We start from the raw sequence: 53,675 nt of genomic DNA on the forward strand, positions 1-53,675 counted from the left end.
AACGCCATTCCTGCTGTGTTCGCCCTTCGGTCCGAAGGCGCAGCAAATTCAGTAGTATTCCGGAATAACTATGCCGCTGCGTAGCATTTTCGCGCTGTTTGCTGGCCAGAAATGCGACCAGGAAGATTCATTTTTTCTTAGGAGGCTTGGTTCCAAGGTGAGCCGTCGTCCGATCAAAAAAGATTGGAAGCGACGTGTTCCTGTTTCACACCAGAAAGGTATGAAAAATGTCCGGCATTGTTCTTTCGGCATCGGTACGCCAGAACCTCCTCTCGCTGCAGTCGACTGCCGATCTGCTCGCCACCACACAGAGCCGTCTTTCGACCGGCAAGAAGGTCAACTCGGCCCTCGATAACCCCACCAACTTCTTCACCGCCGCCGCGCTCGACAATCGCGCCAGCGACATCAACAACCTGCTCGATGGCATCGGCAACGGCGTGCAGGTGCTGCAGGCGGCCAACACCGGCATCACCTCGCTGCAGAAGCTGGTCGACGGCGCCAAGTCGGTCGCGACCCAGGCCCTGCAGTCGACCGTCGGCTATTCCGCCAAGTCGAGCGTAAGCGTCAAGATCAACGGCGCCACGGCCTCGAACCTGCTCGGCACCGGCGCGTCTATCGACGCGGCGTTCACCGGCACCAACCAGGTCAACAACCAGACGGTCACCTATACCGCTTCGACCGCCCACGGCACCGCGATCGGCGCGTCTCACCAGAACGCCTACACCAGCAACACCTCCACCGGCACGGTTGCGCTGCAGGACAACGCAGGACCGCCAGCGGTGGCAGTCAATAACCTCACCTCGCTCAACTCTGGCGGCGCTAACCACCTTGATTCCGCCGTTCTGGCCTCGCTCTCCGGCCAGACGCTGACCATCAACAACAACACCATCACCTTTAGCGCGACGGCGACGGCGACCACGACGACCGGCAACAACACCACGATCGGCCTCAACACCGGCACCACCTCGACGTTCGGTGACATCCTTACCGCGATCGGGACCGCGGCGGGCGCCGGCGTGACCGCCACCGTTGACGGGACTGGCCACATCCTGATTGCAACCGGCACGACGAACGATGTCACCATCACCGGTGGAGCTGCGGCGACCGCGCTCGGCATCTCCACCACCAACCGCGGCGGCGGCTCGATCGTTGCGGCAACGGCCACCGCAACGACGCTGATTGGCGTGCCGGCGACTCCGGGCTCCGACGCGTTGAGCTCTGCTCTCACCACGTCGGACTACCTGCAGATCAACGGCAAGACGATCCAGTTCCATGCCGGCACCGGCGTTACCGGTTCGATGGCGGCCAACAACTACTCGATCGGCCTCGCCGACGGGACGATCGGAAGCATCCTGAGTGCGATCAATCAGGCCGCGCCCGGCGTTACCGCCACGGTCGATGGCACTGGCCAGATCAATATCGATACCGGCACCACCAACGACCTCAGCCTGTCGGGCTCGCTTGCCGGTACGTTGAGCAAGCTTGGCCTGAGCGGTGTCACGAGCGTGACCCGCGCGCCCATTGCCACACCTGAGATCACCGGCGCTACTCTGCTTTCCGGTGCTTCGACTGCGACCAGCGATGCGTTGAAGTCGGCCTTCTCCGCGGGTGACACCATCACAGTCAACGGTAAGCTCCTGAGCTTCGTGACCACGGGTGCAGCCGACGATAACCACATCAACATCACCGACAACATCACCACCCTGTTGAGCAAGATCGATACGTTGTCAGGCAACACCGGCACCGGCTCCACGCCGTCGACCGTCACCGGCGGTCACATCGTGCTCCATACCGGCGCTAGCAGCGACCTGACGATCACGAGTTCGAACGCCGATGCGCTCGCAGCGCTCGGCCTCGGCACCGGCGTCAGCCAGGCCCGCGGCACCGGTCCGTCTCCGCTCAACGGCCAGACGCTGTCGATCGCCTCCACCGGCGGCGGCGTCGCAACCAGCATCACCTTCGGCGGTACCGGCCCGGGCCACGTCAACTCGCTGAACGACCTCAACGCGGCGCTGTCGTCGAACAATCTACAGGCCACACTGGCGCAGGACGGCACGCTGACGATCACCACCTCGAACGACGCAGCCTCCGCCACGATCGGCTTGATCAGCGGCACTGCGGCTCTTTCGGGCCAGTTGTTCTTCGGCAAGACCCCGAGCGATCCGGTGGTCGATCCGAACGCCAGCGCCGCTCGTGACGCGCTGGTCACCCAGTACAACAACATCCTGAACCAGATCACGACCACGGCGCAGGATGCTTCCTTCAACGGCGTCAACCTGCTCACCGGCGACACGTTGCGGCTGACTTTCAACGAAACCGGCAAGTCGACGCTGGGGATCTCCGGCGTCAACTTCAACTCCGCGGGCCTTGGCCTTGCGGCGCTGTCGGCCGGCGACTTCAAGGACAACGACTCCGTGCAGAAGGTGGTGAGCGGGCTCAACAACGCCAGCAGCACGCTGCGCGCCCAGGCGTCGGCCTTCGGTTCGAACCTGTCGATCGTGCAGATCCGTCAGGACTTCTCGAAGAACCTGATCAACGTGCTGCAGACCGGCTCCTCCAACCTGACGCTGGCCGACACCAACGAGGAAGCGGCCAACAGCCAGGCGCTGTCGACCCGCCAGTCGATCGCGGTGTCCGCGCTCGCGCTCGCCAACCAGAGCCAGCAGAGCGTGCTGCAGTTGCTGCGCTAAGCGCAGCGTCACCAAAGCAAGAACGACACGAGACGGCGGGGGAAACCCCGCCGTCTTCGTTTTGGTTAAGGCGTGGCGTGGCGGCTTCTGCCGGAAAACGGACACATTTGGTAACCCTTGCTAACCATATTTAAAGGCACCGTCTGTATGAAAGTTGGGCACTTTTTGAGACCCCGCGGTCAAACCGCTCCCACCGAGGTTCGTGAATGTCAAACGCAGCTCAGGCCTACGCACGCACGTCGACTACGACGGCGTCCCCCCGTGAAATCGAAGCGCAGGCGCTGCTAAAGGCTGCACGACAGCTTCAGGAAGTTCAGACGAACTGGAATGGGCCCGACAAGGCGATGCAGAACGCGCTGCTGTTCAATCGCCGCCTGTGGTCGATCTTCATGAGCGCTGCGCAGGCCAATGACAATCCGCAGCCGCTCGAAGTACGCCAGAACATCACCAATATCGGCGTATTCGTGATGAAGCAGACCGTCGAGATGCAGATCAATCCGGATCCGGCGAAGCTGAAGTCGCTGATCGACATCAACTGCAACCTCGCCGCCGGCCTCGCCGGCCGCGCCTAGGCAGAGTGGGGCGGCTGCAATGGCCGACATGATGGGCATCCTGGCGGCCAACTACAAGGCCGTCGGGCTGAACGTTCCCTCCAAGACGCCCTATGTAGCTGTTGATCCTCAGCTCTACGAGGGCAGTTGGACCGGCAAATACGCCAACAACAAGTCGTTCAAGATCCAGGTCTCGAACGTCACGGGCTTCCGCGCCAAGGTGCACTACGAGAGCGAGGGCACCAGCAAGTACCAGGATGTCCTGATCAAGGATCAGTCGTTCCGGATCGGCGATACCAAGTTTACGCTGACCGCGATCGGCACGGCGCTGATCAAGAATGTCGTCAACGATCCTGCGACCGGGGGAACGTATCTCGACCAGGCCTACGCGAAGCGCCAGGGCTAAAGCTTCGTTTCGAGAACCGAAGCTTTAGATCTTTTGTTTGACGCGTTTTCTTCACGCGAACCGGTATCCACTTCGCTCGAAAACGCTCTGAAGCGTCAGGCCCTGCGGTCGGTGGCGCCGAGACGCGTCGGCGCTTCCTTGGTCAGGTCGAGCGTGCGGAAATAGGCGCGGCGGCGCAGCACCGCCTCTTCGGGAAACTGCCTCACAACCTGGCTCGTGCGGTTGTCGACGACCTGAAAGACGACGGAAGCGGCGTCGCGATCGATAATGACTTGGTTGGAAACGGACGCGTTGACGACGTTGGAATTGATGCTGGCGCGCGCGCCTGCATCCGTCGCGGTGACGCTCCGGCTCGGCGGCAGTTCGGTTGGGACGGCATTCCGCGCCGCTTCGCTAACGGGAGCGGTGATCGGAGCCGCAACCGGTACCCCGACCGGCTTGATGCTGAAATCTGTACTCATCACGCCTCCTAGTGCCTGCGCACTAGCTAATGCTTCGAGTCAAATCCCAACCCTCCATAAACCGCAACTATAGGCCACACCTCTCAATAGGTTGTTAGGGAACGCGCTGAATGCCGCGCTTACATCAGCGCGACAATTTTAGCGAATTACAGCGACCGGCTGACCGCGAGCGGCGTCATGTGGCGCGGACCAGGCGCGGCGCGCCGGCCGGCGGCGGTGTAGGTATTCGGCACGTTGCGGCGCTGGATCTCGCTGTTAACGCCGCGCACGATACCCTCCGACACCGCATGGGCGGTGGCGAGAACAGTCAGATTCACCTGAAGCATCGCGCGGAAGGTATCGTGATGGCGGCGCAGCGTGTTCAAGAGATCGGGCGCCGCCTGTGCTAGCTGCTTCTGCGCAGCCTTCACGCTCTCGACCGCGACCATGTAGCGGCGCGACAATTCCGATTTCTGCGCTTCGAGTAGCATCGCCTCGCGTACCTTGCCAGCGCGTACCAGCTCCGTCTCGCGCTCGGTGATGCCGAGCAGCGCGCTCATCACATCCATCAGCTCTTCCGCGAGCTTGCGGATTTCGGCAGGTGTCGACGCTGCAGACTTCGCGGCTTGCGCCGGCGCCGGCCGCGATTGAAGACGCTGGTTCATCTTGTCCTGATCTCCTTAAGCTTGGCTGGCGCCGCCTGCCTGCTGCAGGATCAGCGTGCGGAACACTTCGTTGGAAATGCCGACGCCGCCGGATTTCGCGAACGATTTCGAATATTCTTCCGTCAGCATCGAGCGCCACACGCCGGTGCCGGGCGTATCGCCAAACGGGCCTTCGCCCTTGATGCCGCTGGTCATCTGCGAAAACATCGAATTGAGAAACAGCGCCTCGAAATCCTGCGCCTTCGCGCGGGCCTTGGCCTGCATTTCCGGTGAGACCTTGGTCAGCGCTTCCGCGAGTTGCGGGTCCTTGCGGCTATTGCCGCGCGGCGTGCGGTAGGGATTGGTGAGGACGTCGGCAAATCCGCTCTGCATCACATCACCTCGATGTCGGCCTGGATCGCACCGGCCGCCTTGATCGCCTGCAGGATGCTGATGAGATCGCGCGGGCCGATCCCGAGCCCGTTCAGTCCATCGACGAGTTGCTGCAGCGAGACGCCGTCTTTCACCACGGCGAATTTCTTGCCGTCTTCGGTAACCTGTACATTCGAGCGCGGCGTCACCACCGTGCGTCCCCGCGACAGCGGATTGGGCTGGCTCACTTGCGGGCTCTCGGAGATCGACACCGTGAGATTGCCTTGCGCGACCGCCACGGTGGCGACGCGAACGTCGCGGCCCATCACGATGATGCCGGAGCGCTCATCGATCACGATCTTCGCCGCAAGATCCGGATCGACCTGCAACTGCTCGATCTCGGTCAGGAAGGCGACGACGTTGCCCTTGAACTCTGCCGGGATGTTGAGCTGCACGGTTGAGGGATCGATCGGCTCGGCGGTCTTGACCCCGAGGAAATCATTCACCGCCGCCGCAATGCGCTTGGCGGTGGTGAAGTCGGCATTGCGCAGCGCGAGGCGGACATTGGGCAGGCGGTTGAGCGTGAATTCGATCTCGCGCTCGATGATCGCGCCGTTGGCGATACGGCCGACGGTTGGGACGCCGCGCACGACCTTGGCGGCTTCGCCTTCGGCCTGGAAGCCGGAGATCGCGAGCGTGCCCTGCGCGACCGCATAGACATTGCCGTCGGCGCCGAGCAGGGGGGTGACGAGCAGGGTGCCGCCACGCAGGTCCTTGGCGTCGCCGAGCGCGGAGACCGTGACGTCCATCCGCGTGCCCTGCGTGCCGAAGGCCGGCAGATTGCCGGTGACCATTACGGCGGCGACGTTGCCGGTGCGGATGGTGGCGCCGCGGATGTTGACGCCCATCCGTTCCAGCATCGCCTGCAGCGATTGCTTGGTGAAGGGGATGTTGTTGAGCGTATCGCCGGTGCCGTTGAGGCCGACCACGAGGCCGTAGCCGATCAACTGGTTCTGCCGCACGCCTTCGATGTTGGCGAGGTCCTTGATCCGCGACGTCGCTCCCGCCGGCAAAGCGGTCAGCGCGAGCGCGAGCCACGCGGCGCAGGCGGCTGCGAAAAAATGTGCCGAACGGATGCCGGGCATCCCTGTGCTCCCCTCGAGGTCTTCCATCGGACCGGCACGCCACTCCCGTAGCGGCGATCCGCGCCTTACTATGCGAGGGCTGTGCCATGGCGGGGTGATGCATCAAATAACTGATATCTTTAGTGAAATTGCGTGATCGCCATTCGCGCTCCGTTTTCCGGCGGAGTCGAAACTGCCGGCCGGCGGCAGATTTTGCCGGGTCGTTTACGGTCCATTAACGATAAGGGGGCGAAAGTTCCGCCCAGCACGCCCGCGGGATCATCGACGATGCGCATCTCAGGACCGAACGGCACCACGCTTGGAACGCCCACGAGCAGCACGCGGCGGAACAGCTCGAGCAGCTTCGCGCTGCCGGAACCCTCGACGGAGGCGGGCGAGGTTCGTTCCGGCGCTGCGCCGAAGGCTGCCGGCAATATCGATGCGCTGCTTGCGCTGCAGGGCGTCGAGGACCCCATGGAACGTCGCAAGCGCTCGGTCGCGCGGGGCCGCGGCGCGCTCGATGTGCTCGATGAGCTCAAGATCGGCCTGCTGGCCGGCAATCTGGAAGCGACGACCGTCGCGCGGCTGCGCGATGCCGCCGCCAGCCTGAAATCCTCCTCCGGCCATCCCGGCCTCGATGCGGTCCTGTCCGAGATCGAGCTTCGCGTTGAAGTCGAGCTCGCCAAGGCCGGGCAGGCCTAAGGGCGGTTGCCTTGATAGCAATTCGTTCGGTCCGGTCGGCGCGGATTTAATTTCCCAGGCCGGGCAAAAAGGACTGATCCGGCCCCTTCATGCGCGGGGATGCTGGTGCCGGACGGGTGCACTGACTGGTCCCGGCGGAACGGGGCCAACTTGCCTGTGTAAGGGGGTGGAAATGGCCATTCGTAGCAGTTGCACCGATATTGTCTGTCACATGAGGTAGCTATATAAGGCGCCGCGCGGATGACCCATTTTCGTCCGCCTGACAGGGACATGGACTGCCTTTGGAAAAGCTGAAGAACTACCGGCCTTCTGAAAAAGAGCCTTTCATGAACGAGCGTCAGCGCGACTATTTCCGCGCCAAGCTGCTGGCCTGGAAGGATGAGATCCTCCGCGAATCGAAGCTCACGCTGCAGACCTTGCAGGAAGAGAACGTCAACCACCCCGACCTTGCCGACCGTGCTTCCTCCGAGACCGACCGTGCGATCGAGCTGCGCGCCCGCGACCGCCAGCGCAAGCTGATCTCCAAGATCGATGCCGCACTGCAGCGCATCGAGGACAACACCTACGGCTATTGCGAGGAGACCGGCGAGCCGATCTCCCTCAAGCGGCTCGAGGCTCGTCCGATCGCAACGCTCTCGGTCGAGGCCCAGGAACGCCACGAGAAGCGCGAAAAAGTCTATCGCGACGAATAGGGTTGGACTCGCGGCGGTGCCATTGAAACCGCCATCCGGCGGAGGTAGTTTCGCGTCGCCATGATGACATCCATTCTCAATATCGCTTCGGTCTTCTTGCTGGGTCGCTGACCCCAGCCGCCGCTGCTTGCGGCATCCCATTGGACCGATTGAGCCGGACCGCCGCTGCATGGCGCAGCGCAACAATGTCTGGCGCCAGCTTGAGAGATCATCATCATGACTAACCACGAACGCGCGCGTTCGCTCACCGACGCGCAAATTGCCCAATTCATCGAACACGGCTTTGTCAGGATCGACGACGCTTTTCCGCGCGAGCTTGCCGCGGAAGCGCGCGCCATCCTGTGGCGTGACTTGCCATGCCGCGAGCACGCGCCCGCAACATGGACGCGCCCGGTGGTGCGACTGGGCTTCTATGGCCAGCCACCGTTCCGGCAGGCGATCAACACGCCGGTCCTGCATAGGGCGATCGACCAGATCGTCGGAAGAGGCCGCTGGTGGCCGCGACAGGACATCGGCACCTTTCCGGTACGCTTTCCGCATCCGGACGATTCCGGCGACGCCGGCTGGCACGTCGACCTCAGCTTTCCCGGTGAGGATTGCGATCCGAATGAGCGGCAGGATTTCTCGGCCTGGCGCGTCAATGTCACCTCGCGCGGGCGTGCATTGCTGATGCTGTTCCTGTTCTCCGATGTCGGCGAACAGGATGCGCCGACACGCATCAGGGTCGGCTCGCACCAGCCGATGGCTCGCTATCTCGCACCCGCGGGCGAGGCCGGCCGTGCCCGCATGGTGCTGGACGAGATCGGCGCCGACTGTCCGATTGCGCTCGCGACCGGCGCGGCCGGCACGGTCTATCTCTGCCATCCCTTCCTGGTTCACGCCGCTCAACGGCACCAGGGCAGCGCGCCGCGCTTCATGGCACAGCCCGCGCTGCCATTAAGGGAGCCCTATCGGCTCGCGCGTCCTGACGGGGCCTATTCGCCGGTCGAGATCGCGATCCGGCGGGCGCTCGGAATGGCGAAATAGCGTAAAGCTGCGAAGCGACATTCAGGTGAGTTCGGCCCCGAGTGTCGCTTCGCGCGCGGCTGCATGGCCGTGCGCGCCATAGGTCTTTGACCACGTGAGCAATTCGCGGAATGCTGGCAAGAGTCCATAAGCGGCATCGGTCAATTCGTATTCCACCCGCAGCGGCTTTTCGGCAAGCACGGTACGAAGAACCAGGCCGTCGCGTTCGAGCTCGCGCAGTTGCGCGGTCAGCATGTGCTGGGTGATGCCATCAAGCGAGCGGCGCAGGGCGCCGAAGCGGATCGCCCCGTTCATCAGCGAAAAAAGAATCTCGAGTTTCCATTTGCCGCCGAGTGCGTGAATGGCGTGCTTGAAATCGCCGAGCAGTGCCGGGTCGGGCGCGCAACCTGCGCATTCGGCGGAATCGCAAGGCGACGTGGTATTGTTTTCCATACCGGTCTCGAATTTCATCCTACTTGTCCCGCTGCAGATAGTGGCCCAGATGCGGATGTTGCAGGCCGGCGCAACGAATTTCCGCGCCGAGGCCGAGGATTCAGGAAAGGCTTTGTCGGATGAGCACCGTTTTGGTTACGGGTGGATCGGGTTTCATCGGGGTTCACACCATCCTGCAGTTGCTGGCCGCGGGCCATCAGGTGCGCACCACGGTGCGCCAGCCGGAGCGCAGCAAGGATGTGCTGGCGATGCTGCACCAGGGCAATGCGCCATCGCCCGAGAGCGTATCGTTCTTCACTGCCGATCTCACGCAGGATGCCGGCTGGCGCGAGGCGGTGGCCGGCTGCGATTACGTGCTGCATGTCGCCTCTCCGCTCAGCAGCAGTGTGCCCAGGGACGAGAACGAGATGATCATTCCCGCACGCGATGGAACGCTGCGGGTGCTGCGCGCTGCGCGCGATGCCGGCGTCAAGCGTGTCGTGGTCACGTCCTCGATGGGGGCGATCGGCTACGGCCACCCGCCGCAGGCGCGGCCGTTCGACGAGACGAGCTGGACCAATCTCGATGGCGATGACGTGTTCGCCTATGTCAAATCGAAGACGCTCGCCGAGCGCGCGGCATGGGATTTCATTGCGAAGGAGGGCGGCGGGCTGGAGCTGTCCGTCATCAATCCCGTCGGCGTGTTCGGTCCGGTCCTGGGACCGGATTTCTCCGGCTCGATCGACATCATCAGGATGCTGCTCAATGGCGCGATGCCGGCGGTGCCGCGAATCCATTTCGCCGTGGTCGACGTGCGCGACGTGGCGGAGCTGCATCTGCGCGCGATGACGTCGCCGGCGGCGCGCGGCGAACGCTTCATCGCGGTTGCCGGAGATCCGATGTCGATGCTCGATATCGCAAACCTCCTGCGGCGCGACCTCGGTTCCGCCGCCCGGCGGGTGCCGCGCTTCCAGGCGCCGGACTGGGTGGTGCGGTTGGCCGCAATGGGCGTTCCGGTGCTGCGCTATGCCGTGCCGATGCTCGGCAAGGTCCGCCGCTCCACCAGCGCGAAGGCCCGCGAAAAGCTCGATTGGACGCCCCGCCGCGATGACGAGACGATCCTTGCGACCGCCGAAAGCCTGATCAGGCTTGGCCTTGTCAAGGCGTGAGCGCGTATGTGACGCGCTTGTCAAGCGCGCGCCGTGGTGCTGAATTGCCATCTCGACAACGCAATCCGGGAGGTGGCCATGGACAGGACCGCAGCGGCCGCAAAGGCCATCGCCACCGCTCGCCGTAACCGCGCGCCGCTGGCGGCGCTGCCGGTGGATCTGGTGCCGGCCGATGAGGAGGAGGGCTATCAGGTCCAGCGTGCGGTGCATGACCTGTTGCTGCCGAAGGTCGGCGCGCTTGTCGGCTACAAGATCGGCTGCACCAGTGCGGTGATGCAGGACTATCTCGGGATCGACCATCCTTGCGGCGGCGGCGTGTTCGAGAAGGGTGTGCATGAGAGCGGTGCCGAGCTCAAGATGGCCGACTATGTCCGCGTCGGCGTCGAATGCGAGATCGCGGTGAAGCTGGCGCGCGATCTGGCGCCGGGCGAGGCGCCGTTCACCGCCGAATGGGTGGCGGAGGCGGTCGCGGAGTATCGTCCCGCGATCGAGATCGTCGACGACCGCTATGCGAAATGGGAGGCGATGGGCGCGCCGACGCTGATCGCAGACGACTTCTTCGCCGCCGGTTGCGTGCTGGGCACAGCAGTGCCGCGCATCACTGCGCCCGATCTGCACGACGTCAAGGGCCGCGCCCTCATTAATGGCGAGGAGGTGGCGAGCGGCACCGGCGCCGACGTGCTCGGTCATCCCCATAACGCACTCGCCTGGCTCGCCAACCATCTCGCCGCCGAAGGCAAGGGCTTGCATGCGGGGCAGGTGGTGCTGACGGGCAGCCTGGTGAGGACGATATGGCTCAATGCCGGCGACAGCGTCGTGATGGAGCTCGCCGGACTGGGCAAGGTGAAGGCCACGTTCGCGTGATGGGGTAGGGTGGGTTCGAGCGCGCTGCTCTCTCGCTGTCGTCGCAGCGAAAAGCGGGGACCCATAAGCACAGGGAGTTGCTGTGGTGCAAGCAAGCGGTTGCAGCGGAGCATATCACGCGCCTGTGGTTATGGATCCCGGGTCCCGGCTACGCCAAGAGGCTTCGCCGCGGCGCGCAAGCCCGGGACGACGTGGGGAAAGGTCCGATTCAAATTTCAAATAGCGTGAGGATGTGAGTTCGCGTTCTCGCGGCATGGATTGCCCGAGCTTTGCGCTCGTCTCACCCTCCTCGATATCAGAGGGCGCAGGGAAAGCCGGGTGCTGGTTGCACCCGTGGGTCCCGTGCAACAAAAAGCACGGGGGTAGGACCACAGGTTCAACCGAAGCATTCCGGCTTTCCCTGCGCAGTGGTTTACGACTTACTTCGTGCTCTTCCCGGTGACCGGGCTTTCTTGCCACCGTCGCCCGCAGACTATCTCTACGAACTTAGCGCCAGCGTCGGGGCGCCAGAACCACACGACTTCGCCGTCCGCTGATGTCACGCTCGTCTGTCGCAACACCCGCGTCCACCGCATCTCACCGCAACGTTCGTGACGATCGCGACCCGCCCCTCATCCGCCGTGAGACACGCGGAGTTAAATCACTGATTTGCCCGACGGCGAAAGCGGAATGTTTTCCGCGTGAGGACTGGACGAAGCAAATCACTTTGATTGAACTAAAGAAAATCGCGCGAATGATACGACGCCGTCATGCCCGGGCTTGCCCGTCTTCGCTATCGCTTCGCCGGACTGACATTAGAGTGCCCGGCGAAGCCTCGGCGTAGCCGGGTCCCGGGCATCCACGTTCTTCGCGCCCGAGACAACGTGGATGGCCGGGTCAAGCCCGGCCATGACGGAGGAGAGGATTGCGCAATGACGGTGACTGTCATTCCGGAGCGTCCGAAGGACGAGCCCGGAATCCATTTCGCCGCTTGCGCTAGCTGCCCAATGGATTCCGGGCCTCGTGCTTCGCACGCATCCCAGAATGACGGCCCCTCACGCCGACACGTCGACGAGCTGACCCTTCTTGTCCGCGTTCTTATGAAACTGCTGCTCGATGAGATCCTTGATCTTCTGCTCGACGGCCTGGCGCTGTTGCGGCGTCATGCTTTTCAGGTCGTCCTCCGTCAGCCCCATGCTCTTCAGGATGTTCGCGCGCATCCGGTCGATCGGGTTCATGTGGGCGTATTTGAGGAACTCCTGCTCGATATCGTTGCCGAGGGAGGTTTCTCGCGCGGGTTGGGTGGAGGCTTGATCGTCGGCGCTTGAGACGTCCTTTGCGGCAGTGTTCTTCGTGTTCGCGGTCACAAAGCTATAGGAGGAGATCGTTGGCGATATCTGCACGTCGCACCTCATTGGTGACTGCAGAAGCGGCACGCAAAGCCTGTGCCACTACGTGCGCGAGCTATTTCAATGGGATAGAGCGATCGTCGGGAGATCTCGGCGGCGGATGGGCAAGTTCTGCCCGGCGAAGTTTTCCCGCTCTTGTGAATGAGCCACATTATTCGATGTCACCTCGGTGATAGTTGCAAGTCGCGGACTATCACGGTCAGGAAAGGCGGCGCGATCCATGATTGGCGCCGGCGCTGCGGCTCACCATCTCGACTGAGTGTGATTCCGCATCGTCCAGGAGACCAGAATGAGATACGCACTGATCGGCGCCGCTGGCGTCATCGCGGCGGCTTTCGCAAGCCCGGCATCGGCACAGGCGGTGATCGAAGATCCCGGCTACTGCGCGCAGTTCTATCCCGATGCCAATTGCCAGAATATCGGGCCGGGCAATCCCTATACCGACGGCAACTGGCGCAACGATTGGCCGCCTGCGCGACACGCGTTCATTGAACGGCATGCGCGCCACCAGCGTCATCTCAGCCATCACGAGATGAATGGCAGGGCAGGCTAGGACGTGGACTCATTAACGCGAAGCCATAGCCTGATCGAGGCGAGCTGAACGAAAGCAAGATAGTTCGCTGCCAGCTTGTCATAGCGAGTTGCCACGCGACGGCACTGTTTGATCCTGTTGAAGAACCGCTCGACCTGGTTGCGAGCGCGATAGAGATACGGGCTGAAGCAGATCGGATCGCTGCGATTGCTCTTTGGCGGGATGTTGGCCCACGCGCCCTTCTTCATCGCAAGTTCTCTGATCCAGTCGGCGTCATAGCCACGGTCGGCGAGTAACATTGCCCCGGGTTTCAGACGAGACAGCAGTTTTCCGGCTAGTCGAACGTCGTGCGCCTCACCGGGGCTCAGCGCTAGCCGTACCGGCAGACCATTGCTATCGACCACCGCATGAATTTTGCTCGTCAAGCCGCCGCGTGACCTTCCCATCGATTGGCGCTGGTTTCTCGCAACGCAGGCTCCATGCTGGTGCACGCGGACAATAGATGTGTTGATCATCTGGACAGCGGCATCATGAGCAGTGGCAAGTGCGTCTATGATGCGGCCCCAGACACCAGCCCGCCGCCAACGGACGAAACGGTTATAGCAGGTCGTGTAAGGGCCAAAATGATCCGGCAGATCGCGCCAAGGTGCCCCGGATCGCAGGACCCAGAAGATGCCGTTTAAAACACGTCGGTCGTTTACCCGAGGAACGCCACGAGGCTTGTTTGGCAGCATCGGCTTGATGGCAAGCCATTCATAGTCGGCGAGTTCGTAGCGCATGATTCGTCCCCCCAGTTTGGGAGTTTGAATCATGGGGGGCGGTCCAAGCGCAACGCTTCTGGCCTGGCTCGGCGCTCTCTGGGCAAAGCTTCAGCTAACCGACAGCCCTCGTTGAGTCCGTCGAAAATGACCCAAAGCGGACGTTAGTCGGACCGTGCGGCCGACTCGTCAATTTTCATGATCGGCTGCCTGCCTTGACCTGCTGGCCGACTAGGTCACGCACGATTCAAATTTTGTTTTTTGACCTTGAGGCAGGCAAATCTCCGCCCACTTGGTCGTTGTCACGGTGCGCGGCGATGAACATGGCGACGGCCGACCGGCAATAGGATTCGATTTCGTTGTCGTCCTCTGCTTTCGCCTGATCGAAGCGTGCGATCATCAGGAGATCGGATCCTTTGAAAAGCGCGGCGAACAAGCGGGCGGACCGGAGAGGATCGGGCACGTTCAGAACCGCCTTCGCGTGCAACTGACGCAACAAGGCCTCGATTTCGGCGATGACATGGGCGGGGCCGGCTTCGAAATGGAGCTTGCTTAACGCGTTTTGACTCGTCTTGTCGGCCATGACCATGGCTTCGAGGCTGCGGACGTCTGATCTCAACAGCGTGCGAAGCAGTGATGATCCCACCGCCACGAGCTGATCTTCGACCGAACCGTCGACGCCTTCAAGAAGGGCCTGTAGTGCAAACAACTGATGGCAGCCGGCCGCCATGGCCGCGCCGAACAGCGCCTCCTTGTTCTCGAAGTGCCTGTAGATGCTGAGCTTGGATATCTTCGCTCGCTGGGCGACCTTGTCCAATGTCGTCGCTTGAAAACCCAACTCCACAAAGAGCTCGCGCGCGGCGTCGATGATGGTTTGGCCAAGCGCCTCGTTGGCGGGCCGGCCGCGCCGGCCCTGGCTGTTTTCGGTCACGGCAATTCCAGTACCTGACAGTATCCTAATTCTTGAATTACGATACCATGAAGTATCTGAAATTTGCAAGCCAGGGGGTAGGGTGACTCCTTCGATGCAACGACGAGCCATGCTGAAGTTGGCTGCGCTTTCCGCCATCGGCCTCGCCGGCGCTCAGGCCACCGCCAAGCCCAACTCGTCTCCCTCCATCCACAGCACGGAGCCCATCACCATGGATGACGTCATCATCATCGGCGGCAGCTTTGCCGGTCTCGCCGGCGCCCTGCAGCTCGGCCGCGCCCGCCGCAAGGTCACCGTTCTCGATACCGGTCTGCCGCGCAACCGCTTCGCCGGCCACTCGCATGGCCTGCTCGGCCACGATCACAAGCCGCCGCTGGATATCCTGGCCGAGGCCCGGCAGCAGCTGGCGCGTTATCCCGCGATCAAGCTGGTCAGTGCCCGGGCCGAAAGTGTCTCCGGCGCCATCGACGATTTCAACGTCCTCACTTCAGATGGCGAAAGCTTTCGGGCGCGCCGCCTGATCCTGAGCTATGGCGTCGCCGACCAGATGCCTGATATTCCGGGCTTTGCCGAAGGCTGGGGTACCTCCATCGTGCCCTGCCCCTATTGCGACGGCTTTGAAGTCGCCGGCCAGCATTGGGGCCTCGTCTGGTCCGGCCCGCAGTCGCACAATCAGGTCAAGCTGTTTCACGATTGGACCGACAGGTTGACGCTCTTCGCCAATGGTTATGACATTCCGCCCGATACCCGGGCCGATCTGGCGCGCCGCAACACACCTGTCCTCGATGGCCGGATCACCGGGATCGCCCATCACGGGGGCCATAACGCCACCGTCAAGCTCGATACCGGCTCCGATGTCGCGGTCGACATTCTGTTCGCGCATCCGCGCAACAAGCCGTCCGCAAGCCTGCATGAAGCACTGGGCCTCGCCACAGTCGATACGCCCCTCGGCATCATCCTCAAGGTCGACGAGCGCCGCCAAACCAGCATGCCCGGCATCTACGCCGCCGGCGACCTCGCCAACCCCCTTACGCCGCCATCGGTCACCCTGGCATCATCGCACGGCGCGATGGCGGGAATCTTCGCCCAGCAGTCGATGGTGGTTTGAGAGCACAGATACAGGATGAGCATGGCCGTCGAACGAGACAGCGCGGATGTGCGCTTCCCTCCGCCCTTCGTCTATCTGGGAGCGCTGCTGTTGGGGCTGGCGGCGGAGCGTTTCGTCACCCTGCGCTCTTTCGGCATCGACTGGCGGTTGCTGGTCGCGGCAGGCGCGCTGCTGTTCGTTGCCGGCGCGGTGATGATGCTTACGGCGGCGGGGCTGTTCCGGCGACTGGGCACCAACGTTCCGCCGTCGCAGCCAACGACCCTCATCGCAACGACCGGTCCTTATCGGTGGACCCGCAATCCCATGTATCTCGGCATGGCGCTTATTTATGCCGGCCTTGCGATCGGCTTCGACGGGCCGATCGCCTTCGCCTTGCTCCCGTTGGTGTTGATCGCGGTTCAGACGCAGGTGATCAGCCGCGAGGAGCGCTATCTCGAAGCGAAGTTCGGCGACGACTACCGCCGCTACAAGGCCGAGGTTCGCCGCTGGCTCTGACTACTCCGCCGCTGCCGCCTGCGGGGCCGCCCGTCGGCCAGCTTTCCCAACGGATCGCCGTCGTTACCCGGAGCAGCTTTCAGTATCTGGAAAGTATCCATCCGTCTTGCAGAGCCGTCGGCTATCCAACAACAGGTGGCATCAATGGTCTACAGTCTAATTGTCAAAAAAGAGATCCGCAGGAGCTTCGATCATGTCAACAACCAGCGTTGGGATGATGCTGCAAAGGGCCTAACACCAAACGCGTATCACTGGGTTGCCGGAAATCATGCGTTGGGGGGTGAGCGACATGGAAAGCAATCGGTGAAGCAGTGGTTCGAGCGCATGGGCCGTGTTTTCCCGAAGCTTCACATAGATATTGAGCAGGTCGAGGTGACGGGTTGGCCATGGAATACCACAGTGTTCGTCAAGTGGCGGGCCAACGCGAGGCTACTTGACGGCCAAAGCTCGTATGTGAACAGGGGCGTCCACGTCTTCAAGTTGCGATGGGGCAAGGTTTATTCGATTGAGGAATACTTCGACTCGCAGGCTGCAGAACGAAGCCTCGCTATCCAAGCTCGTGCTGGTTTGGATGAAGCTGCGGCTGGCCCAATCGTGAGCTAACGCGGATCACTCGTGTGATGCCGCCATCAGCGCACGGCGCCTTATCACTAGTGGAGGCGGGCTCGCTGGAGACGATGGGCTTTGGCATCGGATAGCTTCGTTAAGAACGAACCAGAACAAGGATATGTCATGGCAGAGCACAATGCCGATCAGATCACCAACTGGAAGGGCCAAAGCGGGGAGCGCTGGGTCGTCCACCAGGCCCGGCTCGACGCTAGGCTGGAGGTGTTCGGCCAGGCCGCGATCGAAGCCGCCGCGCCCGCGACGGGCGAGCGGGTGCTGGACGTCGGCTGCGGCGCGGGCACGTCAAGTCTAGCTCTGGCCGCCCGCGTCGGCGCGGGGGGCCAAGTGCTGGGCGTAGACATATCCGAACCGCTGATCGGCCGAGCGCGCGCGCTTGCGCCAAGGGATACGCCGGGCATGTTCCGCGTGGCCGACGCGAGCAGCGCCGAGCTGCCCGAGGGGGCGTTCGAAATCCTGTTCTCGCGCTTCGGGGTGATGTTCTTCGGCGATCCGACAGCGGCGTTCGCCCATATGCGCCGCGCGCTCAAGCCGGGCGGGCGGGTCGCTTTCGTCTGCTGGCGTGGCGCGGCCGAGAACGATTGGGTGCGCCTGCCGATGAGCGCGATCAAAGGCATCGTCCCGCCGGCGGCGCCGCCCGATCCTGGAGCGCCGGGTCCATTCTCGTTCGGCAACCCGGGGCGGGTAACTCGTATCCTGACGGCGGCCGGCTTCACCGATATCGCTATCGAGCCCTTCGATGCTTCCGTCCCGTTTGGCGAGGGCGCGACGCGGGACGCGGCGATCGACGACGCGGTGAAGATGACGTTCGAGGTCGGCCCGCTGTCGCGCGCGCTTGTTGATCAGCCCGACGACATCCGCGCCCGCGCCTCGGCCGCGGTTCGTGCCGCCTTCGCGGACTGCCCCGGCGAGCGGTCGGTGATGATCGACGGCGCGACGTGGATCGTCACGGCGCGCAATCCCGCGCAAGCTGATAGCGATTAGCAGGGGGAGACGCCCCTCGCTGGCCTTGATGGCCGCTGCGCTGGCCGGGTGCAAGGATACCGTGGCGCAAAAAGCCGAACCGCCGCGGCCGGTTGTGGTTGCGACCGCGCATTTTGACGCCGAGACCCCGGAGCGCAGCACAGCTGCTTAATGAGTACACAGCCTAGAGCGCCAAGCGGTAGGTGGATTAACGTCCCGAGCTTCGCTGCAGCGCGCGACGGCGCAAGCGCAATCGTCGCGAGCAGGGCGGTGGATTGCGCCTTACAGCTTCGTGCGTTGACGCCGCCGAGAGTGGGGGCGGCTAACCGACCCTACGAAACTATGCCGATCATCCAACCGCAAACGGCTTGGCGGGGCGGTGCCGGTCGGCTTGGCTTTGCGGCAGCCGTGTCACGCCGGCTGCGCGCTTGATGCCACGCTCTGACGGCGGCTCCGGACGGGGAAACAGGTTGGCCTCGAAACGCACGCCCGGCGCTTGCTCCGCGGTGCCTGAGCACACCGCGGTCTGGCCCTTGAACACCCCGGTCAGCTTAGCCTCGACCTCGTCGACACCGAACACGGTGGTCGGGCCTTCGGCGTAGCGCTTGGTCGTCAGCGTTGCGGTGAACCGGTCTTCGTCGAGCTCGTAAGTGCCGCTATAGGTGAACATGCAGTCGCCGCCCGAGATCCTGCCATTTGCAAGATAGATGATCCCGGTGCCTTCGCCGTGCGGCGTCCGAAACCAAACGGCATATTCGCCATCCCTGATCATCGAACACACCCATAACGAGAAAATTTGCGTCGTGCACTACCTAGAGCGCGACGCCGCCAACTTCCAGCGAGTGAGGGCGCGAGGGTTAATGGGGCGTGAAAGGCCACGCGTAAAATCGCCATCATGCCTGACCCGCACGTGTATCAGATCGCCAACCTGATCCTCATCGATGGACCGGCACGCCTCACGCTCTAAGCCTCGTTCTTGGGCGTATATTTGCCCATGACGCATTTGTAGCTCTTCAGCTTCCACTCGTGATACGGCCCCTTGGAGAGCCAGTCGGCGATGCCGATTTGCGCGTTCACACTGCAGGCTGCCATGGTGATGCCGGATTGCTCACTGTTGGTGACGACTTTTTCAAGACAAAGCGGGCCGTTGCAGAGAATAGCGACAAGCGTGACAAGCATTTTGACCATCGGCTGATTGGGGAATACCCGGTTGGATTGGTTTATGCAGGCTTCGTGCCAGTGGTTGGACTTGCGTGATCACATCTCTTCGAAATGTGATCTGCACTCGCCTGCATCTGACCTGCTGTACGTAGTTTCCCGGGGTATGCTTCCGATGCAGAGGTGCCCGGCGTTCCGCTACTTGCAGGTGGGATTGGCCGCATCCGCGATCGAGAAAAACGTGATGCTGGTCGGGGCCAGCTCGGTAGGCGATTTCGCGAGCGGCTCGCCTTCCAGCACAGGCAATTCATCATCCGCAGCGAGCTTCAATTCGCGGCCATTCAGGCGCACGCGCGTGCCAGTGAGACTGGCTGCGGTCAGGGTGTAGCGTCGCGCCGTTCCGGAGAACTCGAGCGACCGCCGCGCCATCCGATCGGTGTTGATGGTAAGCAGCGCCACGCCGCCTGACTTGTCCCGCAAACAATGCGCGTAGAGATATAGTCCCGGCACCGCCGCCGGTCCGGCGTCGAGCACGACCGTGCCCATCAGTTTTCGCCAAAGCAGTGCCGCCCAATAGTTCGGGCGCGGCGTGAAATCCTTCTCTTCCAGCAGGCCGTAGTCACTGGCTGCAAGCGTGTTGTGCATGAGGACTTGCACCTGCCGTTTGGCCATGCGCCCGAGCGTATCGAGATAACGGAAGCTATCGAGGAAAGTCGAACTCCAGGGATTGCCGCCGCAGGCGGCATCCGCCGTTTCCGTGATCCACAGCGGCCGGCCGGGTGCGAACCGGTCGCGCAATTTTGCGTAGAAGGACGCTGCACGGTCGATGCCGGACAACCAGTCCTGCGACAACGCGTTGTTGTCGCGCGCCGCAGCCGGTGGCACCGTCCTGCTGCAACGTGGCGAGAGCGCGCCGTAATAGTGGAACGAGATCGCGTCGAACACGGGGCCTGCGGCCGCCAACAGTTTCTCACTGCCGAGCGCATCGCCTGATCCGCCGGTGCTCACGGTATCAGGGCCAAGCAGGATCGTTTCCGATGATGCATGCTTGAGGAACGGCGCGAACACGGCGATGTCGCGGCCGAAGCTCGCGGCATCATAGCCGGAGGGCGCGCCGCCGCTGGCGGCGAGGTCAGGCTCGTTCATGAACTCGGCGGCGGCGATGTTGCCGCCGAGGGCCTGCGTCGCCGCGATCAGCTTCTCGGCCTGCGCCGGCGTCCAGACGCCGCTGGCATCGCGCGTGCCCAGGCCTGTCGCAAAGGAGGTGACGAGCCTAGCGTCCGCCACGCGCGCGAAGTCGATGACACCGTTCCATTGACGGCGGGTCAGCACGCCGTTGAAGCCGGGAGGCGGGGACCGCGCGCTCTCGTCGGCGTCGTCGAAATAGGTGGTGTTGGCCCAGGTGCCGCTCACGCGCAGATAGGCCGGCCCCAGCGCCGCGGCGAGCTTGCGCAGCCGCGGATTGCCGAGATCGATCGGCTTGCGATAGGCGTACATTGCGGGATCCCTGCCGGCGGGGATGACATCCGCTTTTGAAGACGGTTTGCGCCGATCGGCGTAAGGACGCCAGAAGTGCCCGCCGGTCACCTCGACCATCTCGACATTGTAGGATTGAAAGCGCTCGTCGACCGAGCCGATGCGCGCCATGGCCGCCGGCGCGAGCGCGATGCTCGGATCGGTCGCTGACGCAGGCGGGGCGCACAGGATGGCGAGCGCAAGACCGATCAACACGCGCATCGGGCAAGGCTGAACGCTCGTTCCGTTCGGCATGCTGCAATGCTACACGAAAGCGCTGAGATAAGCTCGGTTTGCATCCGCAATGGACGCTCTACTCCCTCTCCCGCGTGCGGGAGAGGGCTGGGGGGAGGGTGTCTTCGCGATGGGACCATTCACGGCGAGAGAGTCCTCAGCCACCGTCAAAGAGCCGCGACCCCCGCCAGGGGAGCTAGCGAGGGCCGCGTTGGAACACCTCGTTGCGCCTAGGTTCGCAACAAAGTGTGGGAGCTGGTTTGAAGTAGGTCAGAACGGCAGCAGCACGTCCATCACCTGCTGTCCGTAGCGGGGCTGCTGGACGTCGGTGATCTGGCCGCGGCCGCCATAGGCGATGCGGGCCTGGGCGATCTTGCTTGAATCGATGGTGTTGTCGCTCTGGATATCCTCGGGCCGCACGACGCCCGCGACGATCAGTTCGCGGATCTCGAAATTGACGCGGATCTCCTGCTTGCCTTCGACCACGAGGTTGCCGTTCGGCAGCACCTGCGTGACGACGGCAGCGACGTTGGTCTGCAACGCTTCCTGCCGGTTCACCGAACCTTTGCCGTCGCTGGAAGAGGTCGAGTCCGTGGTGAGGATCTTGCCCGGCAGGACCTTCAGCGGCTGCGTAACCGTTTGGGAGCCGAGGAAGTCGGTAATACCAGAATCTTCCTTGGCGGTACGGCTGCGCTGGGTCTCGTTGGCGATGTTGGCCCTGTCGGTGAAATTGACGGTGACCGTTAGCAGGTCGCCGACGCGTGCGGCGCGCTGGTCCTTGAAGAAGGCCCTCGAGCCGTTGCGCCACAGCGAGTTCGGGCTGTAGGAGGCGACTTCCGGTTTCGGCATCGGCATCTGCACCGGCTTGTAGCCCGGCTGCGTGGTCGGATTTTCGATCGCGGTCAGCTTCGGCTGTTCGCCGATCTGCGAGAGGCGGTCGATCGAGGAGCAGCCGCTGGCGAGGATGCCAAGCGTGAAGAGGGCGCCGGTGAGGACGAGGCGGTTGATACGGGGAGCGGACATCACGGTTACTCGGCTTTCGGGGCGACTGAACTGACGTTGGCGACGGCGACGGGGCTCGCCTGCTCGGCGGGCGCGAGCGAGGCGGTGGGTTCAAGGACAGTTGCAGCGCGCGGCGGGGTGATCGTGACCTGGCCGCGGCCGGTGACGGTGCCGGAGACGGTGCGCTTGGACTGCAGGTTCATCACGCTGACGACATCGCCCTCGGTGCCGCCGTCGAGCGCCTTGCCGCGGATCGTGAGGTAGAGCCCGGCCGCCTGATAGATCAGCGTCACGTTCTGGTCGCGGGTCACGAGATCGGGCCTGGCGAGATCGGCGGTCTTCAGCGCCTGTCCGGCGCGGAGCTGGCGACGGGCCTGCATGCCGACAGCATTGTCACGGAGCGCGAGGTCGTTGCCGACCTCGGCTTTCGGGCGGCGCTCGACCAGCACGTCCGAATGCTTCAACATTTCGCCGCGCTCGACAGCGCGTGCCAGCACGGCGGCTTCGACGGTTTCGATCGCGGTGCCGGTGAAGCGCAGCCTGGTCGGCGCGGCGCCGGTCTCGTTCGCGATCTCGAAGGTGATGTCGAAGCGGCTGTTGCGCGGATCGTAGCGGAGAGCGATCGGCTGCAGATTACCGGAATTGGTGGCTTCCAGCCTGATGTCGCCGACGTCGCGGTCGAAGTTGATGGTGAGATTGGCGGCTTCGCCAAGGCCGTTGCGGCGCTCCAGCGTGCGGGCGACCGCTTGCTCGACCTCCTGCCGATCTATCGCGCGCGCGGCGCGTGTCACCGTAATTTCCTTGAGGTCGCGGGTGTCGACGCCGATCACCTGATGGGTGCGCAACGTGGCGAGCACCTGCGCGACCGGCAGCGTGCCTGTGGTGCCGAGATCGGGCGCGCGATAGATCGGCGTCGTGCCGAAGCTGCCGGCGTTGTCGACGAGATCGCCGATGCGGACGATGTTGCTTGTGATGGTGACATTGGCGCGCAGCGTCGGCGGCGTGATGACGTCGTTGCGGTCCCGCGCGACGGCGTCGCTGCGGCTCTGCGCGATCGCATTGGAGACCGACGCGGCAAGGAGCAGCGCGGCGAGGAGAAGCGGGCGGGCGAACATGGTCACTCTCCCCCTCAGCGGAACAGGTTGGAGGTGGATTGCAGCATCTGGTCGGCAGCGCTGATCACCTTGGCGTTCATCTCGTAGGCACGCTGGGCCGCGATCAGGTCGGAGATTTCCGAGACCACCTCGACATTGGCCTGTTCGAGGTTCGACTGCTGCATGTCGCCGAACCCGTCGGTGTTGGCGATGCCGTCCTGCGGCGTGCCGGAAGCCGGCGTGTCGACGAACAGGTTGTCGCCGATCGGCTGCAGGCCGGCCTTGTTGATGAAGCGCGTCAGCCCGATCTGGCCGACCAAAGTCGGCGTGGTCGAGCCCGGCAGCATCACGGTGAGCTGGCCCTGCGCATTGATCGTGATCTGCGAGGAGTTCTGCGGGATGGTGATGGTCGGCTGCACCGGGTTGCCCTGCGCGTTAACAACGCGCCCCTGCTGGTCCATCATGAACGAGCCGTCTCGGGTGTAGGTGTAGGTGCCGTCGGGCATCTGGATCTTGAAGAAGCCTTCGCCGCGGATCGCGATGTCGAGATCGTTGCCGGTCGGCGACAGCGTGCCCTGGCTCATCAGGCGCGGCGTGCCGACGGTCTTGACGCCGCCGCCGAGATCGATGCCGACCGGCAGGATGGTGCCCTGGTCGGAGGCTTGCGAGCCGACGCGGCGCACATGGTCGTAGATCAGGTCCTGGAACGCGGCGCGCTGCTTCTTGTAGCCGGTGGTGCGCAGGTTCGCGATGTTGTTGGAGATCACCTGAACGTTGAGTTCCTGTGCCGCCATGCCGGTCGCTGCAGTGTAGAGAGCGCGCATTGACTATTCTCCTTTACGCCGGAACGTCGGCGAGCTTGTCGATCGCCGATTTGTGCAGATCGCTCTGCTGCTGCAGCAGTGACGAGATCTGGGTGTAGGTCCGCGTGATCTCGATCATGCGGCTCATCTCGGTGACGGAATTGACGTTGGACTTCTCGACGAAGCCCTGGCGCAGCCGCGAGGTGGTATCCACCGCGGCCGGGTTGCCTTCGCCGGCGGAATAGAGGTTGTTGCCTTCCTTCACGAGCTGCTGCGGCTGGGCGAAATTGACCACGCGCAGCTTGCCGCGGATCGAGTCGATGCGGCCGGTGCCTTCGAGCACGGTGACATAGCCGTCGGCGGCGATGCTGATGTCCTTGTCGGTCTGCTGGAACACGATCGGGCCGGCATTGCCGAGCACGGGATAGCCGGACTGGGTGACGAGCTGGCCCTGGTTGTTGACGGTCAGATTGCCGTCGCGGGTGTAGCGCTCGCCTTGGGGCGTCTGCACCACGAGGAAGCCCGAGCCGTCGATCGCGACGTCCAGCGGGTTCTTGGTCTCCTGCGACGGTCCTTGCGAGAAGTCGTGGAAGGTGGCGCGGTCGTTGACAAAGGACACGCGGCGGTCGGAGGGAGCAAAATTGTCCTCATGCGCGCCGGACCTCAGGAATTCCTGGAACAGCGAGCGGTCGGCCTTGTAGCCGTTCGTCGTGATGTTCGCGATGTTGTTGGCGACGACATCCATCTGCCGCTCCAGCACAACCTGCCGCGATAGTCCGACCAGAAGCGTATTCTGCATCGGCGGTTCTCCCCTTCGTGGACGGTCCGCGAAAAAGAGGTTCTCCCAAACCTCAAGCCCTCGGACCTCGTGAACCTTTGGGCTCTCCCAAACCCGCCGGCTCGCATTGTCTTCAGCGAAAGCCGTGCCAAGTCGGAAAGTGATGATTTGTGAGGAGGTTAGGTGTTCAGCCCGGGGGCGGAGAGGGCGGCAGAAAGGTCTTGTTGACCATGTTTGCCCGGCAGTTTTTTCCTAGTTGCGGCGCAATCGAAAGAAACCATTAACCATTCTTACCCTAGCGTTGCACCGTACAGAGCGCGCGTGCGCTGGCGGCATTGGTATCGCGTCTTAAAGGGCTTGGCTGGGGCAAATCGCGTTCGTCTCCGATCTTTTAGCGGGCGGGCGATGGCGGACGAGGACAAGGCGGAGGGCGGCGCCGAGGGCGAGGCCGCAGCTTCGAAAAAGGGCAAGCTCAAGCTGATCATTGCCGCCGTCGGCTTCCTCGCCATCCTTGGCGGTGGCGCCGGCTGGTTCTTCTTCATGCGCGGCCACGGTGAGGAGGTGCATGCCGAAGCGCCGCCGCCGAAGCCGCCGGCCTTCGTCGAAGTGCCTGACATGCTCGTCAACCTCGTCGGCGCGCCCGGCGAGCGCATCCAGTATCTGAAGGTCAAGCTGGTGCTGGAGGTGAAGGAGGAGAAGCAGGTCGAGGCGATCAAGCCGTCGCTGCCGCGCGTCACCGACCTGTTCCAGACCTATTTGCGCGAACTGCGCGCCAGCGACCTCAACGGCTCGGCCGGCCTGTTCCGCCTCAAGGAAGAACTCACCAAGCGTGTCAACGCGGCGGTGTCGCCCAACCAGGTGAACGCGGTGCTGTTCAAGGAAGTCGTGGTTCAGTAGCGATGGCCGGCAACGACCAGATGGACCAGGATGCGATCGCCGCCCAGTGGGAGGCGTCGCTCGATTCCGAGGATCCCGCAGCCGCTGCGGAAGAGGCTGCGAAGAACGAACTGTCGGAGAGCATGTCGCTGCAATGGGCGGCCATGGTCGAGGACGGTAGCCGCGACTTCGGCACCAAGAACGGCGGCGAGCGGGTCCTCTCGCAGGAAGAGATCGACAATCTGCTCGGCTTCACCGTCGGCGACGTCAATCTCGACGACAATTCCGGTATCCGCGCCATCATCGATTCGGCGATGGTGTCGTATGAACGCCTGCCGATGCTGGAAATCGTGTTCGACCGCCTGGTGCGGTTGATGACGACATCCTTGCGCAATTTCACCTCCGACAACGTCGAAGTCTCGCTCGACCGCATCACCTCGGTGCGCTTCGGCGATTACATGAACTCGATTCCGCTGCCGGCGGTGCTCAGCGTGTTCAAGGCGGAGGAGTGGGAGAATTTCGGGCTCGCCACCGTCGATTCCAGCCTGATCTATTCGATGATCGACGTGCTTCTCGGCGGCCGACGGGGCCAGACCTCGCTGCGCATCGAGGGCCGGCCCTACACCACGATCGAGACCAACCTGGTGAAGCGGCTGATCGAGGTCGTGCTATCAGATGCCGAGCAGGCGTTCCGGCCGCTGTCGCCGGTGAAATTCACCATCGACCGCCTCGAGACCAATCCGCGCTTTGCCGCGATCAGCCGTCCCGCCAACGCCGCGATCCTGGTGCGGCTGCGCATCGACATGGAGGACCGCGGCGGCAATATCGAATTGCTGCTGCCCTATGCGACCATCGAACCGATCCGCAACGTGCTGTTGCAGATGTTCATGGGCGAAAAGTTCGGCCGCGATCCGATCTGGGAAGGACATTTCGCGACTGAGGTGGCGCAGGCCGAGATCTCGGTCGAGGCCGTGCTCTATGAAGCCGACATTCCACTCAAGCAGTTGATGAAGCTGAAGGTCGGCGACACGCTGCCGCTCGACATCCGCGCGGACTCGCTGGTGTCGGTGCGCTGCGGCCACGTCACCCTGACCGAGGGCCGCATGGGCCGCGTCGGCGACCGCGTCGCGATCCGCGTCAGCAAGAATTTGCGCAAGCCCAATACCACCTTTGCGATGTTCGAGAAGGCCGACGAGCAGACCAAGATGATGGAGGCATAGTTTGAATCATTCCCTCGGAATTGCGATTGAAAGCCTGGTCGCCGTGCTGTTGATGCTGACGATCGGCTACTGCATGCTGCTCAACAAGCGCCTGCAGCGGCTGAAGGCCGACGAGCACTCGCTGAAGGCCACCATCGCCGAACTGATCACGGCAACCGAGATCGCCGAGCGCGCGATCGGCGGGCTGAAGCACACCGTGCGCGACGTCAACGAGAATCTCGGCAGCCAGCTCACCGCGGCGACGCAGATGTCGGCGCATCTGAAGGGCCAGCTCTCTGAGGCCGACGCTATGATCCGGCGGCTGTCGAGGATCGTGCAGGCGGGACGGCCGGTGACGGAGGCTGCGCCCGCCGCAGCCGCTGCACCCGCGCCGGCAGCGCCGAAGATGTCGCCGGCCAAGGCGGTGGCCGCGGCTGCTGAAGCCTTCACCGAACGCAGAAAGGCTGGCGGTCTGGCCGCATGAGCGCGTTTCGCGACATCCGCGTCATCCCGGTCGTGCTGGTCGCGATCTTCGGCCTCGTGGTGCTGAAGGTCGCGGGCCTCGTGCTCGATGGCGGCTACGTGTTCGACTACAATCCGCAGTCGACCAAGCCGTCATGGGCGCAGGAGATGCTGAATTTCCCGGGAGGAAAGAACAAGGGAGATCCGAACGACATCACCGGCTCCGTGCATGCTCCGGCGGAGAAAAAGAAGGAAGAGCCGCCCGCGGCGACCGATCCGCCGCCGCAGCCGGATGGCGTCGTGATCAATCCGAACCTGCCCCCGCAGATCTCGGCCTCCGAGCGCGCGATCCTGGAACGGCTGCAGGCGCGCCGGCAGGAACTCGATGCCCGCGCGCGCGAGATCGAGATCCGCGAAAGCCTGTTGAAGGCCGCCGAGAAGCGCATCGAGGCGAAGGTGGAGGAGGCCAGGGCGAGCGACGCCAGGACCACTGCCAGCGCGGCGCAGAAGGCCGAAGCCGACGCCGCGCGCTTCAAGGGCATCGTCACGATGTATGAGGGCATGAAGCCGAAGGATGCCGCGAAGGTGTTCGACCGGCTGGAAATGGGCGTGCTCTACGAGATCGCGTCCCAGATCGCGCCGCGCAAGATGGCTGATATCCTCGGCCTGATGCAACCCGAAGCGGCCGAGCGGCTCACCGTCGAGCTCGCCCGCCGCGCCAGTCCCGACAAGCTGCAACCTGCCGCCGACCTGCCGAAGATCGAGGGCAAGATGCTCGCGCCGAAGCTGAATTGACGACTTCAGCGCATCGCTTGCAGCAGTACTATCAAGCAGCCGGTGCAGCCGGCGCAGGTGGAGTAGGAACAACCGCTTGCGCGCCGGCCAGCGCCGCCCGCAACGCGTCTTCCTTGGTGTGGTCGAGAGACGTCTTCAGCACGGTCCCGCCTTCGCCCCTGAGGCCTTCGAGCACTTTGTCCCCGGTCACCCTGCGTGCCAGCACGAAGAGGGCCGCAGTTCCGGGCTGAATGGCTTCAGCGGTCTGCTTCATCCATTTGTCGTCGATACCGACATCGGTCAGATATCCGCCGAGCGTGCCGCCGGCGGCGCCAAGCGCCGCTCCTGCCAGCGGCATCAGGAAGATCAGGCCGATCAGGGTGCCCCAGAAAGCGCCGCCGACCGCGCCGGCCGCCGTGGTGTTGATGAGCTGGTTCAATTTCACCCGGCCTTCGGGATCCTTCACCGCGATCACGGCATCGCCGAGTTCGATGAGGTACTCCTTCTGCATGGCCAGCAATTTCTGACGGACTTCTTCCGCCTTCGCCTCGGTTGGGAATGCGATCACGACAAGATCACTCATTTGCAGTTCTCCTCTATGGCCGCCCGACTCTATTGCGTCTCCATGACCATCCGAATGCAAAGCAAATGGCACGCGAATGCGATTGATTTACATCAACCCCCGGCGAGGAGAGCGTAGCACGTTGTTCAATCTGTGGCTTTGCGGCCTTTGTCACAAATGAAGCGGGGAACCCAGCTACCGCCGACGGGCCCTAGCTGGCGGTTTCCCGCCTGCGCCCGCGAAATACGGGTTGGCAAAACATTCGGCTGCGCGGCCTGACGCCGACGCCTTGCACTGAGTCATCGATGTATATCCGCAGCCGATGGCAGGGCCGTCAATGCTGAAGACCTGCATGCAGATCGGGTAACGCGGATCGTAGGTCTGCGCCTGGCCGGGCAAGGCCGCCAGGATTGCGACGCCCACCAGGATCGCCCGAGCCACGGGGCGCATCGGAATCTCCTTAAAGGCAAGTCACTTCCCGTTTTCTTTTTACTTCCTTCTACTTTGGACATTTTCTTTGTGTATTATAGTTGACAGTCACAGGGTGTGTATCTTAGTACACGCGATGCAGATCATCCAGACCGAAGCTTACTCGACGTGGTTCGCTAAGCTTGGCGACATTCAGGCCAAAGCCCGCATCGTTGCCCGCATCCGCCGCATGGAATTGGGCAACCTCGGCGATGCCAAATCGGTTGGCGACAGTGCGAGTGAAATGCGGATCGACCACGGCCCGGGATATCGGGTTTACTTCACGAAGCGCGGCAAGACCGTTGTGATCTTGCTCTGCGGTGGCGACAAGAAATCACAGAAGCGAGAGATCGAAACCGCGAAGCGAATGGCAAAGGAGGTCTGATATGGCCATCAAGACAACCCCCTTCAACATCCTTGATCACCTCAAGACTCCAGAGGAGCAAGTCGCTTACCTTGAAGCGGCCCTGGAGATCGATGATCCGTCATTCATCGCGGCAGCTATTGGCGACGTTGCCAAAGCCCGCGGTGTGAGCGAATTCTCTCGCGAGACTGGCCTAAGCCGAGAGGCGATCTACAAGGCGTTCAAAAAGGGAGGCAATCCAACCCTTGAAACGCTAGACAAAGCGCTGAAACCCCTTGGAATGCGACTGACACTTACTGCACGAAACGCAGCTTAACGACGCGCCGCGCTCCGCGGTTTACCGATCGCACTGATAGACGCGGCCAGCGGCGAACTGCGCGTCATCGATCTGGCGATGAGCATGCAGCCGTGCAAGCGGGTCGTTCCGAGCTGCCGAGTCTGACCCGATGGTTGCCCAGATGGGCAACCATGTGGAGCAACTCAAGGCCGAGCTTGAGACGATGTGCATGTCCGCTTCCGAAGTTCAGGCGGTGTAGGCGTCTCGGATGTCTTCAGGGAACGCATCGATGACCTTTGGGCGTACTCGCGCTGGTCCCGATAGCCATCAATGTCCCCGCCGGAGCACTGCTATATTTCCTCGATTTTCGGGGACCGTTCCCCGAAGTTTCCAAGTAGTCGTCATTAACAACTCCTTAAGCGAGCCAATTCAAGATTCGGATGCGGGGTGGCGCATTGGTAGCTGCTTCGAGGCTTGAGGGCTGAAAGACGTAACTGGCATGGCGCGACGGGCTGCCGCTGGACTAAGGTCGCATGGCCGCGTTTTGCCGCGGACGGCGTATCTTTGCCTGGGCCGGCTGCTGCCGCTTGCCGTGCTGCTGATTTCCCTGACACTTGCCCCGGCCGCCCGCGCCGATGATCCGGTCAAGGGCGTGGCGACGTTCTCGGCGGCCAACGGTTTTGCGCGGCTGGTGTTCAAGCTCGCCGAGGATGTCGAAACCGAGGTGTCGACGGCCGGCTCGATCGTCGTGATCCGCTTCAAGCGGCCGGTCGATATCCCCGTGGAGAGATTGGCCGATGCCGTGCCCGATTATGTCGGCATGGCGCGGCGCGATCCGGACGGAACGGCGATCCGCCTGTCGTTGTCGCGGCGGGTGACGATCAACACGATGACCGCGGCCGAGCGGATTTTTATCGACTTCCTGCCCGATGAGTGGGCCGGGCCGCCGCCGCCTTTGCCTACGGACGTGATCCGCGAACTGGCCGAGCGGGCGCGTGCCGCCGAGCGTGCGTTGCGTGCCCAGCGCGCGGCGGACGCCGCCAGGAAAAAGCTGCCGGTGCGCGTGCGCGCCTCGGTGCAGCCGACCTTCGTGCGCTTCGTGTTCGAAATTCCCGATGGCGTCAGCGCGTCATCGGTGCTGAACGAGCAGAAGCTGACACTGTTGTTCAACAGCGTGCTCAGCTTCGACCTCGCGGATGCCAAGGTGGCGGCGCCGCCGAACGTCGCCTCGATCAACCAGCGCTCCGACACGGACACATCAGCTGTCGACATCAACCTGATCGGCGAAGTCGATGTGCGTTCCTTCCGCGAGGACAAAAACTACGTCGTCGACGTCGCCTTCCAGCAGCCGGAGAAGCCGGCAGCGGATGGGCACGCCGCCAACATTCCACCCGCGCCGGCAAAGCCGCTGGTCGCCGTGGCGGCCGGGCAGGGCAAGGCGATCAGGGAATCCACGCCGCTGCAGCAGCCGGCCCCGGTCGCCCTGGTGACATCTGAGACGTTCGCGGAGCAGGCCAAGATCGCCATCAAGCCCGAGCAGGGCGCAAATGCGCCGCAGGCGGAGCCCGCGGTGGCGGCCGAGAGCACGGCGCCTGCGGTCGCGAAGCCGCAGCCCCCCACCGCCGAAACGCCCGCGCCGGCGTCCGAGAAGGTCGCGCAGGAGGTGGCGCCGGCTCCGCCTCCACTGCAAGCGGCGCCTGCCGAGCCGCCGCAGCCTGCAGCAGCGTCCGCGAAGGAAGCTTCACCGCCATCTGCGAATGTCGCGCCGAAACAGGCCGCTGCAGCAACGCCACAGACTTCGTCCGCTGAGAAGTCTGTTGCGGTCGACGCGCAGCGCGACAGCGACGGCTTGCGCGTGACGTTCACCTTCCAGAAAGCGACGCCGTCGGCGTTGTTCCGCCGCGCCGATGCGGTGTGGCTGGTGTTCGATTCTTCAGAACCGATCGATGTCGCGCCGATCCGCGACAAGGCCGGCGCCATCATCTCCGACGTCAGCCGCTTGCCGCTGGACCAGGGGCAGGCGATCCGCTTCCGCCTCAACCGCCCGCAGATGCCTTCGCTCGAGGCCGACGAGCGTTCCTCCGGCACCGGCTGGACGGTGACCTTCGCCGACCGGGTGCAGAAGCCGCCGCAGCCCTTGATGGTGGTGCGCAACGTCAGCGATCCCGCACTCGCCAATGTCAGCGTGCCCTTGGCCAATCCCGGGCAATTGCATCGGCTGGTCGATCCCGATGCCGGCGACATGCTGTGGGTCGTGACCGCGCCGCCGCCGGCGCGCGGCTTCATCCGTCGGCAGGATTTCGTCGAGCTGTCGCTGCTTGAATCCGTGCACGGCCTCGTGGTGCATCCGAACTCCGACGACGTGAAGGCCGAACTCGGCGCCGACAAGGTGGTGCTGGGACGTCCTGGCGGGCTGACGCTGTCATCGGCCGACGTTGCCGCCGAACGCGCCACCGCCGCGGTCAAGCCGCTGTTCGATGCCGAGGAATGGAAGAACAACCAATCGGAGAACTTCATCAAGCGGCTCGATGGGCTGACCACGGCCAGCGCCGAGGCGACCACGTCGCCCGAGCAGCTCGCGCAGTCGCGGCTCAACCTTGCCAAGTTCTACGTCGCGCGCGCCATGTATGAGGAAGCCCACGGCGTCGCCAACCTGATGCTGTCGGAGAGCAAGCGCGGCGCCGAGGATCCGGCCGTGCTGATGATCCATGCCGCCAGCAGCATCATGATGGGCCGGCCCGAGCGCGCGCTCAAGGATCTCGCCAGTCCCTTGATCGGCAACGGCTATGATTCCCAATTGTGGAAGGGGCTCGCCCTTGCGCGCCAGGGCAAATGGGCGGATGCGCGGGAGAAATTCAAGAACGCGGAGTTCTCGGTCGCGACGCTGCCGCCCGATCTGCAGCGCGTCGTCATGCTGGAATCGATGAGGGCCGCGCTCGAGGTGAAGGATTTTGCCGGTGCCGCGCGCCGCCGCAGCGAGCTCGAGGTGATCGGCCTGCCGAAGGAATTGAAACCCGCCGCAGCGGTGCTGCGCGGCCGGCTCGCCGAAGCGCTCGGCTATGAGAAGGACGCGCTCGACGCCTACCGCTTCGCCGCGAACTCGCTCGACCGGCAGGCCGCGGCCGAAGGCAAATTGCTTGAGGTCGCACTGAAGCAGAAGCGGGGTGAGATCACGCAAGGAGAGATCCTGCGCGAGCTCGAACTGCTCGCCGTGATGTGGCGTGGCGACAGCATCGAGCTGCGCACGCTGCAGATCCTGGCGAAGATCTATTCCGACACCGGCCGCTATGCGGAGGCGTTCGCGGCCACCCGCGCCGCGACGAAACTGCAGCCGAACTCGCCGGAATCGCGGCAGGCACAGGATGCGGCGTCGGCGCTGTTCTCGCAGCTTTTCCTCGGGCCCGCCGGCGACAGCATCCCGCCGATCGATGCACTCACGATGTTCTATGAATACCGCGAGCTGACGCCGATCGGTCGCCGGGGGGATGAGATGATCCGCCGCCTGGCCGACCGTCTGGTCGGCGTCGACCTCTTGGATCAGGCCGCCGAACTGCTGCAGTACCAGGTCGACAAGCGGCTCGAGGGCGCGGCGCGCGCGCAGGTCGCCGCACGCCTTGCCATGGTCTATCTCACCAATCGCAAGCCGGAGCGCGCGATCGCGGCGCTGCGCCTGACCCGCATCTCGGATCTCTCGGGCGAATTGCGCCAGCAGCGACTGCTGCTCGAGGCGCGTGCGCAGAGCGACGTCGGCCGGCATGACCTCGCGCTCGACATCATCTCCAACATTCCCGGCCGCGAAGCGATCCGGCTGCGTTCCGACATCTTTTGGGCGCAGCGGCACTGGCGCGAGGCCTCCGAGCAGATCGAGCTCTATTACGGCGACCGCTGGCGCGACTTCACGCCGTTGAACGCGGCCGAGAAGGGCGACGTCATCCGTGCCGTGGTCGGCTATGCGCTCGCCGAGGACGCGATCGGGCTCGCCCGCTTCCGCGAGAAATATGCGCCGCTGATGTCGGGCGAGGCCGACCGGACGGCGTTCGACATTGCAGCCAGGCCGGCTGCCGCCAACAGCGCCGAATTCTCGGAGATCGCAAGGATGGCCGCCAGAGTCGATACGCTCGACGGCTTCATCCGCGACATGAAGCTCCGCTTCCCCGACGCCACCGCCCGCGCGCCGCTCTCCGATCCGATCGCGACCGGCGCTGTGCCGGGCACGAAAGCCGATCCCGAGGCGTTGCCTGCGATCGTCGGCACCAAGCGCGCCAGCGCTGCGAGGTAGCCCGTAGCCCGGATGGAGCCAACGGGTCGCGCGAATGCGCGCCCCGTTGGCTCCATCCAGGCTACAAACTCCGTCCGGGCTACGTGGAAGCCGCGACGATCGTCCTCTCGACAGCGTCGCGTTTAGGCGGCAATTTGCGGCGGCCACGCAAATCGCCGGAGGATGTCGTCACCATGAGCAAGCCGACCAAGACCGAAGCCGAACTCATCGAGATGGCAAGAGCCGAGCTGAAGGTCCATGCCGATTGCCCTGATGGCATCGTGATCTCGGTGATCCGTGACGGCGACAGTTGGGAATTTCGTGCGGCCGCCGACGCCGCGACGGTGGCTAAGCCGGGTTATCCCGAATGCGTGGCGATGCTGGTCCAGGTCGGCGATCACCTCAGCAAGCAATATGACTTCAAGAACTGACCGGCTGCGCTGTTATCCGTGACGAGCGCCGGCTCGCTACGGCGTGTACTCACAAACCCGCGCGCCGCATCGGAGTGCGTCTGGGATGCATTGTGCCCCTGATCGCGGCGCGATAGCAGACCTCCAAGGGTCCGAGATGGGGCAAGAGGCGACGTAACGCGTCCGGATCAGCTCCGATCGAGTGGCGGGTTGTGGGGCTTGGCTTCGTGCCACCACCAGTTACCCACGTAACGCAATTCCGGATTTCCGAAATCTTTCTGTAGGCGTTCCGCCCCATCATGGTCGCCTGGTGGATGGTCACTTCTAACACGAAAGGAGCTTCCATGAAGATTCAAGTCCGCAGGCTCGCGATTGCAGTCGCAATTGCTGTCCCTCTCGCAGCGGCCGCCACGGCCAAATCGTCTGCTGCGCCGATCAATGGCATGTCGATCAAGGCGGCGGTACCAGCTGTGACGATGGACGTGCGCTATCTGGTGCGTCGGGATTATCCTTCGTATTGGGGCTATCCCACCTATAACTCGTACTGGGGCTATCCCACCTATAATTCATATTGGGGCTATCCGACCTATAATTCATATTGGAGCTATCCGAGCTATTACTACTCCTATCCCGGCTACACTTACGGCTGGTGATGACGTCAAGCATTGGCAGCGTGCGGCTCCCTTCGAGCCGCCGCTCGCCAACATGTACTTAAGAGATTTTATCCTTCCTCGATCATGCGCATCTCGCTTGCTTCGCTTTGCTCGTGATGACGGCCTGGCCGTTACGGCCCCTTGGCCCTCTGGTCGAATGCGCTCAGGACTGCGAGCGTCATCGCGATGACGCCAGTCTGAATGGTAGGCTTCGGCACCGGCGCGAACAGCGGGGAATGGTTGCCGGGAAGCGGCGCGCCGCCATTGCGCGCGGCGGCGACGTGCTCGGGATCGTAGACGCCGATATTGAAGAACATCGAAGGCACGCCGGCATTGATGTACTCGGAAAAATCCTCGCTTGCGGTGACCGGCGGCGCGGTCCTGAACTTGTCGCCGAAGGCCGCGTTCAGCACCCTCTCGGCGGTCGCGACAACAGCGGCATCGTTGACAACCGCCTTGGTACCCTCGGTGATCCTGATCTCCGGTGCAGGCGCGTTCGCCATGGCGGCGACCGCTTTGGCGGTACGTTCGATTCCATCATGCATCTTGGCGCGCACGTCCGGTTTGAAGGTTCTGATGGTGCCGAGCAGGACCGCCTCGTCGGGAATGATGTTGGCCGTGGTGCCGGCATGGAGCGAGCCGATGGAGACTACGCCGAATTCGGTCGGGTCCTTTTCACGGCTGATGACGCTCTGCACATCGACCACAAAACGCGACGCCATCATCACGGGATCGATGGTCGCCTGTGGCGCCGCGCCATGGCCGCCGCGGCCTTTGAATTTGATGTAGAGGCCGTCGGCATTGGAAGAGCGGACCCCGACGGTGTAGCTGACGTAGCCGTAGGGAAAGGCCCCGCTATGCAGGGCAAAGCCGGCATCGGGCTTGGGAAAGCGCGTGAACAGCCCATCGGCCAGCATGGCTCTGGCACCCGCAACCACTTCCTCGGCGGGCTGGGCGATGAACATCAGCGTGCCCTTCCACCGGTCCTTCAGCCCGACCAGCGCCTGGGCCGTTCCGATCCAGCTCGCCATGTGGATGTCGTGGCCGCAGCTATGGGCGACAAAGGTTTCGCGCTCCTGCCAGATGGTCTTGTCGCGGCTTGCGTAGGGCAGGCCGGTCTTCTCCTCCATCGGCAGCGCGTCAAGCTCGGTGCGCACCATGATGGTCGGACCGTCGCCATTTTTGTAGAGCGCAACCAGCCCGGTCTTGCCGACCTTCTCTGTAACCTCGAAGCCGATCGCGCGCATCTCGGCGGCGAGTCTTGCGGCGGTCTTCTCCTCCTGGAAGGCGATCTCGGGATGGGCGTGGATGTCCTTGTAGAGCGCATCGAGTTTTGGATATTCGCTCTCGAAGGAGGTCTCGATCGATTGCTTCAGGCTTGCGACGTCGAGCTCCGCATGCGCCGGCAGCGCAACCATGCTGCCCAAGGCAAATGCGACGAGCAGAGGCTTTGCAAACCGCATGGTCAGACCTCCCTTGGCTTTTTCCTTCACCCAGAATATCGCGGTGGGCATCCGCGTCAACGCGGTCTCGCCCGGCGTGATCAAGACGCCGATGCATGGACGCGAAACCCACGATTTCCTCGCCAAGCTGCATCCGGTCGGGCGGATGGGCGAGAGCCGCGACATCGTCGATGCCGTGCTCTATCTCGAAAGCGCGGGCTTCGTCACCGGCGAGATACTGCATGTCGATCGCTGAAATCACCCGGATTCGTCATTGCGAGCCACCGGGTCGCGCGAACGCGCGCCCGATGACAGGCTCCGCGAAGCAATCCACGGTGCTGCTTGCGGAGGCGTGGATTGCTTCGTCGCTGTCGCTCCTCGCAATGACGGTCGACGCGCCGGCCAGCCATCGCCGTCGGCGATGGCTGGCATCAGAACTAACCATTTCCTTTTCTGGCAGCGAGGCTGCTTAACCGATGTCGATGTCAAGCACCCACGCTCACCGTCATCCCCATTCAGCCGCGGCCAATCATCATCATGAAGGCGGGCCGGTCTGGCTGTCGGCTGCGGCGGGGCTTTGCGCCTCGCTGGTTGGTCTTGGATTGGCGCGCTTCGCCTACACGCCGCTGATCCCGGCGCTGATCGCGGCAAAATGGTTCAGTCCGGCTGATGTCGTCTATCTCGGCGCTGCCAATCTTGCGGGCTATCTCGGCGGCGCCATTATCGCGCGCGAAGTCGGCGCTCGCATCGGGGCGGTGCGCTCGCTGCGCGCGATGATGGTGCTTGCCTCGCTCTGCTGCTTTGCGTGCTCGGTGCCGATCTCGTTCGCCTGGTTCTTCGTGTGGCGCTTTCTTGCCGGCTTGTCGGGAGGCGTGATCATGGTGCTCGCGGCATCGACGATCCTGCCGCACACGCCGCCGAACAAGAAGGGCGTGGTCGGCGGTGTGATCTTCGCCGGCGTGGGCCTCGGCGTCGCGGCGTCCGGCACGCTCGTGCCGCTGTTGCTGCGGCAAGGGCTGCAAGAGGCCTGGTATGGACTTGGAATCTTGTCCGTGCTGCTGACCCTGGCGAGCTGGAAGGCCTGGCCGGCCGAGGTCGGCGGCGCGAAAGCCGTAGCTCACCATCGCATAGCATCGCGGCCGCGATCACTGGCGATCCGCGCGCTGTATGCGGAGTATGGCCTCAACGCCCTGGCGCTGGTGCCGCACATGGTTTTCCTGGTCGACTTCGTGGCGCGCGGGCTGGGGCAGGGGATTCCGGCCGCTTCGCAATACTGGGTGCTCTACGGCATCGGCGCGATCGCCGGTCCGCTCGTGACCGGGCATCTCGCCGACCGTGCAGGCTTCGGCCCGGCGCTGCGCGTCGCCTTCCTGGTGCAGGCGGTTGCCATCGTGCTGCCTGCGGTCAGCGTGGCTCCGGCCGCGATGATCGTCTCGAGCGTGATCGCTGGCGCCTTCACCCCCGGCATCGTGCCGCTGACGCTCGGCCGCATCCATGAACTCGTTCCGCACAACAGCGCCGCGCAGGGCGCGGCCTGGGCGCAAGCAACCACGAGCTTTGCGCTGTTTCAGGCCGGCGGCGCCTATGGGCTCTCCTACTGCTTCGAGCAGACCGGCGGCAACTACGCGCTCCTGTTCATGATCGGCGCAGCCGCCATCACCACCGCTCTCGCCGTCGATCTCGTGGTCGGCCTATTGGGCGATCGCGCGCGCTCGTAGTTCGTCGCGCTATCCCCCGTAGCTCTGCACCAGGCTGCCGGCGACCAGCGACCAGCCGTCGACCAGCACGAAGAAGATCAGCTTGAACGGTAGGGACACCACGACCGGCGGCAGCATCATCATGCCCATCGACATCAGGACGGAGGCGACCACGAGGTCGATGATGAGGAAGGGCAGGAACAACAGGAAGCCGATCTCGAAGGCGCGCTTCAATTCGGAGATCATGAAGGCGGGGACGAGGATGCGCAGCGACATCTCTTCCGGGCTCGCGGGCGGCGGCTCGCCGGAGAGATCCATGAACAGCTTGAGGTCCTTCTCGCGCACATTCTTCTGCATGAAGCCGCGCAACGGGACGGAGGCGCGCTGCAGCGCGTCCTCGACGCCGATCTGGTTGGCGACCAGCGGGCGGATGCCGTCGTCATAGGATTTCTGCAGCACCGGGCCCATCACGAACGCGGTCAGGAACATCGCCAGCGCGATGATCACGGAGTTCGGCGGCGCGGTCGCGGTGCCGAGCGCGGTGCGGAGCAGCGACAGCACCACGACGATGCGCGTGAACGACGTCATCATGATCAGGATCGACGGCGCGATCGAGAGCACCGTGAGCAGCGCGATCAACTGGATCGCGCGCTCGGTGACGCCGCCATTGCCCTGGCCGAGATTGATGCTGATGTCCTGCGCAAGCGCAGGCGCCGCCAGCGAGCTGGCGGCGATCAGGACGGCGGTGAATAAAACTCTACGCGGAAACTTCGGCGGCCTCACGAAGGGTTCTTCGGGCGGCCGAGCAAGGAGGCCATCTCGTCTTCGAGATTCTCAAAGCCGCTCTTCTGCGGCGCAGGTGAGGGCGGAGGTTCGCTGCGTGCGGGGCGCGGTGCAGGTGCCGGCTCGGGCGCGACCGGCGGCGCGGCAGCTTCGCTCGGCGGACGGCGCAGCGCGGCCTCGAGCCGCTGCGCCATCTCGGCGAGATTGGCGTCGGCGCTGGATGTATCCGGCGGCGGCGGAGGAGGAGATGGCGGAGACGGAGGAGGCGGCGGTGGCGGTGCTGCGGCACGCTCGGGGGTGCGCAGCGGCGCGATCTTCGGCTCGGTCGTGCGGGGCGGGCGCGGGATCAGGGGCTCGGTGCGGGGCACGCGCGGCGGGATCGGCTCCGGCCGCGGTTCGGTGCGCTCGGGGCGGCTGCCGATCGGCTCCGGCGTGAAGCCGGTGAGCGGATCGCGTCGCTCTGTCAGCGGCGGGCCGGCCGGACGGCGAAGCTCTTCGGCAAAAGACGGGCGCGCGGGCCGCGGCGGCGGCTCAGGCATCGTCGGCTCCGGCGTATCGAAGATCTCGGTGCGGGCGCTTTCGGCCTCGGCCCACGCGGCATCCGGGAGCGGCGCAACCCGCGGTGGCGGCTCGGCGCTGGCGATGACCGGACGCGGCGGCGCCTGGTCGCGGGCCGACGCGCGGACGATATTGGGTTCGACGACGATGTCGGTGGGGCCGCCGATCATCAGGAGATGCTCGACATTGTCGCGGCGGACCAGCACGAGGCGGCGCCGCCCATCGACCGCGGCCGCATCGATCACGGCTAGCCGCGGCATCCGCCCGCGGTTGGTGTTGGCTCCGAGGCGGTTACCGGCAAAGCGGCGGACCAGCCATGCGGCCAGACCGATCAGCGCCAATACGGCGATGAACGCAAAGAGGAACCACAGGATCTGCATATTACTGTCCCCGGCCATCTGGCCCTGCTTTCATGCTGGCGTCGACGGATGCGGGCTGAAGCGATCCGATCAGCGAATCACGCCCGAGATCAGCCTTATTTCTTAATTCCCCACGGCAGTCACGCCGCCCATGTTTACTAATAGACCAAGAATCGATTGTTCCAAAACGACTTCTAAGCCCACCTGCGCGCGCTGGTTAACGCAGCCATCGTGGCGAAAATGTGCACTTCCGGATGATTCGGAGACCTGCCAACGCCTCCCGGAACAATTTAACCAGCCGTTAACCATACACCGGGCAAATTCTGCCTACCTCGGGGACGGCCCCAGAGGTTAACGGGGGCGCGGCGATGGCCATCAACGATCTACCGATCCTGTCGGCGCTGCGCACCAAGATGCAGTGGCATCAGGAGCGCCAGCGGGTGCTGGCCGAGAACGTCTCCAATTCGGATTCGCCGAACTTTCGGCCGCGCGACCTGGTCGAGCCGACCTTCGGCCGCAATGGCGCGCCGGTCGGCGGATCGATGGGCATGCTGCCGATGATGCGGACCGCCTCCGGCCATATCGCGGCCTCCGGCGCGCCGGAGAATTTCGACCATGACGGCGGCAAGAACGCCTTCATGACCAGGCCGGCCGGCAACGCCGTCAACCTGGAAGAGCAGATGCTGAAGGTCTCCGCCAACCAGATGGACTATGCGGCGGTGACCTCACTCTACAGCCGCAGCCTCGGATTGATCAAAACCGCCATCGGCAGGCGCTGACAGGTTTTTAGGGAGAAGGGATCATGGCCGACGATGGAAGCGATTTCGCCCGCTCGATGACGATTGCCACCTCCGGCCTGCGCGCGCAGGCCGGACGGATGCGGGTGATCTCGGAAAATATCGCCAACGCCGATTCGACGGCGCAGACCGCGGGCGGCGACCCCTACCGCCGCAAGGTGCCGACCTTCTCCTCCGCACTCGACCGGACGCTGGATGCCAAGGTGGTGACGCTCGGCAGAGTGCGGCCCGACCAGTCGGCGTTCCGCGTCAAATACGAGCCGAGCAATCCGGCGGCGGATGCAACCGGCAACGTGAAATATCCCAACGTCAATCCGCTGGTCGAAATGACCGACATGCGCGACGCCCAGCGCTCCTATGAGGCGAACCTCAACATCATCAGCGCGACGCGGCGGATGATCCAGCGCACGCTCGATATCCTCAAGTCCTAAGAAACAGGAAGCGATCCAACATGGCTACACCGACAGTTGCCGCCAATGCCTATGCCAGCCTCGCCCGCATGATGGAGCGGGGCGGCGCCGAGAAGGGCGGCGAGACCGCAGGCCCCTCGTTCGGCGCGCTGGTGAAGGAAGCCATCGGCAGCGTCATGGATGCCGGCCGCAAGTCCGACGCCCAGACCGTGGCGATGACCTCGGGCCGGGCCAATGTGATGGATGTGGTGACCGCGGTCGCCGAGACCGACGTCGCGGTCTCGACCCTGGTGTCGGTGCGGGACCGGGTGATCCAGTCGTATGAAGACATCATGAAGATGCCGATCTGAGGCTTCCGTCATTGCGAGCGGAGCGAAGCAATCCATGGTGCCGCTTGCTGAGGCATGGATTGCTTCGTCGCTGACGCTCCTCACAATGACGGCGGAGGGTTTGGCGGATTGAAAAAGGACGCTTGAAATGACCGGTGCTGAAACCCTCGACGTGGCGCGCGATGCGATCTGGACCATCGTGGTGGTGTCGTCGCCCCTGATGATCGTCGGCCTCGTGGTCGGCGTGATCGTGTCGCTGTTCCAGGCGCTGACGCAGATCCAGGAACAGACGCTGATCTACGTGCCGAAGATCCTCGCGATCTTCGTGACAATGCTATTGGCGCTGCCGTTCATGGCTGACGCGATGCACGCCCACATGCTGCGGATATCGTCGCGAATCATCGGCGGTTGATGCACTGTGACTGAATGCGCATCGACATATCCCTGCTGCCGGCGCTGGCCGCGACCTTCGTGCTGGTGTTTGCCCGCATGGGGGCGATGGTGATGCTGCTGCCGGGATTCGGCGAGAGCAATATCCCGGCGCGAATCAAGCTCGGGATCGCGCTGCTCTTGACGCTGATCATCCTGCCGCTGCACCGCGCCGACTATCATGTCGACATCACGTCGGTGACGTCGCTGATGGTGCTGATGGTGCACGAGATCGTCATCGGCATCGTGCTTGGGGCGACCGCGCGCGTGACGTTGTCGGCGCTTGCAGTCGCGGGCTCGGTGATCGCCCAACAGCTCGGGCTCGGCTTCGTCACTGCGATCGATCCGACGCAGGGCCAGCAGGGCCAGCTCATCGGCAACTTCCTCACGATCCTCGGCATGACGCTGTTGTTTGCGACCGACACTCATCATCTGGTGCTCGCGGCGCTGAACGAGAGCTATAAGATCTTCTCCCCGGGCGCGACGATGCCGACCGGCGACGTCGCGGCGCTGGCGACGCGCGCCTTCGCGGAAGCCTTCAAGATCGGCCTGCAACTTTCGGCGCCGTTTCTCGTATTCGGTCTCGTCTTCAATATCGGGCTTGGCGTGCTGGCGCGGCTGATGCCGCAGATGCAGGTCTATTTCGTCGGCGTGCCGCTCTCGATCCTCGCCGGGTTCCTGATCCTCGCCGTGGTGATCGCGGCGATGATGGGGACCTATCTCGAATACTTCATCGGCGTCATGCACCAACTGACGCCGCTGAAATAGGGAGCCGCCATTAAGGAAGCGCGATGGCCGAGGATAGCGACGACAAAACAGAAGACCCTACGCAAAAACGTCTCGATGACGCACATGCGAAGGGCGATGTCGCCAAGAGCCAGGAGGTCAACACCTGGTTCGTGATCGCTGGCGGCACCTTGGTGCTGTCGACCTTCTCGACCTCGACGGCAGCAGGCATCCTGACGCCGCTGCGCAACCTGATCGCCAATTCCTGGATGATCAGGACCGACGGCCCGGGGCTGATGTCGCTGATGCAGACGCTCGTGATCGCTGTCATCGCGGCAATCGGCGTGCCGCTGCTGATGCTGATGCTGGCGGCGATTGCCGGCAACATGATCCAGCACCGCCTGGTGTGGTCTACGGAGTCGCTGACGCCGAAATTCAGCAAGATCTCGCCCGGCGCCGGCTTCAAGCGCATTCTCGGCAAGCAGGCGGCGGCAAATTTCCTCAAGGGCATCTTCAAGATCGTCGCGCTTGGCGCGGTCATGACCGCGGTACTGTGGCCGGAGTGGCACCGGCTGGAATCGCTGCTTAGAATTGACGTCGCCTCGATCCTGCCCGCCACCACCAGCCTGACCTTGCACCTGCTGGGCGCCGTGGTGGCGATGCTCGCCGCGGTCGCGATCGCCGACTACTTCTTCCAGTACCGGCAATGGTACGAGCGGCAGAAGATGTCGGTGCAGGAGATGAAGGAGGAGTTCAAACAGTCGGAAGGCGATCCGCACATCAAGGGGCGCATCCGCCAGTTGCGGCAGCAGCGCATGAAGAAGCGGATGATGGCCGCGGTTCCCAAGGCGAGCGTGATCATCACCAACCCGACCCACTATTCGGTGGCGCTCGCCTACGACCGCGACATGCAGGCGCCGGTCTGCGTCGCCAAGGGCGTCGACATCATCGCCTTCAAGATCAGGGAAATCGCCAAGGATCACGACATCCCGATCGTCGAGAACGTGCCGCTGGCCCGCGCGCTCTATGCAACCGTCGATATCGACGAGGAAATTCCGGTCGAACACTATCACGCGGTCGCCGAAATCATCGGCTACGTCATGGGCCTGAAGCGTCGCGGGCTGTCGGGACAGCGAAGCTGACGCGGCATGGGACTCCGGGAATGGAACGAAAGCGGCCTGAGATGGGCTTAACCTGGGAAATCGCGGCCTGATGGACTTGCGCTCCAAGCTCCGATTGAGGCACTCAGGAGGACGGGCGAATCTGCGCGCCTTCACCGCCGACGGGCAGCTTCAGTCAATGACCGCCGAGACCGATCACAACCAGGCTGCCGAGCCGTTCGTGGCCCACGAACCGGCGCGGCGGAGCGGCAGCATCGTTCTGGTGCTGCTGGTGGCGGCCGGCCTCGTCGCGGTGGCGGTCGCGCTGATGACGATCGGCCGCGGCCAGGCACAGCCCTATATCCTTGGCGTGCTGGCGCTGCTCGCCATGGTCGGGCTGTTCAGCCTTTTCGCCTTTGCCGCCGGAATCGTCCGTTTCTCCGACCGTTCCACCGACGACCCCGTGATGGGCCGGATCGCCAACCACGCCTATGACGGGCTGGCGGTCACGGATTCGCACGGACAGGTGGTCTATTCCAACGCCGCCTATCTCGCGCTGACGGGAGCCTCGAGCCCGCAGGAGGTGCGGCCGGTCGAGCGCGTCTTCATCGGCAATCCGGATGTCTCCGAGGCCGTGTTCCGCCTGCTCAAGGCCGCGCGCGAAGGCAAGCGGCAGCAGGAGGAGGTCCGTATCGCCGGCCATGATGGCCTCCAGGGGCGGTGGCTCAGGATGCGGGTGCGCCCGCTCGGCCAGAGCAAGCGCGAACAGAAATATGCGGTGTGGTCGATCGCCGACATCACCCGCGACCGCGAGCGCCAGGAGGACGTGTTCAAGGAACTGCAGCACGCGATCGAATATCTCGATCACGCGCCTTGCGGCTTCTTCTCGGTCACGCCGTCCGGCGAGATCGCCTATGTCAACGCGACGCTCGCGAACTGGCTCGACTACGACCTCGCCGAGATCGGCTCGGGCGGCTTGAAGCTCACCGACATCGTGTCCGGCGACGGCGCGGCGCTGCTGACCTCGATCGTGCCGGCGCCGGGTGAGGTGAAGACCGAAGTCTTCGACATCGATCTCAGGATGCGCAGCGGCAAGCCGATGCCGGTGCGGCTCTATCACAAGCTCGCCTTCGGCGCCGACGGCGCGCGCGGGGCCTCGCGCACGCTCGTCATCAGCCGCGCCCGCGACGAGCATCACGATCCCGAACGCGCCGCCGAAGTGCGCTTCATGCGCTTCTTCGACCATACGCCGATGGCGATCGCGACCGTCGACCGCGGCGGCAATGTCGTGCGCGCCAATGCGCGTTATGCGAAGCTGGCGCAAGGCCTCAGTGCGGATGGCGCTGCCGCCAAGTCGATCTTCCGCGCGGTCAATCCGCGCGACCGCAGCCTGGTGATCGCGGCGATCAACCAGGCCGCCGAGGGCAGGGGCGACATCGCGCCGGTCGAGGTCATGCTCGACGGCGCCAAGGAACGCTGGGGCCACTTCTTCATCACTGCGGTGGAGGAGGACGAGCGCGATGCCGAGGCCGCGATCGTCTACATGCTCGAGACCACCGAGCGGCGTACGCTGGAAAACCAGATCAACCAGTCGCAGAAGATGGATATGGTCGGCCAATTGGCCGGCGGCATCGCGCACGATTTCAACAACGTGCTGTCAGCCATCATGATGGCGAACGATTTCCTGTTGAACGCGCACAAGCCGACCGATCCGTCGTTCCAGGACATCATGCAGATCAAGCAGAACGCGACCCGCGCGGCGACGCTGGTGCGGCAACTGCTCGCCTTCTCGCGCCGCCAGACGCTGCGGCCGCAGGTGCTGGATCTCGGCGACGCACTATCCGACTTGACCATGCTGCTGCGCCGGCTGATCGGCGAGAAGGTGAAGCTCGACCTCGTGCACGGGCGCGACCTCTGGCCGGTGAAGGTCGACGTCTCCCAGTTCGAGCAGGTGGTCGTCAACCTCGCCGTCAACGCGCGCGATGCGATGCCTGATGGCGGCAAGCTGATCATCAAGACCCAGAACGTGGCGGCGGAGGAAGCGGGCCAGCTCGCCTACAAGGGCCTGCCGGCGGCGGACTATGTGCGGATCGACATCACCGATACCGGCACCGGCATTCCGCTTGAGATCATCGACAAGATCTTCGAGCCGTTCTTCTCGACCAAGGAGGTCGGCAAAGGCACGGGGCTCGGCCTGTCGACGGTCTACGGCATCGTCAAGCAGACCGGCGGCTTCGTATATGTCGATTCCACGCCTGGCGAGGGCACCACGTTCCGCATCTTCCTGCCGCGCCACCGGCCCGAGCAGGAGGCCGCATCGGAGCCGCAGCCGACCAACGGCGCCAAGGAGGCTGCAGCCGAGCCGCCCAAGCCAAAACCCGACCTGACGGGGCAGGGTACGATCCTCTTGGTCGAAGACGAGGATGGTCTGCGTTCACTGAACGCCCGCGGCTTGCGTTCGCGCGGCTACAGCGTGATCGAGGCGTCCAACGGCGTCGAGGCGATGGAAGCCTTCGACGAGAAGAATGGCGAGATCGACCTCGTCGTCTCCGACGTGGTGATGCCCGAGATGGATGGCCCGACGCTCTTGAAGGAGATGCGCAGCCGCAATCCGGATCTGAAGATCATCTTCGTCTCCGGCTATGCCGAGGATGCGTTCGAGAAGAGCCTGCCGGAGAACCAGCAGTTCGCCTTCCTGCCAAAGCCCTTCACGCTGACGCAGCTCGTCGCTGCCGTGAAGGAGACGATGACGCTGTAATAACGTCATCGCCAGGGGAGGCGACGAAGCAACCTGCCCTCCGTGGTGGCAGTCTGCAGCGCCTCGCTCCGGTCGCAATGACAGGGTTAAGAAGCCGCTAAAACCCGTGAAAAGACGGGCTTTTGTCACATCCCCGCGACTGAGGGCCGCAGTGGTTGTTCCCGTTTACGGCTTCCCTTTTGGGCGGCCGTGCCCATCTTAGTGTCACTTTCCCCATTTCGGGGATTCAAGGAAACACAGATGAATTTCACGCAACACACGCGCGGAATTGTTCGGGCTATCGCGGTCGCGATCGCGCTGGCGCTGCCCCTCACGGCTATCAGCATCTCGGCGGCCGACGCCCGCGCCGGCGGCGGCTTCGGCTCCGGTTCCCGCGGCTCGCGGAGCTTTTCCGCGCCGCCCAGCACCAACACGGCGCCCGGCGCGACGCAACCGTTCAACCGCACCTATAGCCAGCCTGGCACCGGCATGAACTCGCCGGCCGCGAATTCGGGCGGCCTGTTCAACCGGGGCGGCATGGGCCGCGGCCTGCTCGGCGGCCTCGCCGCGGGCTTCCTCGGCGCCGGCCTGTTCGGCCTCTTGTTCGGTGGTGGCCTACTCTCCGGCCTCGGCGGCCTGACGTCGATCCTCGGCCTGTTGCTGCAGATCGGCCTGATCGTGCTGGTGGTGCGGCTCGCGATGTCGTGGTGGCAGCGCCGCCAGACACCGGCCGCCGCCTATGCCGGCGGACCGACACCTGCACCTGGCGTGGGCCCGCAGCCGAATTATCGCTCGGGCATGGGTTTCGGTCTCGGATCGGCCAACGCACCTCTGGAAATCGCGCCGGCCGACTATGAGGCCTTCGAGCGCCTGCTCGGCGAGGTCCAGGCTGCATGGTCAAATGAGGATGTCGGCAAGCTGCACTCGCTCGCGACGCCCGAAATGGTCTCCTACTTCTCCAAGGACCTGGAGGAGAACAAGGCTCGCAACGTCGTCAACAAGGTGACGAATGTGAAACTGCTGCAGGGCGATCTTGCCGAAGCCTGGCGCGAGGGCGAGTCCGATTACGCCACTGTGGCGATGCGGTTCTCGCTGGTCGACCAGACGCTCGACCGCACCACCAGCCGGCCGGTCGCCGGCAGCGAGCAGCCGCAGGAAGTGACGGAGGTCTGGACCTTCGTGCGCCGGCGCGGCAGCGACTGGGAACTCTCGGCGATCCAGCAGGCGAACTGATCGTCCGCTAGATAACGTAACATCGAGGCGCTGCGGTTCATTCCGCAGCGCCTTTTGCTTTGCGCGATTCATTTTCGCAGTCACACCGTCGGAATAATCAGTGCCCCTACGGGTTGATGTCGGAAGCCAAGAACAATCAGGAGGAGCAAATGAATATGCGTGCCATCATCGCGCCGACGTGTTTCGCACTTGCCGCTTTCGCGCTGCAACCGGCGCAGGCGCAGTCGGCCAATGCGAGCTTCTTCCTGACCAGCAACGGCATCGGCAATGGCGGCAATCTCGGTGGGCTTGCGGGCGCTGACAATCATTGCCAGACGCTGGCGCAGGCGGCGGGCTTCGGCGCGCCGAAAACCTGGCACGCCTATCTGTCGACACAGGCGGCCAACGGCCAGCCGGCCGTGAACGCGCGCGACCGCATCGGGAAAGGGCCGTGGCAGAATGTGAAGGGGGTGGTGGTCGCCAAGGATGTCGCCGACCTCCACAGCGCCGGCAACAATCTCACCAAGCAGACCGCGCTTTCCGAAAAAGGCGAGGTCATCAACGGCCGCGGCGACACGCCGAACCGTCACGACGTGCTGACCGGCTCGCAAGCGGACGGCACGGCGTTTGCCGCCGGCGAGGATCGCACCTGCAAGAACTGGACAAGCAGCACGCAGGGCACCGCCATCGTCGGTCATTCCGACCGCATCGGCCTGCGCGACGACGAGCCATCGAAGTCCTGGAACTCGTCGCATCCTTCGCGCGGCCCCGACGGTGGCTGCTCGCAGGCTGACCTGAAGAGCACCGGCGGCGACGGCTTGCTGTACTGCTTCGCCGTGAACTGAAGTCCATGCCGCCAATCCCGGCTGCCTGGAGCATGATCCGATTTCCATCCAATCGGATCATGCGCCAGCGCGTGATGTCTCTTGGCTGAATCAGTCTCGCCGCAAGTTCACCTCTCCCGTAGGGAGAGGTCGCGCCGAATGAGGGGGTACGGTCCCTCGATAGAGCAAATCCCCTCACCCGGCGTTACACGCCGACCTCTCCCTACGGGAGAGGTGAAGGGACGCAGCGCCATCGCGGACACGATTCGATCTCATCGCACCATGCTCCAGCGAGCGCTCAGGCGGCCTTCTTGGTGGTTTTTTTCTTGGCGACTTTCTTCTTTGCTACCTTCTTGGGAGCTGTTTTCTTCTTCGCCACATAGGCCGCGACCTTCTTCGACGAATGGCCTACGGCAGCGACCGCGGCCTTCAACTTGGCCGGTGTGACTTTGAACTTCTTGGACCAGTAGCGCACTTCATAGGGCTCGCTTACCGCAATCCGCGCACGGTCCGCGGCGAGGTGCTTCTGCTCCTTGAAGTAGGCTTCCACCTTCTTGGCGGAATGTCCGACTTTCTTGACGGCGGATTTCAGCTCGGCCGGCGTGACCTTGAACTTTTTTGACCAGTAGGCGACCTCATAAGCTTCGCCCAACGCGATCCGCGCGCGATCACCAGCGCCGCGCTTCTTCTTGCTATCCGCCATCAATATTCTCCTGTCCGATCGGGAATCGGATGTTCCAAGATCGGAACAGGTTAACATCGTCGCGCGTTTGCAAACAATTGCGATCACGGGGCAGCAGAGCGCCGGCCACAGGAGTGTGGTGTTGTCATGAGCTTGTCACTGGGGAGGCATCGTCCATGCGCTATCAGCTCTACTACTGGCCCGACATCCAGGGCCGCGGCGAATATGTGCGACTCGCGCTGGAGGATGCGGGTGCTGATTATGACGATGTGGCGCGTGGCGCAGGCGGCACAAGCGCGATGATGGCGATGATGGAAGCGGGCAAGGGCACACCGCCCTTCGCGCCGCCGTTCCTCAAAGCCGGCAAGCTCGTGATCGGGCAGACTGCGAATATCCTGTTCTTTCTCGGCGCGCGCCATGGCCTGGCGCCGAAGGCCGAAGCGGCACGGCTTTGGGTGCATCAAATGCAGCTCACGATTGCCGATCTCGTGCTGGAAGTTCACGACACCCATCACCCGCTCGGGCCGAGCCTTTATTACGAGGACCAGAAGGCGCCGGCGAAGAAGCGCACCGCGGAATTCTGGAAGGAGCGGGTGCCGAAATATCTTGGCTACTTCGAAGATATCGTGGAGGCAAATGGCGGTGCTTACGTCAGCGGCCGCCGCCTGACCTATGTCGATCTGTCGCTGTTCCAGATCGTCGAGGGCCTCCGTTATGCCTTCCCGAAGCACATGCAGGCGTTCGAAAAAAACGTTCCCCGCCTGATCGAATTGCGCGATCGCGTCGCCGAGCGGCCGAACATCAAGACCTATCTGGCGAGCGAGCGGCGGATTCCGTTCAACGAGCAGGGCATCTTCCGCCGGTACAAGGAACTGGATCTTTGAAGCGTCGCTCTATCCGCTCGTCATGGCCGGGCTTGACCCGGCCATCCACGGTTTCGGTTGCCAAGAACGTGGATGCCCGGGACAAGCCCGGGCATGACGGTGCATGAAACGACATCAACTGTTCTTGCCGTCGAACGGCGTCATCGCGAGCTTCGACAACTCGATGCCGTCGATGCAGCTCACGTTCAGCGCCACCACATCAGTGCCGTCGGGCTTCTTGCCGTAGGCAAACACCTCGGCGCCGCAGTCGATGCAGAATTGATGGCGGATGGCGTGCCGGTTGAAGAGATATTCCTTCAAGTTCTCCTCGCCGGCGCGGAGCTGAAAACTCCTCGGCGGCAGGAAGGCGAAATGCAGGCCCTTCTTGGTGCAGATCGAGCAGTTGCAATTGGTCACCATGGCAAGATCGGAGGTGCATTCGAAACGCACCTGTCCGCAATGGCACCCGCCGGTATAGGTTTTGCTGTCAGGCATCGTTCTTCCTCACCGCATCCCGGGGAAAGCATGATAACGCAACGGCTCGGTCCGGTCAGCAGGTCGCGGAAGCGCTATTCGTCCTTGCCGCGGGTGATCGCGATCGATGCCTCGGTCTTGGTGCGCGTGCAGTCCATGTTGAGGCGGCGGAAGCGCATGCTGACCTTGTCGCCGCGCAACAGGCCCATGCGCTTCAGGCAGCGCGTGGCGCCGGTCGTGGTGTCGTCCTTCGGCACGGTGAAGATGATCGCCGCCGCCGAGCTGACCAGTTGATAGAATTCCGGCTTCGGCTTCCGGTCGCCCTTGGCATAGAGCTCGATGGAGTAGCTCCTGCCGCGGCAGCCGAGCGACAATTCCCTGGTCGCGGGATGGGTCAGATAGACGACGTTGGCGGCCTTGAAGTTGACCTTGAGGCCGTCGATCTGGCTGGCGAGCTGCTTGGCGATGTCATCGCATTGGTCGGCGTGTGCCGGCAATGCGGCGAGGGCGGAGAAAAGCCCCAGCACGGCGGCGAGCGCTGCGCCTCGAAGACGCAATACGAGTGTTCTGGTCACGGATGCCCCCCTGCCGGCATGGAAAACCACACGGGTTCAATGCAGGGTCGAGCGGGTTGCGTCAATATGCGGGGGCCAGCCCTGCGCGAGACCGCAGGTGCCCCGGATCGCTGGCTAGCGTTCCCACGCCTTTCCTTTACGGCAAAAATGCTTAGAACGGCTCTAGATGCCGGGCCGAGGTTCCCGGCCCCAACCCGAGATCATGCCCATGAACGCTCCCACCGCTTTCCCCGACCAGTCCAAGCCTGTTCCGCCCTACAAGCACACGCCGCTGTTCCCGTTGGGGCAGGACACGACGCCGTACAAGAAGGTCACGGCGGAAGGCGTCCGGGTCGAGAAGGTGCTGGGACGGGACATGCTGGTGGTGTCGCGCGAGGCGCTGCGGGCGCTGTCGGAGGCCGCCTTCGGCGAGATCAACCATTACCTGCGGCCGGGGCACCTCAAGCAGCTTCGCAATATCCTCGACGACAAGGAAGCCAGCGACAACGACAAGTTCGTGGCGTTCGATTTCCTCAAGAACGCCAATATCGCCGCCGGCGGCGTGCTGCCGATGTGCCAGGACACCGGCACAGCGATCATCATGGGCAAGAAGGGGTGCAACGTCATCACCGAGGGCGATGACGAGGCGGCGCTGTCGGAAGGCGCGCGCGACGCCTACCTGCGCCGCAACCTGCGCTATTCGCAGGTGGCGCCGCTGTCGATGTATGAGGAGAAGAACACCGCCAACAACATGCCGGCGCAGTGCGAAATCTACGCCGAGGGCGATGATGCCTACAAGTTCATGTTCATGGCCAAGGGCGGCGGCAGCGCCAACAAGAGCTTCCTGTTCCAGGCGACGCCGTCTGTCTTGACCAAGGATCGGCTGCTGGCATTCCTGAAGGAGAAGATCCTCACGCTCGGCACCGCGGCGTGCCCGCCTTATCACCTCGCCATCGTGATCGGCGGCACCTCGGCCGAGCTCTGCATGAAGACGGTGAAGCTCGCGTCCGCCCGCTATCTCGACGCGCTGCCGACGCATGGCTCGCCCGACGGCAATGCGTTCCGCGATCTGGAGATGGAGCAGGAAATCCACAAGATGACGCAGTCTCTCGGCGTCGGCGCGCAGTTCGGCGGCAAGTATTTCTGCCACGACGTGCGCGTGATCCGGCTGCCGCGCCACGGCGCCTCATTGCCGATCGGGCTCGGCGTGTCCTGCTCGGCGGACCGCCAGGTGCTCGGCAAGATCACCAAGGATGGCGTCTACCTGGAGGAGCTCGAGCATAACCCCGCGCAGTATTTGCCGCAGGTCGAGCAGTCGCTTGGCGGCGAGGTCGTCAAGATCGATCTCAATCAGCCGATGAAGGATATCCTGGCTACGCTCTCAAAGCATCCGATCAAGACGCGCGTATCGATGACCGGCACCATGATCGTCGCACGTGACTCCGCGCACGCCAAATTGCGCGAGCGGCTGGAGAAGGGCGAGCCGCTGCCGGATTACTTCAAGAACCATCCGGTCTATTACGCCGGTCCGGCCAAGACGCCTGATGGCTACGCGTCCGGCGCGTTCGGTCCGACCACGGCCGGGCGCATGGACTCCTTCGTCGACCAGTTCCAGGCCGCCGGCGGCTCGATGGTGATGGTGGCGAAAGGCAACCGCGCGCCGGCGGTGCGCGAAGCCTGCAAGAAGCACGGAGGCTTCTATCTCGGCTCGATCGGTGGCGCCGCGGCGAACCTCGCCGAGCACTGCATCAAGAAGGTCGAGGTGGTCGAATATCCCGAGCTCGGCATGGAAGCGATCTGGCGCATCGAGGTCGTGGATTTTCCAGCCTTCATCATCATCGATGACAAGGGCAACGACTTCTTCAAGGAGTTGAACTTGGGTTGAGGAGGCGTAGCCTCACGATGTGTCATGGCCGGGCTTGACCCGGCCATCCATCGTTCAAAGGAGATGGATACGCGGGTCAAGCCCGCGTATGACGACTGAGTTTGCAGCAAATGCCGCGCCAATAATGGCGCCGCTTTACGCCCTTGTCCCCGTGAACGGGAAGCTGCCCATCGGGCCGATGCCCATTTCGCCGGCGATGCTGTCGCCCGTCACCTTTCCGGTGAATTCGAGCGTGAGCGGCATCGGGTTGGTGATGGACACCTTCCAGGCGACGTCGTCGCCGTTGGCGGTACCGTCGAAGATCTCAGCCGAGCTGCCTTCTGCGCCCTGCGTGCCCGTGAGCGTGCCGCCCGAGTTCTTCAACGACAGTGTCGCCTGACGATCGCCCATCGGCGTGCTCATGGTGAGATTCCAGTTTCCGTCCACCGCCATGCCTGTCTCCCCGAGGTTCAATGGTGAAGCTTGGTCGGCGGGTATAGCCTATCTGCGCGCGCAAGCCCAACGCTGTATTTCCGCCCTGCGATGATTAAGCGCGGGCGGCGGCGCGCAAGCGGCTCGTCACAATGATGCGGAAGAGGACGTATTGGATCGCGAAGGCGGCGATCTTCAAGCCGGCGGCGACCACCGTCACATAGGTCGCCCACAGCTTGATGTCGCCGGTCGCAGCCACCGCGATGGTGCCGGCGCCGATCGCAAACATCAGCACCGCCCAGGCATAGCCGGCGAGGGTGACATATTCCGGAATGGTCTGCACCACGATCGGCGGCATGTAGCGCAGCATCCAGCCGCGCTTGAGCATGATCGCGCCGATCGCGAAATGCGCAATCGCCGGCTTTGCCAGCACGAAGCGCGGATCATGGGTGAGCAGGGTGGCGCTGCCGAGCACGATCACCAGCGCCAGGCTCGCCCAGGTCATGGAGCCGAGCGTCTCGCCCTTGATGCGGGAATGCACCACCTGTGCGATCGCGCCGGCAATCGCGATCCCCGTCGCGAGCAGAACGTTATCGGTGGCGAAATAGACCGCCAGGAACACGATG

General features: G+C 63.7%; 60 protein-coding genes and 2 pseudogenes (1 of these 62 running past the window's edge). 37 read left to right on the forward strand and 25 right to left on the reverse strand.

What is annotated here, in order from left to right:
- The first annotated feature begins 227 nt into the window (after window positions 1-227).
- The 3 genes from AC5ZG1_RS09025 (at window position 228) to AC5ZG1_RS09035 (ending at window position 3,647) form a co-directional block, all read left to right on the forward strand.
- A complete protein-coding gene (locus AC5ZG1_RS09025; protein WP_463327693.1) occupies window positions 228-2,690 on the forward strand; it encodes a flagellin N-terminal helical domain-containing protein in 2,463 nt (820 codons plus the stop codon).
- Window positions 2,691-2,896: 206 nt separating this feature from the next.
- Window positions 2,897-3,262 (forward strand): flagellar biosynthesis regulator FlaF, encoded by a 366-nt coding sequence (flaF, locus tag AC5ZG1_RS09030; protein ID WP_028163580.1) that lies wholly within the window; start codon window positions 2,897-2,899, stop codon window positions 3,260-3,262.
- Window positions 3,263-3,281: 19 nt separating this feature from the next.
- A complete protein-coding gene (locus AC5ZG1_RS09035; protein WP_028163579.1) occupies window positions 3,282-3,647 on the forward strand; it encodes a hypothetical protein in 366 nt (121 codons plus the stop codon).
- 95 nt (window positions 3,648-3,742) lie between these two features.
- Here AC5ZG1_RS09035 and AC5ZG1_RS09040 read toward each other — a convergent pair whose 3' ends face one another.
- The 4 genes from AC5ZG1_RS09040 to AC5ZG1_RS09055 form a co-directional block, all read right to left on the reverse strand.
- Window positions 3,743-4,108 (reverse strand): flagellar protein FlaG, encoded by a 366-nt coding sequence (locus tag AC5ZG1_RS09040; protein WP_028163578.1) that lies wholly within the window; start codon window positions 4,106-4,108, stop codon window positions 3,743-3,745.
- A gap of 146 nt (window positions 4,109-4,254) precedes the next feature.
- Window positions 4,255-4,752, reverse strand: a complete 498-nt coding sequence (locus AC5ZG1_RS09045) for a hypothetical protein (RefSeq protein WP_496132645.1) — start codon at window positions 4,750-4,752, stop codon at window positions 4,255-4,257.
- Between the two features lie 15 nt (window positions 4,753-4,767).
- The gene (gene flgJ / locus AC5ZG1_RS09050; RefSeq protein ID WP_496132646.1) at window positions 4,768-5,124 is read right to left on the reverse strand and encodes a flagellar assembly peptidoglycan hydrolase FlgJ; all 357 of its coding nucleotides are present in this window, start codon (window positions 5,122-5,124) and stop codon (window positions 4,768-4,770) included.
- The gene (locus AC5ZG1_RS09055) at window positions 5,124-6,248 is read right to left on the reverse strand and encodes a flagellar basal body P-ring protein FlgI (protein WP_130230094.1); all 1,125 of its coding nucleotides are present in this window, start codon (window positions 6,246-6,248) and stop codon (window positions 5,124-5,126) included. Before AC5ZG1_RS09055 ends, flgJ begins: the two co-directional genes overlap by 1 nt.
- 267 nt (window positions 6,249-6,515) lie before the next feature.
- On the opposite strand from AC5ZG1_RS09055, the gene AC5ZG1_RS09060 reads away from it, so the two are divergent.
- The 3 genes from AC5ZG1_RS09060 to AC5ZG1_RS09070 all read left to right on the forward strand — a co-directional run bounded on the left by AC5ZG1_RS09060 (window position 6,516) and on the right by AC5ZG1_RS09070 (window position 8,647).
- Window positions 6,516-6,929, forward strand: coding sequence for a flagellar assembly protein FliX (locus AC5ZG1_RS09060; RefSeq protein ID WP_496132647.1), 414 nt, complete (start codon window positions 6,516-6,518; stop codon window positions 6,927-6,929).
- A gap of 326 nt (window positions 6,930-7,255) precedes the next feature.
- Window positions 7,256-7,621, forward strand: coding sequence for an RNA polymerase-binding protein DksA (gene dksA / locus AC5ZG1_RS09065; RefSeq protein ID WP_196237262.1), 366 nt, complete (start codon window positions 7,256-7,258; stop codon window positions 7,619-7,621).
- A gap of 216 nt (window positions 7,622-7,837) precedes the next feature.
- Window positions 7,838-8,647, forward strand: a complete 810-nt coding sequence (locus AC5ZG1_RS09070; protein ID WP_496132648.1) for a phytanoyl-CoA dioxygenase family protein — start codon at window positions 7,838-7,840, stop codon at window positions 8,645-8,647.
- 21 nt (window positions 8,648-8,668) lie between these two features.
- On the opposite strand, the gene AC5ZG1_RS09075 is transcribed toward AC5ZG1_RS09070, so the two are convergent.
- Window positions 8,669-9,097 carry a winged helix-turn-helix transcriptional regulator gene (locus tag AC5ZG1_RS09075; protein WP_496132649.1) on the reverse strand — a complete coding sequence of 143 codons (429 nt, stop codon included), beginning with the start codon at window positions 9,095-9,097 and terminating at the stop codon, window positions 8,669-8,671.
- A gap of 101 nt (window positions 9,098-9,198) precedes the next feature.
- Between AC5ZG1_RS09075 and AC5ZG1_RS09080 the strand changes: the two genes are divergently transcribed.
- Both AC5ZG1_RS09080 and AC5ZG1_RS09085 read left to right on the forward strand, forming a co-directional pair.
- On the forward strand, window positions 9,199-10,227 hold the full coding sequence (locus AC5ZG1_RS09080; protein ID WP_496132650.1) for an SDR family oxidoreductase: 1,029 nt from the start codon (window positions 9,199-9,201) through the stop codon (window positions 10,225-10,227).
- 78 nt (window positions 10,228-10,305) lie between these two features.
- Window positions 10,306-11,091: a 2-keto-4-pentenoate hydratase gene (locus AC5ZG1_RS09085; RefSeq protein ID WP_028163570.1), complete on the forward strand. Its 786-nt coding sequence runs from the start codon at window positions 10,306-10,308 to the stop codon at window positions 11,089-11,091.
- Window positions 11,092-12,125: 1,034 nt separating this feature from the next.
- Here the strand turns inward: AC5ZG1_RS09085 and AC5ZG1_RS09090 are convergent.
- Entirely contained in the window at window positions 12,126-12,473 is a 348-nt protein-coding gene (locus AC5ZG1_RS09090; protein ID WP_463327687.1) for a hypothetical protein, read from the reverse strand.
- Between the two features lie 295 nt (window positions 12,474-12,768).
- Here AC5ZG1_RS09090 and AC5ZG1_RS09095 point away from each other — a divergent pair, with 295 nt between their 5' ends.
- Window positions 12,769-13,032: a hypothetical protein gene (locus AC5ZG1_RS09095; RefSeq protein WP_496132651.1), complete on the forward strand. Its 264-nt coding sequence runs from the start codon at window positions 12,769-12,771 to the stop codon at window positions 13,030-13,032.
- Here the strand turns inward: AC5ZG1_RS09095 and AC5ZG1_RS09100 are convergent.
- Entirely contained in the window at window positions 13,029-13,790 is a 762-nt protein-coding gene (locus AC5ZG1_RS09100; RefSeq protein ID WP_496132652.1) for an IS5 family transposase, read from the reverse strand. The two genes, AC5ZG1_RS09095 and AC5ZG1_RS09100, sit on opposite strands and share 4 nt — an antisense overlap.
- Before the next feature lie 226 nt (window positions 13,791-14,016).
- Window positions 14,017-14,700, reverse strand: coding sequence for a TetR/AcrR family transcriptional regulator (locus AC5ZG1_RS09105; RefSeq protein ID WP_456643363.1), 684 nt, complete (start codon window positions 14,698-14,700; stop codon window positions 14,017-14,019).
- Between the two features lie 211 nt (window positions 14,701-14,911).
- Between AC5ZG1_RS09105 and AC5ZG1_RS09110 the strand changes: the two genes are divergently transcribed.
- From AC5ZG1_RS09110 to AC5ZG1_RS09130, 5 genes and pseudogenes are all read left to right on the forward strand, one after another.
- Window positions 14,912-15,808: an NAD(P)/FAD-dependent oxidoreductase gene (locus AC5ZG1_RS09110; protein ID WP_456643415.1), complete on the forward strand. Its 897-nt coding sequence runs from the start codon at window positions 14,912-14,914 to the stop codon at window positions 15,806-15,808.
- A 21-nt stretch (window positions 15,809-15,829) separates the two neighbouring features.
- A complete protein-coding gene (locus AC5ZG1_RS09115; RefSeq protein ID WP_496132653.1) occupies window positions 15,830-16,303 on the forward strand; it encodes a methyltransferase family protein in 474 nt (157 codons plus the stop codon).
- A gap of 144 nt (window positions 16,304-16,447) precedes the next feature.
- Entirely contained in the window at window positions 16,448-16,906 is a 459-nt protein-coding gene (locus tag AC5ZG1_RS09120) for a nuclear transport factor 2 family protein (protein WP_018322129.1), read from the forward strand.
- A 129-nt stretch (window positions 16,907-17,035) separates the two neighbouring features.
- Complete coding sequence (locus tag AC5ZG1_RS09125) at window positions 17,036-17,911, forward strand: class I SAM-dependent methyltransferase (protein WP_496132654.1); 876 nt, start codon at window positions 17,036-17,038, stop codon at window positions 17,909-17,911.
- Between the two features lie 28 nt (window positions 17,912-17,939).
- Window positions 17,940-18,050: pseudogene (locus AC5ZG1_RS09130) on the forward strand (efflux RND transporter periplasmic adaptor subunit); the annotation flags it as partial.
- A gap of 189 nt (window positions 18,051-18,239) precedes the next feature.
- Here the strand turns inward: AC5ZG1_RS09130 and AC5ZG1_RS09135 are convergent.
- The 7 genes from AC5ZG1_RS09135 to flgF form a co-directional block, all read right to left on the reverse strand.
- The gene (locus AC5ZG1_RS09135) at window positions 18,240-18,662 is read right to left on the reverse strand and encodes a hypothetical protein (protein WP_028163568.1); all 423 of its coding nucleotides are present in this window, start codon (window positions 18,660-18,662) and stop codon (window positions 18,240-18,242) included.
- A gap of 191 nt (window positions 18,663-18,853) precedes the next feature.
- Window positions 18,854-19,069, reverse strand: a complete 216-nt coding sequence (locus AC5ZG1_RS09140; protein ID WP_028163567.1) for a hypothetical protein — start codon at window positions 19,067-19,069, stop codon at window positions 18,854-18,856.
- A gap of 177 nt (window positions 19,070-19,246) precedes the next feature.
- The gene (locus AC5ZG1_RS09145) at window positions 19,247-20,818 is read right to left on the reverse strand and encodes a glycosyl hydrolase family 79 N-terminal domain-containing protein (protein ID WP_496132655.1); all 1,572 of its coding nucleotides are present in this window, start codon (window positions 20,816-20,818) and stop codon (window positions 19,247-19,249) included.
- Window positions 20,819-21,067: 249 nt separating this feature from the next.
- On the reverse strand, window positions 21,068-21,820 hold the full coding sequence (flgH, locus tag AC5ZG1_RS09150) for a flagellar basal body L-ring protein FlgH (protein WP_028163565.1): 753 nt from the start codon (window positions 21,818-21,820) through the stop codon (window positions 21,068-21,070).
- Between the two features lie 5 nt (window positions 21,821-21,825).
- Window positions 21,826-22,914: a flagellar basal body P-ring formation chaperone FlgA gene (gene flgA, locus AC5ZG1_RS09155; RefSeq protein WP_496132656.1), complete on the reverse strand. Its 1,089-nt coding sequence runs from the start codon at window positions 22,912-22,914 to the stop codon at window positions 21,826-21,828.
- A gap of 14 nt (window positions 22,915-22,928) precedes the next feature.
- Window positions 22,929-23,717, reverse strand: coding sequence for a flagellar basal-body rod protein FlgG (flgG, locus tag AC5ZG1_RS09160; protein WP_028163563.1), 789 nt, complete (start codon window positions 23,715-23,717; stop codon window positions 22,929-22,931).
- Window positions 23,718-23,730: 13 nt separating this feature from the next.
- Window positions 23,731-24,495, reverse strand: coding sequence for a flagellar basal-body rod protein FlgF (gene flgF, locus AC5ZG1_RS09165; RefSeq protein ID WP_028163562.1), 765 nt, complete (start codon window positions 24,493-24,495; stop codon window positions 23,731-23,733).
- Between the two features lie 384 nt (window positions 24,496-24,879).
- Between flgF and fliL the strand changes: the two genes are divergently transcribed.
- The 4 genes from fliL to AC5ZG1_RS09185 are packed head-to-tail and all read left to right on the forward strand — an operon-like array spanning window position 24,880 to window position 27,806.
- Window positions 24,880-25,371, forward strand: coding sequence for a flagellar basal body-associated protein FliL (fliL, locus tag AC5ZG1_RS09170; RefSeq protein ID WP_028163561.1), 492 nt, complete (start codon window positions 24,880-24,882; stop codon window positions 25,369-25,371).
- Between the two features lie 2 nt (window positions 25,372-25,373).
- Window positions 25,374-26,570, forward strand: coding sequence for a flagellar motor switch protein FliM (gene fliM / locus AC5ZG1_RS09175; protein WP_028163560.1), 1,197 nt, complete (start codon window positions 25,374-25,376; stop codon window positions 26,568-26,570).
- A 1-nt stretch (window position 26,571) separates the two neighbouring features.
- Entirely contained in the window at window positions 26,572-27,033 is a 462-nt protein-coding gene (locus tag AC5ZG1_RS09180; RefSeq protein WP_028163559.1) for a DUF6468 domain-containing protein, read from the forward strand.
- Window positions 27,030-27,806 carry a MotE family protein gene (locus tag AC5ZG1_RS09185; RefSeq protein WP_130229066.1) on the forward strand — a complete coding sequence of 259 codons (777 nt, stop codon included), beginning with the start codon at window positions 27,030-27,032 and terminating at the stop codon, window positions 27,804-27,806. Before AC5ZG1_RS09180 ends, AC5ZG1_RS09185 begins: the two co-directional genes overlap by 4 nt.
- A gap of 31 nt (window positions 27,807-27,837) precedes the next feature.
- Here the strand turns inward: AC5ZG1_RS09185 and AC5ZG1_RS09190 are convergent, their stop codons facing one another.
- Together AC5ZG1_RS09190 and AC5ZG1_RS09195 are read right to left on the reverse strand one after the other, a co-directional pair.
- The gene (locus AC5ZG1_RS09190) at window positions 27,838-28,368 is read right to left on the reverse strand and encodes a DUF1269 domain-containing protein (RefSeq protein ID WP_028163557.1); all 531 of its coding nucleotides are present in this window, start codon (window positions 28,366-28,368) and stop codon (window positions 27,838-27,840) included.
- A gap of 174 nt (window positions 28,369-28,542) precedes the next feature.
- On the reverse strand, window positions 28,543-28,797 hold the full coding sequence (locus AC5ZG1_RS09195; RefSeq protein WP_463327681.1) for a DUF3551 domain-containing protein: 255 nt from the start codon (window positions 28,795-28,797) through the stop codon (window positions 28,543-28,545).
- A gap of 115 nt (window positions 28,798-28,912) precedes the next feature.
- Here AC5ZG1_RS09195 and AC5ZG1_RS09200 point away from each other — a divergent pair, with 115 nt between their 5' ends.
- From AC5ZG1_RS09200 to AC5ZG1_RS09220, 5 genes are all read left to right on the forward strand, one after another.
- Window positions 28,913-29,200 carry a type II toxin-antitoxin system RelE/ParE family toxin gene (locus tag AC5ZG1_RS09200; protein WP_496132657.1) on the forward strand — a complete coding sequence of 96 codons (288 nt, stop codon included), beginning with the start codon at window positions 28,913-28,915 and terminating at the stop codon, window positions 29,198-29,200.
- A 1-nt stretch (window position 29,201) separates the two neighbouring features.
- Window positions 29,202-29,495, forward strand: coding sequence for an addiction module antidote protein (locus tag AC5ZG1_RS09205; RefSeq protein WP_028163554.1), 294 nt, complete (start codon window positions 29,202-29,204; stop codon window positions 29,493-29,495).
- A gap of 460 nt (window positions 29,496-29,955) precedes the next feature.
- A complete protein-coding gene (locus tag AC5ZG1_RS09210) occupies window positions 29,956-33,735 on the forward strand; it encodes a tetratricopeptide repeat protein (RefSeq protein WP_496132658.1) in 3,780 nt (1,259 codons plus the stop codon).
- A 173-nt stretch (window positions 33,736-33,908) separates the two neighbouring features.
- Window positions 33,909-34,145, forward strand: coding sequence for a hypothetical protein (locus AC5ZG1_RS09215; protein ID WP_028163552.1), 237 nt, complete (start codon window positions 33,909-33,911; stop codon window positions 34,143-34,145).
- A gap of 323 nt (window positions 34,146-34,468) precedes the next feature.
- Window positions 34,469-34,777, forward strand: a complete 309-nt coding sequence (locus AC5ZG1_RS09220) for a hypothetical protein (protein WP_130229062.1) — start codon at window positions 34,469-34,471, stop codon at window positions 34,775-34,777.
- A 131-nt stretch (window positions 34,778-34,908) separates the two neighbouring features.
- On the opposite strand, the gene AC5ZG1_RS09225 is transcribed toward AC5ZG1_RS09220, so the two are convergent.
- Window positions 34,909-36,240, reverse strand: coding sequence for an amidohydrolase (locus AC5ZG1_RS09225; protein WP_496132659.1), 1,332 nt, complete (start codon window positions 36,238-36,240; stop codon window positions 34,909-34,911).
- 46 nt (window positions 36,241-36,286) lie between these two features.
- Between AC5ZG1_RS09225 and AC5ZG1_RS09230 the strand changes: the two are divergent.
- The 3 genes and pseudogenes from AC5ZG1_RS09230 to AC5ZG1_RS09240 form a co-directional block, all read left to right on the forward strand.
- Window positions 36,287-36,475 (forward strand): annotated as a pseudogene (locus AC5ZG1_RS09230) (SDR family oxidoreductase); the annotation flags it as partial.
- Entirely contained in the window at window positions 36,462-36,692 is a 231-nt protein-coding gene (locus AC5ZG1_RS09235) for a hypothetical protein (protein ID WP_496132660.1), read from the forward strand. The pseudogene AC5ZG1_RS09230 and the gene AC5ZG1_RS09235, both read left to right, overlap by 14 nt.
- Window positions 36,693-36,701: 9 nt before the next feature.
- A complete protein-coding gene (locus AC5ZG1_RS09240; protein WP_496132695.1) occupies window positions 36,702-37,937 on the forward strand; it encodes a YbfB/YjiJ family MFS transporter in 1,236 nt (411 codons plus the stop codon).
- Window positions 37,938-37,946: 9 nt separating this feature from the next.
- Here AC5ZG1_RS09240 and fliP read toward each other — a convergent pair whose 3' ends face one another.
- Both fliP and AC5ZG1_RS09250 read right to left on the reverse strand, forming a co-directional pair.
- Window positions 37,947-38,699 (reverse strand): flagellar type III secretion system pore protein FliP, encoded by a 753-nt coding sequence (fliP, locus tag AC5ZG1_RS09245; protein ID WP_028163550.1) that lies wholly within the window; start codon window positions 38,697-38,699, stop codon window positions 37,947-37,949.
- On the reverse strand, window positions 38,696-39,655 hold the full coding sequence (locus tag AC5ZG1_RS09250; RefSeq protein ID WP_496132661.1) for a flagellar biosynthetic protein FliO: 960 nt from the start codon (window positions 39,653-39,655) through the stop codon (window positions 38,696-38,698). The genes fliP and AC5ZG1_RS09250 overlap by 4 nt, the downstream gene beginning before the upstream one ends.
- A 329-nt stretch (window positions 39,656-39,984) precedes the next feature.
- On the opposite strand from AC5ZG1_RS09250, the gene flgB reads away from it, so the two are divergent.
- From flgB to AC5ZG1_RS09295, 9 genes are all read left to right on the forward strand, one after another.
- Complete coding sequence (gene flgB, locus AC5ZG1_RS09255) at window positions 39,985-40,395, forward strand: flagellar basal body rod protein FlgB (protein WP_456643351.1); 411 nt, start codon at window positions 39,985-39,987, stop codon at window positions 40,393-40,395.
- A 23-nt stretch (window positions 40,396-40,418) separates the two neighbouring features.
- Window positions 40,419-40,844 (forward strand): flagellar basal body rod protein FlgC, encoded by a 426-nt coding sequence (gene flgC / locus AC5ZG1_RS09260; RefSeq protein ID WP_028163547.1) that lies wholly within the window; start codon window positions 40,419-40,421, stop codon window positions 40,842-40,844.
- Window positions 40,845-40,864: 20 nt separating this feature from the next.
- Window positions 40,865-41,173 carry a flagellar hook-basal body complex protein FliE gene (fliE, locus tag AC5ZG1_RS09265; RefSeq protein ID WP_028163546.1) on the forward strand — a complete coding sequence of 103 codons (309 nt, stop codon included), beginning with the start codon at window positions 40,865-40,867 and terminating at the stop codon, window positions 41,171-41,173.
- Between the two features lie 127 nt (window positions 41,174-41,300).
- A complete protein-coding gene (gene fliQ / locus AC5ZG1_RS09270) occupies window positions 41,301-41,564 on the forward strand; it encodes a flagellar biosynthesis protein FliQ (RefSeq protein ID WP_028163545.1) in 264 nt (87 codons plus the stop codon).
- A gap of 14 nt (window positions 41,565-41,578) precedes the next feature.
- On the forward strand, window positions 41,579-42,349 hold the full coding sequence (gene fliR, locus AC5ZG1_RS09275; RefSeq protein ID WP_456643350.1) for a flagellar biosynthetic protein FliR: 771 nt from the start codon (window positions 41,579-41,581) through the stop codon (window positions 42,347-42,349).
- Window positions 42,350-42,372: 23 nt separating this feature from the next.
- Window positions 42,373-43,449 carry a flagellar biosynthesis protein FlhB gene (flhB, locus tag AC5ZG1_RS09280; protein WP_496132662.1) on the forward strand — a complete coding sequence of 359 codons (1,077 nt, stop codon included), beginning with the start codon at window positions 42,373-42,375 and terminating at the stop codon, window positions 43,447-43,449.
- A 157-nt stretch (window positions 43,450-43,606) separates the two neighbouring features.
- The gene (cckA, locus tag AC5ZG1_RS09285; protein WP_496132663.1) at window positions 43,607-46,165 is read left to right on the forward strand and encodes a cell cycle histidine kinase CckA; all 2,559 of its coding nucleotides are present in this window, start codon (window positions 43,607-43,609) and stop codon (window positions 46,163-46,165) included.
- 240 nt (window positions 46,166-46,405) lie between these two features.
- Complete coding sequence (locus AC5ZG1_RS09290) at window positions 46,406-47,377, forward strand: Tim44 domain-containing protein (protein WP_028163541.1); 972 nt, start codon at window positions 46,406-46,408, stop codon at window positions 47,375-47,377.
- A gap of 155 nt (window positions 47,378-47,532) precedes the next feature.
- Window positions 47,533-48,201, forward strand: a complete 669-nt coding sequence (locus AC5ZG1_RS09295) for a lectin (RefSeq protein ID WP_496132696.1) — start codon at window positions 47,533-47,535, stop codon at window positions 48,199-48,201.
- A 277-nt stretch (window positions 48,202-48,478) separates the two neighbouring features.
- On the opposite strand, the gene AC5ZG1_RS09300 is transcribed toward AC5ZG1_RS09295, so the two are convergent.
- Window positions 48,479-48,883: a DUF3606 domain-containing protein gene (locus tag AC5ZG1_RS09300; protein WP_496132664.1), complete on the reverse strand. Its 405-nt coding sequence runs from the start codon at window positions 48,881-48,883 to the stop codon at window positions 48,479-48,481.
- Window positions 48,884-49,038: 155 nt separating this feature from the next.
- Between AC5ZG1_RS09300 and AC5ZG1_RS09305 the strand changes: the two genes are divergently transcribed.
- Window positions 49,039-49,746, forward strand: coding sequence for a glutathione S-transferase (locus tag AC5ZG1_RS09305; RefSeq protein WP_496132665.1), 708 nt, complete (start codon window positions 49,039-49,041; stop codon window positions 49,744-49,746).
- Window positions 49,747-49,860: 114 nt separating this feature from the next.
- On the opposite strand, the gene AC5ZG1_RS09310 is transcribed toward AC5ZG1_RS09305, so the two are convergent.
- Both AC5ZG1_RS09310 and AC5ZG1_RS09315 read right to left on the reverse strand, forming a co-directional pair.
- Entirely contained in the window at window positions 49,861-50,220 is a 360-nt protein-coding gene (locus AC5ZG1_RS09310; RefSeq protein WP_028163537.1) for a GFA family protein, read from the reverse strand.
- Window positions 50,221-50,294: 74 nt separating this feature from the next.
- Complete coding sequence (locus AC5ZG1_RS09315) at window positions 50,295-50,774, reverse strand: hypothetical protein (RefSeq protein ID WP_165435625.1); 480 nt, start codon at window positions 50,772-50,774, stop codon at window positions 50,295-50,297.
- 208 nt (window positions 50,775-50,982) lie between these two features.
- On the opposite strand from AC5ZG1_RS09315, the gene AC5ZG1_RS09320 reads away from it, so the two are divergent.
- Window positions 50,983-52,638: a fumarate hydratase gene (locus tag AC5ZG1_RS09320; protein WP_496132666.1), complete on the forward strand. Its 1,656-nt coding sequence runs from the start codon at window positions 50,983-50,985 to the stop codon at window positions 52,636-52,638.
- 135 nt (window positions 52,639-52,773) lie between these two features.
- Here AC5ZG1_RS09320 and AC5ZG1_RS09325 read toward each other — a convergent pair whose 3' ends face one another.
- Window positions 52,774-53,070 (reverse strand): hypothetical protein, encoded by a 297-nt coding sequence (locus AC5ZG1_RS09325; RefSeq protein WP_028163534.1) that lies wholly within the window; start codon window positions 53,068-53,070, stop codon window positions 52,774-52,776.
- A 94-nt stretch (window positions 53,071-53,164) separates the two neighbouring features.
- A protein-coding gene (locus AC5ZG1_RS09330; RefSeq protein WP_496132667.1) for an inner membrane-spanning protein YciB crosses the window boundary here: on the reverse strand, window positions 53,165-53,675 show its 3' portion. The gene runs 44 nt beyond the window's last position; only the last 511 of its 555 coding nucleotides appear in the window; its start codon lies off the right edge, out of view; the stop codon is at window positions 53,165-53,167.

The sequence above is a fragment of the Bradyrhizobium sp. Leo78 genome (assembly GCF_059512425.1).

Coding starts and splice junctions, on each gene's coding strand:
- fliM (WP_028163560.1), top strand. CDS start 25,374: ATGGCCGGCAACGACCAGATGGACCAGGATGCGATCGCCGCCCAGTGG.
- AC5ZG1_RS09300 (WP_496132664.1), bottom strand. CDS start 48,883: ATGGCGGATAGCAAGAAGAAGCGCGGCGCTGGTGATCGCGCGCGGATC.
- flhB (WP_496132662.1), top strand. CDS start 42,373: ATGGCCGAGGATAGCGACGACAAAACAGAAGACCCTACGCAAAAACGT.
- AC5ZG1_RS09080 (WP_496132650.1), top strand. CDS start 9,199: ATGAGCACCGTTTTGGTTACGGGTGGATCGGGTTTCATCGGGGTTCAC.
- AC5ZG1_RS09225 (WP_496132659.1), bottom strand. CDS start 36,240: ATGCGGTTTGCAAAGCCTCTGCTCGTCGCATTTGCCTTGGGCAGCATG.
- AC5ZG1_RS09115 (WP_496132653.1), top strand. CDS start 15,830: ATGGCCGTCGAACGAGACAGCGCGGATGTGCGCTTCCCTCCGCCCTTC.
- flaF (WP_028163580.1), top strand. CDS start 2,897: ATGTCAAACGCAGCTCAGGCCTACGCACGCACGTCGACTACGACGGCG.
- AC5ZG1_RS09135 (WP_028163568.1), bottom strand. CDS start 18,662: ATGATCAGGGATGGCGAATATGCCGTTTGGTTTCGGACGCCGCACGGC.
- AC5ZG1_RS09200 (WP_496132657.1), top strand. CDS start 28,913: ATGCAGATCATCCAGACCGAAGCTTACTCGACGTGGTTCGCTAAGCTT.
- AC5ZG1_RS09025 (WP_463327693.1), top strand. CDS start 228: ATGTCCGGCATTGTTCTTTCGGCATCGGTACGCCAGAACCTCCTCTCG.
- cckA (WP_496132663.1), top strand. CDS start 43,607: ATGACCGCCGAGACCGATCACAACCAGGCTGCCGAGCCGTTCGTGGCC.
- fliL (WP_028163561.1), top strand. CDS start 24,880: ATGGCGGACGAGGACAAGGCGGAGGGCGGCGCCGAGGGCGAGGCCGCA.
- flgJ (WP_496132646.1), bottom strand. CDS start 5,124: ATGCAGAGCGGATTTGCCGACGTCCTCACCAATCCCTACCGCACGCCG.
- AC5ZG1_RS09320 (WP_496132666.1), top strand. CDS start 50,983: ATGAACGCTCCCACCGCTTTCCCCGACCAGTCCAAGCCTGTTCCGCCC.
- AC5ZG1_RS09195 (WP_463327681.1), bottom strand. CDS start 28,797: ATGCGCCCCGTGGCTCGGGCGATCCTGGTGGGCGTCGCAATCCTGGCG.
- AC5ZG1_RS09085 (WP_028163570.1), top strand. CDS start 10,306: ATGGACAGGACCGCAGCGGCCGCAAAGGCCATCGCCACCGCTCGCCGT.
- flgB (WP_456643351.1), top strand. CDS start 39,985: ATGGCCATCAACGATCTACCGATCCTGTCGGCGCTGCGCACCAAGATG.
- AC5ZG1_RS09035 (WP_028163579.1), top strand. CDS start 3,282: ATGGCCGACATGATGGGCATCCTGGCGGCCAACTACAAGGCCGTCGGG.
- AC5ZG1_RS09095 (WP_496132651.1), top strand. CDS start 12,769: ATGAGATACGCACTGATCGGCGCCGCTGGCGTCATCGCGGCGGCTTTC.
- flgH (WP_028163565.1), bottom strand. CDS start 21,820: ATGTCCGCTCCCCGTATCAACCGCCTCGTCCTCACCGGCGCCCTCTTC.
- fliE (WP_028163546.1), top strand. CDS start 40,865: ATGGCTACACCGACAGTTGCCGCCAATGCCTATGCCAGCCTCGCCCGC.
- AC5ZG1_RS09220 (WP_130229062.1), top strand. CDS start 34,469: ATGAAGATTCAAGTCCGCAGGCTCGCGATTGCAGTCGCAATTGCTGTC.
- AC5ZG1_RS09185 (WP_130229066.1), top strand. CDS start 27,030: ATGAGCGCGTTTCGCGACATCCGCGTCATCCCGGTCGTGCTGGTCGCG.
- AC5ZG1_RS09100 (WP_496132652.1), bottom strand. CDS start 13,790: ATGCGCTACGAACTCGCCGACTATGAATGGCTTGCCATCAAGCCGATG.
- AC5ZG1_RS09140 (WP_028163567.1), bottom strand. CDS start 19,069: ATGCTTGTCACGCTTGTCGCTATTCTCTGCAACGGCCCGCTTTGTCTT.
- AC5ZG1_RS09190 (WP_028163557.1), bottom strand. CDS start 28,368: ATGAGTGATCTTGTCGTGATCGCATTCCCAACCGAGGCGAAGGCGGAA.
- AC5ZG1_RS09310 (WP_028163537.1), bottom strand. CDS start 50,220: ATGCCTGACAGCAAAACCTATACCGGCGGGTGCCATTGCGGACAGGTG.
- dksA (WP_196237262.1), top strand. CDS start 7,256: ATGAACGAGCGTCAGCGCGACTATTTCCGCGCCAAGCTGCTGGCCTGG.
- AC5ZG1_RS09240 (WP_496132695.1), top strand. CDS start 36,702: ATGTCAAGCACCCACGCTCACCGTCATCCCCATTCAGCCGCGGCCAAT.
- AC5ZG1_RS09045 (WP_496132645.1), bottom strand. CDS start 4,752: ATGAACCAGCGTCTTCAATCGCGGCCGGCGCCGGCGCAAGCCGCGAAG.
- AC5ZG1_RS09125 (WP_496132654.1), top strand. CDS start 17,036: ATGGCAGAGCACAATGCCGATCAGATCACCAACTGGAAGGGCCAAAGC.
- flgC (WP_028163547.1), top strand. CDS start 40,419: ATGGCCGACGATGGAAGCGATTTCGCCCGCTCGATGACGATTGCCACC.
- flgA (WP_496132656.1), bottom strand. CDS start 22,914: ATGTTCGCCCGCCCGCTTCTCCTCGCCGCGCTGCTCCTTGCCGCGTCG.
- AC5ZG1_RS09120 (WP_018322129.1), top strand. CDS start 16,448: ATGGTCTACAGTCTAATTGTCAAAAAAGAGATCCGCAGGAGCTTCGAT.
- AC5ZG1_RS09210 (WP_496132658.1), top strand. CDS start 29,956: ATGGCGCGACGGGCTGCCGCTGGACTAAGGTCGCATGGCCGCGTTTTG.
- AC5ZG1_RS09205 (WP_028163554.1), top strand. CDS start 29,202: ATGGCCATCAAGACAACCCCCTTCAACATCCTTGATCACCTCAAGACT.
- AC5ZG1_RS09295 (WP_496132696.1), top strand. CDS start 47,533: ATGCGTGCCATCATCGCGCCGACGTGTTTCGCACTTGCCGCTTTCGCG.
- fliQ (WP_028163545.1), top strand. CDS start 41,301: ATGACCGGTGCTGAAACCCTCGACGTGGCGCGCGATGCGATCTGGACC.
- fliR (WP_456643350.1), top strand. CDS start 41,579: ATGCGCATCGACATATCCCTGCTGCCGGCGCTGGCCGCGACCTTCGTG.
- AC5ZG1_RS09110 (WP_456643415.1), top strand. CDS start 14,912: ATGGATGACGTCATCATCATCGGCGGCAGCTTTGCCGGTCTCGCCGGC.
- AC5ZG1_RS09145 (WP_496132655.1), bottom strand. CDS start 20,818: ATGCCGAACGGAACGAGCGTTCAGCCTTGCCCGATGCGCGTGTTGATC.
- AC5ZG1_RS09055 (WP_130230094.1), bottom strand. CDS start 6,248: ATGCCCGGCATCCGTTCGGCACATTTTTTCGCAGCCGCCTGCGCCGCG.
- AC5ZG1_RS09040 (WP_028163578.1), bottom strand. CDS start 4,108: ATGAGTACAGATTTCAGCATCAAGCCGGTCGGGGTACCGGTTGCGGCT.
- flgG (WP_028163563.1), bottom strand. CDS start 23,717: ATGCGCGCTCTCTACACTGCAGCGACCGGCATGGCGGCACAGGAACTC.
- AC5ZG1_RS09075 (WP_496132649.1), bottom strand. CDS start 9,097: ATGAAATTCGAGACCGGTATGGAAAACAATACCACGTCGCCTTGCGAT.
- AC5ZG1_RS09215 (WP_028163552.1), top strand. CDS start 33,909: ATGAGCAAGCCGACCAAGACCGAAGCCGAACTCATCGAGATGGCAAGA.
- AC5ZG1_RS09070 (WP_496132648.1), top strand. CDS start 7,838: ATGACTAACCACGAACGCGCGCGTTCGCTCACCGACGCGCAAATTGCC.
- AC5ZG1_RS09325 (WP_028163534.1), bottom strand. CDS start 53,070: ATGGCGGTGGACGGAAACTGGAATCTCACCATGAGCACGCCGATGGGC.
- AC5ZG1_RS09250 (WP_496132661.1), bottom strand. CDS start 39,655: ATGGCCGGGGACAGTAATATGCAGATCCTGTGGTTCCTCTTTGCGTTC.
- AC5ZG1_RS09305 (WP_496132665.1), top strand. CDS start 49,039: ATGCGCTATCAGCTCTACTACTGGCCCGACATCCAGGGCCGCGGCGAA.
- AC5ZG1_RS09235 (WP_496132660.1), top strand. CDS start 36,462: ATGTCGATCGCTGAAATCACCCGGATTCGTCATTGCGAGCCACCGGGT.
- flgF (WP_028163562.1), bottom strand. CDS start 24,495: ATGCAGAATACGCTTCTGGTCGGACTATCGCGGCAGGTTGTGCTGGAG.
- AC5ZG1_RS09060 (WP_496132647.1), top strand. CDS start 6,516: ATGCGCATCTCAGGACCGAACGGCACCACGCTTGGAACGCCCACGAGC.
- AC5ZG1_RS09290 (WP_028163541.1), top strand. CDS start 46,406: ATGAATTTCACGCAACACACGCGCGGAATTGTTCGGGCTATCGCGGTC.